Origin of the sequence: Arcobacter sp. CECT 8989 (assembly GCF_004116715.1) — a bacterium.
Taxonomy (GTDB): domain Bacteria; phylum Campylobacterota; class Campylobacteria; order Campylobacterales; family Arcobacteraceae; genus Halarcobacter.
On sequence record NZ_PDKE01000006.1, the window covers coordinates 115,344 to 169,460 of the forward strand.

48 protein-coding genes and 1 tRNA gene (1 of these 49 cut by a window edge) are annotated in these 54,117 nt (G+C 30.2%); 30 read left to right on the top strand and 19 right to left on the bottom strand.

What is annotated here, in order from left to right; genetic code table 11:
• The 3 genes in view from CRV02_RS07560 to CRV02_RS07570 are tightly spaced (at most 8 nt apart) and all read left to right on the top strand, a layout consistent with a single transcriptional unit that may run on beyond the window.
• Positions 1 to 408: the 3' portion of a TolC family protein gene (locus tag CRV02_RS07560; protein WP_164968976.1), read on the top strand. It extends 765 nt beyond the left edge of the window; 408 of the gene's 1,173 nt are visible here — the last part of the coding sequence; its start codon lies beyond the left edge, outside the window; it ends in the stop codon at positions 406 to 408.
• Complete coding sequence (locus tag CRV02_RS07565; RefSeq protein ID WP_129089809.1) at positions 405 to 1,406, top strand: efflux RND transporter periplasmic adaptor subunit; 1,002 nt, start codon at positions 405 to 407, stop codon at positions 1,404 to 1,406. Before CRV02_RS07560 ends, CRV02_RS07565 begins: the two co-directional genes overlap by 4 nt.
• 8 nt (positions 1,407 to 1,414) lie before the next feature.
• A complete protein-coding gene (locus tag CRV02_RS07570; RefSeq protein ID WP_129089810.1) occupies positions 1,415 to 4,531 on the top strand; it encodes an efflux RND transporter permease subunit in 3,117 nt (1,038 codons plus the stop codon).
• Positions 4,532 to 4,746: 215 nt separating this feature from the next.
• On the opposite strand, the gene CRV02_RS07575 is transcribed toward CRV02_RS07570, so the two are convergent.
• The 6 genes from CRV02_RS07575 to hisF all read right to left on the bottom strand — a co-directional run bounded on the left by CRV02_RS07575 (position 4,747) and on the right by hisF (position 9,882).
• Entirely contained in the window at positions 4,747 to 5,013 is a 267-nt protein-coding gene (locus CRV02_RS07575; protein WP_129084057.1) for an RNA-binding protein, read from the bottom strand.
• Between the two features lie 66 nt (positions 5,014 to 5,079).
• Positions 5,080 to 6,492, bottom strand: a complete 1,413-nt coding sequence (gene gltX / locus CRV02_RS07580) for a glutamate--tRNA ligase (protein WP_129089811.1) — start codon at positions 6,490 to 6,492, stop codon at positions 5,080 to 5,082.
• A 96-nt stretch (positions 6,493 to 6,588) separates the two neighbouring features.
• The gene (gene rlmN, locus CRV02_RS07585; protein ID WP_129089812.1) at positions 6,589 to 7,656 is read right to left on the bottom strand and encodes a 23S rRNA (adenine(2503)-C(2))-methyltransferase RlmN; all 1,068 of its coding nucleotides are present in this window, start codon (positions 7,654 to 7,656) and stop codon (positions 6,589 to 6,591) included.
• 264 nt (positions 7,657 to 7,920) lie between these two features.
• Complete coding sequence (locus tag CRV02_RS07590) at positions 7,921 to 8,457, bottom strand: purine-nucleoside phosphorylase (RefSeq protein WP_129089813.1); 537 nt, start codon at positions 8,455 to 8,457, stop codon at positions 7,921 to 7,923.
• Positions 8,457 to 9,119: an SIMPL domain-containing protein gene (locus tag CRV02_RS07595; protein ID WP_129089814.1), complete on the bottom strand. Its 663-nt coding sequence runs from the start codon at positions 9,117 to 9,119 to the stop codon at positions 8,457 to 8,459. Before CRV02_RS07595 ends, CRV02_RS07590 begins: the two co-directional genes overlap by 1 nt.
• A gap of 1 nt (position 9,120) precedes the next feature.
• Entirely contained in the window at positions 9,121 to 9,882 is a 762-nt protein-coding gene (gene hisF / locus CRV02_RS07600) for an imidazole glycerol phosphate synthase subunit HisF (RefSeq protein ID WP_129089815.1), read from the bottom strand.
• Positions 9,883 to 9,971: 89 nt separating this feature from the next.
• On the opposite strand from hisF, the gene rsmA reads away from it, so the two are divergent.
• From rsmA to CRV02_RS07655, 11 genes are read left to right on the top strand one after another with little or no spacing between them, the layout of a single operon-like run.
• Positions 9,972 to 10,766 (top strand): 16S rRNA (adenine(1518)-N(6)/adenine(1519)-N(6))-dimethyltransferase RsmA, encoded by a 795-nt coding sequence (gene rsmA / locus CRV02_RS07605; RefSeq protein WP_129089816.1) that lies wholly within the window; start codon positions 9,972 to 9,974, stop codon positions 10,764 to 10,766.
• Positions 10,747 to 12,693 (top strand): ribonuclease J, encoded by a 1,947-nt coding sequence (locus CRV02_RS07610; protein ID WP_129089817.1) that lies wholly within the window; start codon positions 10,747 to 10,749, stop codon positions 12,691 to 12,693. The genes rsmA and CRV02_RS07610 overlap by 20 nt, the downstream gene beginning before the upstream one ends.
• Positions 12,694 to 12,703: 10 nt before the next feature.
• Positions 12,704 to 13,669, top strand: coding sequence for an SIS domain-containing protein (locus CRV02_RS07615; protein ID WP_129089818.1), 966 nt, complete (start codon positions 12,704 to 12,706; stop codon positions 13,667 to 13,669).
• Entirely contained in the window at positions 13,669 to 14,466 is a 798-nt protein-coding gene (locus tag CRV02_RS07620) for a pseudouridine synthase (protein WP_129089819.1), read from the top strand. The genes CRV02_RS07615 and CRV02_RS07620 overlap by 1 nt, the downstream gene beginning before the upstream one ends.
• Complete coding sequence (locus CRV02_RS07625; protein WP_129089820.1) at positions 14,459 to 15,646, top strand: replication-associated recombination protein A; 1,188 nt, start codon at positions 14,459 to 14,461, stop codon at positions 15,644 to 15,646. The genes CRV02_RS07620 and CRV02_RS07625 overlap by 8 nt, the downstream gene beginning before the upstream one ends.
• Positions 15,647 to 15,659: 13 nt before the next feature.
• Complete coding sequence (hemJ, locus tag CRV02_RS07630) at positions 15,660 to 16,193, top strand: protoporphyrinogen oxidase HemJ (RefSeq protein ID WP_129089821.1); 534 nt, start codon at positions 15,660 to 15,662, stop codon at positions 16,191 to 16,193.
• Positions 16,193 to 17,608 carry a PhoH family protein gene (locus tag CRV02_RS07635; protein ID WP_129089822.1) on the top strand — a complete coding sequence of 472 codons (1,416 nt, stop codon included), beginning with the start codon at positions 16,193 to 16,195 and terminating at the stop codon, positions 17,606 to 17,608. The genes hemJ and CRV02_RS07635 overlap by 1 nt, the downstream gene beginning before the upstream one ends.
• Before the next feature lie 51 nt (positions 17,609 to 17,659).
• A complete protein-coding gene (locus CRV02_RS07640) occupies positions 17,660 to 18,589 on the top strand; it encodes a D-2-hydroxyacid dehydrogenase (protein ID WP_129089823.1) in 930 nt (309 codons plus the stop codon).
• A gap of 29 nt (positions 18,590 to 18,618) precedes the next feature.
• Positions 18,619 to 19,080, top strand: coding sequence for a hypothetical protein (locus CRV02_RS07645; RefSeq protein WP_129089824.1), 462 nt, complete (start codon positions 18,619 to 18,621; stop codon positions 19,078 to 19,080).
• A 1-nt stretch (position 19,081) separates the two neighbouring features.
• The gene (locus tag CRV02_RS07650; protein ID WP_129089825.1) at positions 19,082 to 20,683 is read left to right on the top strand and encodes an FAD-binding protein; all 1,602 of its coding nucleotides are present in this window, start codon (positions 19,082 to 19,084) and stop codon (positions 20,681 to 20,683) included.
• Positions 20,680 to 21,408 (top strand): succinate dehydrogenase/fumarate reductase iron-sulfur subunit, encoded by a 729-nt coding sequence (locus CRV02_RS07655; RefSeq protein WP_129089826.1) that lies wholly within the window; start codon positions 20,680 to 20,682, stop codon positions 21,406 to 21,408. The genes CRV02_RS07650 and CRV02_RS07655 overlap by 4 nt, the downstream gene beginning before the upstream one ends.
• A gap of 1 nt (position 21,409) precedes the next feature.
• Here the strand turns inward: CRV02_RS07655 and dctP are convergent, their stop codons facing one another.
• The 8 genes from dctP to CRV02_RS07695 form a co-directional block, all read right to left on the bottom strand.
• Positions 21,410 to 22,501 carry a TRAP transporter substrate-binding protein DctP gene (gene dctP / locus CRV02_RS07660; RefSeq protein ID WP_129089827.1) on the bottom strand — a complete coding sequence of 364 codons (1,092 nt, stop codon included), beginning with the start codon at positions 22,499 to 22,501 and terminating at the stop codon, positions 21,410 to 21,412.
• A 130-nt stretch (positions 22,502 to 22,631) separates the two neighbouring features.
• Positions 22,632 to 23,681 carry a hypothetical protein gene (locus CRV02_RS07665; RefSeq protein ID WP_129089828.1) on the bottom strand — a complete coding sequence of 350 codons (1,050 nt, stop codon included), beginning with the start codon at positions 23,679 to 23,681 and terminating at the stop codon, positions 22,632 to 22,634.
• The gene (locus CRV02_RS07670; protein ID WP_129089829.1) at positions 23,678 to 25,153 is read right to left on the bottom strand and encodes an adenylate/guanylate cyclase domain-containing protein; all 1,476 of its coding nucleotides are present in this window, start codon (positions 25,151 to 25,153) and stop codon (positions 23,678 to 23,680) included. The genes CRV02_RS07665 and CRV02_RS07670 overlap by 4 nt, the downstream gene beginning before the upstream one ends.
• A 93-nt stretch (positions 25,154 to 25,246) precedes the next feature.
• Positions 25,247 to 25,322: transfer RNA gene (locus CRV02_RS07675), tRNA-Val, on the bottom strand.
• Positions 25,323 to 25,385: 63 nt separating this feature from the next.
• Positions 25,386 to 25,688 carry a hypothetical protein gene (locus tag CRV02_RS07680; RefSeq protein ID WP_129089830.1) on the bottom strand — a complete coding sequence of 101 codons (303 nt, stop codon included), beginning with the start codon at positions 25,686 to 25,688 and terminating at the stop codon, positions 25,386 to 25,388.
• A 98-nt stretch (positions 25,689 to 25,786) separates the two neighbouring features.
• Positions 25,787 to 27,565 (bottom strand): asparagine synthase (glutamine-hydrolyzing), encoded by a 1,779-nt coding sequence (gene asnB, locus CRV02_RS07685; RefSeq protein WP_129089831.1) that lies wholly within the window; start codon positions 27,563 to 27,565, stop codon positions 25,787 to 25,789.
• A gap of 2 nt (positions 27,566 to 27,567) precedes the next feature.
• Positions 27,568 to 28,485, bottom strand: coding sequence for an AEC family transporter (locus tag CRV02_RS07690; RefSeq protein WP_309109251.1), 918 nt, complete (start codon positions 28,483 to 28,485; stop codon positions 27,568 to 27,570).
• Between the two features lie 55 nt (positions 28,486 to 28,540).
• Positions 28,541 to 30,121, bottom strand: coding sequence for an inorganic phosphate transporter (locus CRV02_RS07695; RefSeq protein WP_258239253.1), 1,581 nt, complete (start codon positions 30,119 to 30,121; stop codon positions 28,541 to 28,543).
• A gap of 278 nt (positions 30,122 to 30,399) precedes the next feature.
• Here CRV02_RS07695 and CRV02_RS07700 point away from each other — a divergent pair, with 278 nt between their 5' ends.
• Entirely contained in the window at positions 30,400 to 30,609 is a 210-nt protein-coding gene (locus tag CRV02_RS07700; RefSeq protein WP_129084034.1) for a hypothetical protein, read from the top strand.
• 25 nt (positions 30,610 to 30,634) lie between these two features.
• On the opposite strand, the gene CRV02_RS07705 is transcribed toward CRV02_RS07700, so the two are convergent.
• The 3 genes from CRV02_RS07705 to accB form a co-directional block, all read right to left on the bottom strand.
• Entirely contained in the window at positions 30,635 to 32,098 is a 1,464-nt protein-coding gene (locus CRV02_RS07705; protein WP_129089833.1) for a DEAD/DEAH box helicase, read from the bottom strand.
• 243 nt (positions 32,099 to 32,341) lie between these two features.
• Positions 32,342 to 33,694, bottom strand: a complete 1,353-nt coding sequence (locus tag CRV02_RS07710; RefSeq protein WP_129089834.1) for an acetyl-CoA carboxylase biotin carboxylase subunit — start codon at positions 33,692 to 33,694, stop codon at positions 32,342 to 32,344.
• A 12-nt stretch (positions 33,695 to 33,706) separates the two neighbouring features.
• On the bottom strand, positions 33,707 to 34,168 hold the full coding sequence (gene accB, locus CRV02_RS07715) for an acetyl-CoA carboxylase biotin carboxyl carrier protein (RefSeq protein WP_129089835.1): 462 nt from the start codon (positions 34,166 to 34,168) through the stop codon (positions 33,707 to 33,709).
• A 223-nt stretch (positions 34,169 to 34,391) separates the two neighbouring features.
• Here accB and CRV02_RS07720 point away from each other — a divergent pair, with 223 nt between their 5' ends.
• The 15 genes from CRV02_RS07720 (at position 34,392) to CRV02_RS07790 (ending at position 51,418) form a co-directional block, all read left to right on the top strand.
• On the top strand, positions 34,392 to 34,826 hold the full coding sequence (locus CRV02_RS07720; protein WP_129084030.1) for a dCMP deaminase family protein: 435 nt from the start codon (positions 34,392 to 34,394) through the stop codon (positions 34,824 to 34,826).
• Positions 34,823 to 35,401, top strand: a complete 579-nt coding sequence (locus CRV02_RS07725; protein ID WP_129089836.1) for a class I SAM-dependent methyltransferase — start codon at positions 34,823 to 34,825, stop codon at positions 35,399 to 35,401. The genes CRV02_RS07720 and CRV02_RS07725 overlap by 4 nt, the downstream gene beginning before the upstream one ends.
• Before the next feature lie 86 nt (positions 35,402 to 35,487).
• Positions 35,488 to 36,231 (top strand): (Fe-S)-binding protein, encoded by a 744-nt coding sequence (locus tag CRV02_RS07730; RefSeq protein ID WP_129084028.1) that lies wholly within the window; start codon positions 35,488 to 35,490, stop codon positions 36,229 to 36,231.
• Positions 36,232 to 36,233: 2 nt separating this feature from the next.
• Entirely contained in the window at positions 36,234 to 37,616 is a 1,383-nt protein-coding gene (locus CRV02_RS07735; RefSeq protein WP_129089837.1) for a lactate utilization protein B, read from the top strand.
• On the top strand, positions 37,606 to 38,190 hold the full coding sequence (locus tag CRV02_RS07740) for an LUD domain-containing protein (RefSeq protein ID WP_129089838.1): 585 nt from the start codon (positions 37,606 to 37,608) through the stop codon (positions 38,188 to 38,190). The genes CRV02_RS07735 and CRV02_RS07740 overlap by 11 nt, the downstream gene beginning before the upstream one ends.
• A gap of 43 nt (positions 38,191 to 38,233) precedes the next feature.
• On the top strand, positions 38,234 to 40,435 hold the full coding sequence (locus CRV02_RS07745) for an ABC transporter substrate binding protein (protein ID WP_258239254.1): 2,202 nt from the start codon (positions 38,234 to 38,236) through the stop codon (positions 40,433 to 40,435).
• Positions 40,416 to 41,060 carry a response regulator transcription factor gene (locus CRV02_RS07750; RefSeq protein ID WP_129089839.1) on the top strand — a complete coding sequence of 215 codons (645 nt, stop codon included), beginning with the start codon at positions 40,416 to 40,418 and terminating at the stop codon, positions 41,058 to 41,060. Before CRV02_RS07745 ends, CRV02_RS07750 begins: the two co-directional genes overlap by 20 nt.
• Positions 41,061 to 41,232: 172 nt before the next feature.
• A complete protein-coding gene (locus CRV02_RS07755) occupies positions 41,233 to 42,303 on the top strand; it encodes a TRAP transporter substrate-binding protein (protein WP_129089840.1) in 1,071 nt (356 codons plus the stop codon).
• Positions 42,304 to 42,422: 119 nt separating this feature from the next.
• On the top strand, positions 42,423 to 43,058 hold the full coding sequence (locus tag CRV02_RS07760) for a TRAP transporter small permease subunit (protein WP_258239255.1): 636 nt from the start codon (positions 42,423 to 42,425) through the stop codon (positions 43,056 to 43,058).
• Positions 43,055 to 44,428, top strand: coding sequence for a TRAP transporter large permease subunit (locus CRV02_RS07765; RefSeq protein WP_129089841.1), 1,374 nt, complete (start codon positions 43,055 to 43,057; stop codon positions 44,426 to 44,428). Before CRV02_RS07760 ends, CRV02_RS07765 begins: the two co-directional genes overlap by 4 nt.
• Positions 44,429 to 44,617: 189 nt before the next feature.
• Complete coding sequence (locus CRV02_RS07770; protein ID WP_129089842.1) at positions 44,618 to 47,458, top strand: FAD-binding and (Fe-S)-binding domain-containing protein; 2,841 nt, start codon at positions 44,618 to 44,620, stop codon at positions 47,456 to 47,458.
• Between the two features lie 98 nt (positions 47,459 to 47,556).
• Positions 47,557 to 48,381, top strand: a complete 825-nt coding sequence (locus CRV02_RS07775) for a peptidylprolyl isomerase (RefSeq protein WP_129089843.1) — start codon at positions 47,557 to 47,559, stop codon at positions 48,379 to 48,381.
• Between the two features lie 10 nt (positions 48,382 to 48,391).
• Entirely contained in the window at positions 48,392 to 49,819 is a 1,428-nt protein-coding gene (gatB, locus tag CRV02_RS07780; RefSeq protein ID WP_129089844.1) for an Asp-tRNA(Asn)/Glu-tRNA(Gln) amidotransferase subunit GatB, read from the top strand.
• Positions 49,820 to 49,822: 3 nt separating this feature from the next.
• Entirely contained in the window at positions 49,823 to 50,719 is an 897-nt protein-coding gene (locus CRV02_RS07785) for an NAD(P)H-dependent glycerol-3-phosphate dehydrogenase (protein ID WP_129089845.1), read from the top strand.
• Between the two features lie 3 nt (positions 50,720 to 50,722).
• Entirely contained in the window at positions 50,723 to 51,418 is a 696-nt protein-coding gene (locus CRV02_RS07790) for an ABC transporter permease (protein ID WP_129089846.1), read from the top strand.
• Here the strand turns inward: CRV02_RS07790 and CRV02_RS07795 are convergent.
• Together CRV02_RS07795 and CRV02_RS07800 are read right to left on the bottom strand one after the other, a co-directional pair.
• Positions 51,404 to 53,263: a 7TM diverse intracellular signaling domain-containing protein gene (locus CRV02_RS07795; protein WP_129089847.1), complete on the bottom strand. Its 1,860-nt coding sequence runs from the start codon at positions 53,261 to 53,263 to the stop codon at positions 51,404 to 51,406. The genes CRV02_RS07790 and CRV02_RS07795 overlap by 15 nt on opposite strands.
• The gene (locus CRV02_RS07800; RefSeq protein WP_129089848.1) at positions 53,260 to 53,940 is read right to left on the bottom strand and encodes a response regulator transcription factor; all 681 of its coding nucleotides are present in this window, start codon (positions 53,938 to 53,940) and stop codon (positions 53,260 to 53,262) included. Before CRV02_RS07800 ends, CRV02_RS07795 begins: the two co-directional genes overlap by 4 nt.
• Positions 53,941 to 54,117 lie beyond the last annotated feature (177 nt).

Below are 54,117 nucleotides of genomic sequence, written 5' to 3' on the forward strand. Positions count from 1 at the left end.
AGTAAGTATGAAGACTATATAAATATAAGTGTTGCAATTCCACTTTCTATTTATGGAAGTGAAGATATAAAAGCGCGAAAAGCAAAATTCAAAGCAAATGAATATAAAAATCTTTTACAAGATTCAAAACTAAAATTTACAAATCAAATTAAAATTTTACAAGACAATATAGATAATGCTTTTTATTCATATAAAAAATTAAATGAAAGCATAATTCCAAAATACAATCAAATTCAAAAAACACTAGAAAGTTATAACAGATTTTCATCATTGAAGCAAATTGATTCAAAACAGTTAATTAGAAACTTGAATGAATTAATCAAGTATAAACTAAAAGCGATTGATGAAAAACAGAAATATTTCACAAGTTTATCAAATTCTATCTATTTTACAAAGGTTAATAAATGAAAAAGTACATACTAGCCCTATTTTTAGGGGCTTACATATTAAATGCTGAAATTCTTGAAGTAAAGCAGTTGTTCAATAAAAAGCTCACAGAAGTTAAAAAAGAGCAAATAGGCCCTTTAAAAAGCTTTTATGGACGTCTAGCATTTGATGAGTCAAGAGTTTTTGATGTTGTAAGTAGATTTGATGGATATATAACAAAATTAGATGCTAATAAACTTTATTCTATGGCAAAAAAAGATGAAGCACTTTTTTCAATCTATTCAGATGAAGTTAGTTCAATTATTCAAGAGATTAATATTGCTAAAAAATTTAATAAAAGTTTAGTTGAAAGTAATGTAAATAAATTAAAAGCTTTAGCCGTTCATAAAAAAGAGATAAAAAGAATTATTGAGGCAAAAGAGTATATCCATGATATTGCCTTTTATGCTCCTTATGATTCTGTAGTTATTAAAAAAGAGATAAACAATGGAAGCTTTGTAAAAAAAGGAAGTCTTTTAGTTCAACTTGCATCATTAAAAAAACTTTGGGTTATCGCAAGTGTATATCAAAAAGATTTATCTTTTGTAAAGAAAGGTCTTAAAGCAAAAGTTTATATTGATGGTTTTGCTGAACCAGTTATCTCAACAGTTGATTATATTTATCCTACAATAGATGAAACAAATAAAAGTGTTGATGTAAGACTTGTGATAGATAACAAGGACTTAAAGTACTCGCCAAATATGTTTGCTAAAGTTGATATAAAGCAAATCAACAGAGAAATTCTAACTTTACCTAAGACAGCAGTTTTACAAAAAGGAAGTAAACATTATGTTTTCCAATACCTTTCTGAGTCAGAGTATGAACCAATAGAAGTTACTGCAAAAAGAATTTCATCAAATAAATATGAGATTATAGATGGAATCCAAGAAGGTCAAAGGGTTATTAATAATGCTCTTTTCTTACTTGATTCAGATGCAATTACAAATGGACTTTATAGTTCAGATGATGATGACTGGTAGGATTTATTATGGTTGAATCAATTATTTTACAAAGTATAAAAAACAAATTTTTAATTATCTTTGCAATGCTTGTATTAGCTATTGGCTCTATTTGGGCTATCAAAAATACAAGCTTAGATGCACTTCCTGACCTTTCACCTCCTCAAGTAATTGTGCAAGTGAAGTGGGCAGGGCAAAGTCCTAAGACTATAGAAGAGCAAGTTTCATATCCTCTTATTTCAAATCTTATGAGTCTTCCAAATATTGAGACTGTAAGAGCAATGAGTTCATTTCAAAATGCGCTTATTTATGTGATATTTAAAGATGGAACAGATCTTTATGATTCTAGAAATAGAATTCTAGAGCAGCTTTCACAACTTCAAGGTGCTTTCCCTGAAGGTGTTGATGTAGCTATCGGTCCAGATGCTACAGGTGTTGGTTGGGCTTATCAATATGCTTTAAAATCAGATACAAAATCCCTTGATGAGTTAAGAACGCTACAAGACTACTATTATAAGTTTGCACTTTTAGGTGTGGATGGAGTTAGTGAGATTGCATCTATTGGTGGATTTATTAAAAACTATGAAATCACTATTGACCAAGATAAGATGGTGCAATATGATGTTTCAATTGCTGATTTAAAAAAAGCCTTAGAGTCAAACAATGATGAAAAAGGTGGAAGAATCATTTTAGAAAATGGTTTTGAACACATGGTTCAAGCAAAAGGTTTTCTAAAAACTGTTGAAGATATTGAAAATATTACTGTAAAGACTTTTGATGCTAATCCTTTATTTGTAAAAGATATTGCAAGTGTTAATATCACTTCATCAAATAGAAGAGGTATGGCCGATTTAAATGGTGAAGGTGAAACTGTTGGTGGAATTGTGGTTGTTAGGTATGGTGAAAATCCTTATTCAGTAATAAAAAGAGTTAAAGCTAAACTTGATACTTTAAAAATAGATGATGTAGAAGTTGTTGAAGTATATGATAGAAGTTCACTTATTGATAAAGCAATTGATACACTAAAAAATACTCTTATTGAAGAGTCAATTATAGTTATGATTATTGTGGCTCTGTTTTTATTTCACTTTAGGTCAGCACTAATTATTATCATTACTTTACCACTTACAGTTATGATTACTTTTTTACTGATGAAGTTCTTTAACTTAGGTTCAAACATTATGAGTTTAGGAGGTATAGCTATTGCAATTGGAGCTATGGTTGATGCAACTATTGTTATGGTTGAAAATGCCCATAAACATCTTCAAGATAAAGAAGATATCTCAAATAAAGAAAGAATTGATATTATAATCAAGTCTTCAAAGCAAGTAGGACGACCAATCTTCTTTGCTCTAGTTCTTGTTGTGGTTTCTTTCTTACCTATATTTGCTCTTACAGGGCAAGAAGGAAGATTGTTTACACCTTTAGCTTTTACTAAAACATTTGCAATGGTAGCTGGAGCTATTTTATCTATTACTATTGTTCCTATACTTATGATTTATTTTATAAAGGGAAAAATTCTAAGTGAAGACAAAAATATTTTAAATAGATTTTTTGTGAAGCTTTATTCTCCTATTTTAAAACTATCACTTAAATTTAGATTTTTAATAGTTGCATTTTTTGTTCTTACTTTAGCTCTTGTATATCCAGTATATAAAAAGTTAAATTGGGAGTTTATGCCTATGATGAATGAGCAAACTTTTATGTATATGCCAGTAACTCCATATGGTATTGGTGTTGATTTATCAAAGGAATTAACTCAAAAAACAAATCAAATATTAAAGTTTTTTCCTGAAGTAGATACAGTATTTGGTAAAGCAGGGCGAGCAGATACTGCAACTGACCCAGCACCATTAGCAATGATTGAAACAATAGTTACATTTAAGCCAGAAGAGCAGTGGCGAGAGGGAATGACATATAAAAAGCTTATGCATGAGATGGACCAAAAACTTCAAGTAGCTGGTCTTATTAACTCATGGACATATCCAATTAGAGGTAGAATTGATATGCTTTTAACAGGTATTAGAACTCCTTTAGGAATAAAGCTTTATGGAAATGACCATCAAAAGTTAGAAGATACTGCTTTAGAGTTTGAGAAAAGACTTAAAAAACTTGATTCAACTCTGTCTGTATCAACTGATAAGATTAACTCTGGATACTATTTAAATATTGATATTGATGAGCAGATGTTATCAAGATACGGAATTACAAAAAATGATATTTTATCTACTGTGTCTTTAGGTGTTGCAGCTTCAAAAGTTACAACGCTATTTGATGGCTTAGAGAGATACCCAGTTTCATTAAGGTTTGAAACAACTCAAAGGGAAGATATAAATGCTTTAAATAATCTTCAAGTAAAAACTAAACTTGGATTCCAACCTTTAGAGATGTTTGCTAAGTTAAATTATGATGAGGGACCATCTGTTATTAAATCAGAGAAAGCACTTAATGTTAACTTCATTTATATCACTCCTAAAGCTGATATCTCATCAAAACAATACAAAGATGAGGCTAAAGAGATTCTAGCTGATATGAAGCTTCCTGAAGGCTTTTATTATGAGTGGGCAGGGCAGAGTGAATATTTAGAGTCTGCTATGGAAAAGTTAGCTTATATTATTCCTCTAACTTTTGTGTTGATATTTATTCTTATATATTTTGCACTTAAAAATATTACATATACGATGATTATATTTTTTACTTTACCGTTTGCCCTAACAGGTGGAGTATTTTATTTAGAAATTCTAAACTTTAATATGTCAATAGCGGTTGTTGTTGGATTCTTAGCTTTACTTGGAGTTGCAGCTGAGACTTCTATAGTGATGCTTGTATATTTACATGAAGCAATGAAAGAGCTACAAGAGAAGTGTGAAGAACCAGATAATACTGATATCTTCCATGCGATTTATAAAGGGGCAGTATTAAGACTTAGACCAAAGCTTATGACACTGTTTGCAATCTTAGGTGGGCTTATTCCTATTATGTATATTGATGGAGTAGGAAGTGAAGTAATGCAAAGAATAGCTGCACCTATGATTGGAGGAATGACTTCTTCCGCGATATTAACATTAGTGATAATACCTGCAATTTTTTATATACTTGCAATTAGAAAAAAGGGTAAAATGGCGGAAATAGATATTTCCCATTAAAAGAAAAAAAATGTGTAGTTATCACACGATAACTACACATAAAAGAAGTAAAATACTTCTACAGTTTTAGCAAATATAATGGAACTCTAACTTACACATAGACATAATATAACCAAACAACCAACCAGCAAAGAGACTTCTCCTTAAGAAGGGGTTCCATTATATAACTGTAAGTTTTGATTTTATATTTTATTGTAGTTTTCGATAAGAGAAGACTAGAATTGTCTTCTAGGTCTCTCTTCTCTTGGTTTAGCTTCGTTAACTCTTAAAGTTCTACCTTCAACTTCGTTACCATTCAGTTTTTCAATTGCTTCAGAACCAGATGCAGCATCTGCCATTTCAACAAAACCAAAACCTTTTGATCTTCCAGTTTCTCTATCTGTGATAACCTTAGCGCTTTTTACTTCACCGAACTCAGCGAAAACTTTTTCTAAATCACTATCACCCATTCTAAATGATAGATTTCCAACATAAATGTTCATTACTTTTATTCCTTTGTTTAAGTAAAGAACATTATGCCTTATTATTTGTAAATATGCAAGTTTTTTTTAAGCTTCTTTACCAAAGTTTGCACTAATTGCGTTATTTATTCTTGTTTTTGTTTCTTCAAAGCCTAAAATCGCCATGATATCATATACAGAAGGAGCTTGTGTTCCACCTGTAAGAGCAATTCTAATTGGTTGGAATAGTTGAGGGAATTTAAGCTCAAACTCTTCAATAAATGGCTTAGTATGTAGTTCATAATCACAAGCTAAATGTAGAGAATCTTTATTTTCTTCAAGTAGTTGAATATAACTCTCTAAAATTTTAATTGTGTTCTCTTTTACAAACTTTTTACTTCCTTTAGCTTCATACTCTGTAGGAACATTTGTAATCTTTTCAATTGCTTCTTTTAACTCAACTAATGTTTGTGCTCTCTCTTTTGAAAGGTCAAGTAACATCTCTTTTTTATCATGTCCATCAATGTGACAATCAAAAAACTCTAACTCTTTTGCTAATCTTTCATTAGAAACATTTTTGATGTAGTGAGCATTTAACCATAATAGTTTTTCTTCATTATATGCAGATGCAGATTTATTGATATTTGAAGGATCAAAAAGTTCTAACATCTCATCCATTGAGAAAATTTCTTGGTCTTTGTTTGACCATCCAAGTCTAACTAAGAAGTTTAAAAGTGCTTCTGGAAGATAACCTTTTCTTTTGTAATCCATAACATCCATCGCACCATCTCTTTTAGATAGTTTTTTACCTTGAGGATTATTAATCATTGGAACGTGATAAAATTTAGGAACTTCAAAACCAAGTGCTTCATAGATAACAATTTGTTTTGGAGTATTTGTTAAGTGGTCATCACCTCTAATAACATCAGTCATTCCCATAAGTGCATCATCAATAGCAACAACAAAGTTATAAGTTGGAATACCATTAGATCTTGCAATTACAAAGTCATCAACTTCTGAAGAGTCAAAGTTCATAATTGATTTTACACCATCAATAAAAGTAATTATTCCATCACTTGGAGCTTTGATTCTAACAACTGGTTCAACACCTTCAGGAATCTCTGGAAGAGTTTTACCATCTTCTGGTCTCCATGTTCCATCATATCTAGGAGTTTGTTTATTTGCCATTTGCTCTTCTCTTAAAGCATCTAGCTCTTCTCTTGACATGTAGCACTTATATGCTTTACCTTCATCAAGAAGTTGTTGAATATATTTTTGGTAGATATCAAGTCTTTTTGATTGATATTCTACTTCTCCATCATAAGATAAACCAACCCAATCAAAAGCTTCAATAATAGCTTTCATTGCATCATCATTATTTCTTTGAGTATCAGTGTCTTCAATTCTTAGTTTGAATTCCCCATTTGTTTTTCTAGCCCATAGGTAACTATAAAGTGCAGTTCTTAAACCACCAATATGTAAATATCCTGTTGGACTTGGAGCAAATCTAGTAATTGCCATCTTTGTAATCCTTATTTGTCTTTATTTTTGTAAGATTTAAAAAATCCAATTGCAGAAATTATTGCAACACCTGCGATAAAAATCAGCATTGCTAAATCAAGAGGTTCCATTTGTTTCCTTTTCTTTAAGTTGTCCACATGCTGCTGAGATATCTAATCCTTTAGATTCTCTAATAGTACATAGTAAACCTCTACTAGTTAGATATTCTTGGAATTTTACCATATCGTCCCTTTGTGGTCTTTGATATGTAGTTCCTGGATATGGGTTAAAATAGATTAGATTTACTTTTGCTTTTATTCCATCAAGAAGTTTTAGAAGTTTTTGTGCAGAAGCAATATCATCATTTTTATCTTTTATTACTAGATATTCAAACATAACTTTTTTTCTAGCATCAACTGGAAACTTTCTAACAGCATCAATAATTGATTTAATATTGTATGCTTTATTCATTGGAATAAGTTCACTTCTTAACTCATCATCAACAGCATGAAGTGAGATAGCAAGTTGAATACCTAAATCTTCATTTCCTAGTTTTTCTATTTTAGAAGATAATCCAGAAGTTGATACAGTTTGTCTTCTTCTTGATATTGCAAGTCCATCAAGCTCAGAGAATACCTTTACAGAGTGAACAAAGTTCTTATAGTTATCAAGTGGTTCACCCATTCCCATAAACACAATATTAAGTGTTTTGTTCTCTGCTATTTCATTATCTCTTTTTATTTGAACAATTTGATTTACTATTTCACCAACAGAAAGGTTTCTAACAAATCCACCTTTTGCTGTTAGACAGAAAGTACATCCAACTTTACATCCAACTTGAGTAGAAATACAAACAGTATATTTTTCTCCTCTTTCAATTGAACCATCTTCATTTATCTTTTTATCTTTCATAAGTAATAAAACAGACTCAACTGTGTGTCCATCTTTTAATTGGAAAAGATATTTAATACTTCCATCAAGACTTTTTTCTTTTTTAACTATTTTTAGAATATCTATCTCATAGTTTTCTTTTAATTGCTCTTTTAAATCGTTTGGGATATTTTTCATGTCATCATAAGATGTTACATATTTTTTATATATCCAGTTATAAACTTGCTTTGCTCTGAAGCTTGGTTTTAACTTTTCTTTTAATTCATCTAATGTGAAATCATAGATTGTACTCATAGCTTTCCTTTTAAGCTTTAAACTAATTTTGAAGTGTACAAAATCTTTTATTTGTAACAGTTAAAGTAAATAGGTTAGTTTATATTATTGTTGTAGTTTTATCGTGTAGAGATTAAAGGTTTATATTAATATATGATATTTTTCTTAGAGTGTTTCTCTCGTTACATGGATGCAAGCTTGCTTACCATTTCATTTTCAACACCTAAAAACGTAAAACTATTTACGTTTTCTTTACGGTGTTTCACGTGAAACATTTGAAAAGTATTACTTAATGATTTGTTTTTCTAGTAAATATGAAGTTAGTTTTTCCATTGCTTCTTTGTGATTTTTTAAGAAGTCTTCGTGAGCATTTTCATTTGTATAGTTTGTAATAACAAATATTCCAGCAACTGGAATTTCAAACTCCTTTGCTACTTGCAAAATAGAGTAGAACTCCATATTCTCTGCACCAATTCCATACTCATTAAAGTTTTTTGATAGTTCAAAGTTTTTTGAAATATAGTTAGAAGAGTTTATGATAGTATCATTTCTTACCATTTTATTTTCAGACTCTAATACATTATCTAATGGAGTATAAGAGTTGTCTTCTAAAAATGACAGTTCAATATTAGCAGCTCTTTTTGATTCTACAATATCAAATATCTTATGATTTCCATAGCTTCCTGCACTTCCAATAAAAAGTAAAAACTCTGGTTTGTCAAAAAGACATTGTCGTGTAAGATTAATCGCACTTTCGATTAATCCTACACCCATCTCTTTTGCAAAATTGAATGTTTCATTTCTTCCTGCACAAATAATCATTATTTACACTCCAAAACAAATGATGGGTTAATTGAAATATCTTCTTTGTTAGATTCTGGTACTGCAATATTTTCATCTGACATTTCAGCATTTGAGTAAACCATTTTTGCCATAGGTCTATAGTTTGAACTATTTATTGAGATATTTTTTACTTTACACTCTAAGTTTAAATCTTTTGATAAGTTTCTAGCATATCTAGTTCCCCAATTAATTGCTTCAAGTCTTAAGATATCATTTGCAACATCATAAGTTGAATCTTTAACTGTCCATCTAAGATTACTAATAATTATATTTGTACTTCTTTTTTCTTTTAGTTCAATCATCTCACTAACAAATTCATTTATATAACTTGCATGATTTGAACTTACTTTATATCTTAATTCACCTCTGTATCCAGTAATCTTTGGAGCATTCTTTGAAGTCCTATATTGTGGTCTTACAGTTAGTGTACCACTATCTTTTTCAATTTTATTATACTTCTTTATCTTTTTATTGAATTTTTTAAGAGTTTTATTTATCTCTTTTTCACTATCTCCTTCAACTACAACTGAAAAGTATGTTGTTAAAGTATCCTCAGCTAAACTTTTTGAAAACTTTTTATTAAAATTTACTTCAAAAGAAAACAAGAAAACTGGTAAAATAAGTAGCGTTAAAAATTTCATTTTAAATCCTTACGGGAATGTTATTCTCTCTTAAATAGTGTTTTAGTTCCATGATATCAATCTCTTTAAAGTGGAAAATTGATGCTGCTAAAGCTGCACTTGCTCCACATTCAAAAGCTTCTTTCATGTGTTCCATTGTTCCAGCACCACCACTAGCAATAACTGGAATATCAACTATTTTAGAGATTTGTGATGTTATATCTAGTTCAAATCCTGTTTTAGCTCCATCAGTGTCCATAGATGTTAATAGGATTTCACCTGCACCTCTATTATAAACCTCTTTTGCCCATTGTACTGCATCAAGTCCTGTGTCTTCTCTTCCACCTTTTACAAAAACATGGTATGAGCCATCTTCAACTTTTTTTACATCAATTGCAACAACAATGCATTGGCTACCAAACCTTTTTGCACCTTCATCAATAAAATCTGGATTTACAACTGCTGAAGAGTTAACTGAAACTTTATCACAACCTACATTTAGTAGTTTATAAATATCATCAAGTTTTCTAATTCCTCCACCAACTGTTAGTGGAATAAATACTTCTTTAGCTACATCTTTTACAATGTCAACGATAGTATCTCTATTTTCATGACTTGCAGTAATATCTAAAAAAGTGATTTCATCTGCACCTTCATTGTTATATCTTTTTGCAACTTCTACTGGGTCTCCTGCATCTCTAAGACCTACGAAGTTTACCCCTTTAACTACTCTTCCATCTTTTACATCTAAGCAAGGTATGATTCTTTTTGCGAAATAACTCAAAACTTAATCCTTATTGAAATTAAGCAAAAATCTTATCTAATTGTAAGTTAAATACAGATATACTCTTTAGTTCTTAGTAGGAGAAGGTTATAGTTAAAGCAAAGAAAAAATTCGGACAAAACTTTTTAAAAGATAGTACTGTATTAGATAGGATCATCCAATCGATGCCCAAAAATGATAATAAGATCGTGGAAATTGGGCCTGGCTTAGGTGATTTGACAGAAAAATTAGTCAAGTACAAAGATACGTTAGCGTATGAAGTAGATACTGATTTAATTGGTATTTTAAAGACTAAGTTTGCAATTGACATCCACGAGAAACGTTTTGAACTGATCCACACTGACGTTCTAAAAGTTTGGAATGAAAAAAGTACACTTTACGAAGGAGGCTATGATTTAATAGCTAACTTACCGTACTATATTGCAACGAATATTATTTTAAGGGCAATTGAAGACGATAATTGCGAGAACATTATTGTAATGATACAAAAAGAAGTAGCTCTGAAGTTTGCAGCATCAGAAGGTGAAAAAGAGTTTTCAGGGCTAGGAGTTATTACAAAATTGGCTTCAAAAGAGGCAAGGATACTATTTGATGTACCTCCTGAATCTTTTGATCCAGCTCCAAAAGTTATGTCTTCAATTTTATTTATCAAGAAAGATTTAGGTGTAAAACTAGATAAAAGTTTTTTAAAGTTCTTAAAGGTGTGCTTCTCGCAACCTCGAAAGAAACTTATTAAAAATCTTTCTTCAGTTTATGATAAAAAACTTTTATCTGATGTTTACAGTGACCTTGAATTAATAGAAACTTTAAGACCTCATGAGCTTAGCGCATCTTTGTATAGCCAAATGTATATAAAGGTGAAGAATGGAAAAGAACGAAGTTAAAGTACAAGTACAAGAACAAAACGAAAACAAGCCTAAACAGCAAGAACAAGAAAAAAAACAAACTACAAATAAACCAAATAATCAAAATCAAAAAACTGACAAAAAAGTTTATAACAATAAAAAAAGAAGACCAAATAACAGTAGAGCTAAAACAAATGCTGGTAAGTCTACAAAAACTTGGAATGCTGATTTAAGAAAAGCTTATATTATAAATGAGAAGTCTCATAAAAATAGGTTAAACCCGCACAATAAACTAAATCTATCTACAAATGCGAAGATTAGAATTACTCCACTTGGTGGTTTAGGTGAAATTGGTGGAAATATGATGGTAATTGAAACTGAAAAAAGTGCAATTATTGTTGATGTTGGAATGAGTTTCCCTGATGAAGATATGCACGGAGTTGATATCTTAATCCCTGATTTCACTTATATTAGAGAAATCAAAGATAAGATTGAAGGGGTTTTAATTACTCATGGACATGAAGACCATATTGGTGCTATGCCATACCTTTTTAAAGAGATGCAATTCCCTATTTATGGTACATCATTACCATTAGAGATGATTGGTTCTAAGTTTGATGAACATAAAATGAAAGAGTATAGAAAACTATTTAACCCAGTTGAAAAAAGAATTCCAATTAAAATTGGTGACTTTGAAGTAGAGTGGATTCATATTACACACTCAATTATTGATTCATCTTCTTTAGCAATTACAACTGAAGCTGGAACAATTATTCATACAGGTGACTTTAAAATTGACCACACACCAATTGATGGTTTCCCAACAGATTTACATAGATTTGCACATTATGGTGAGAAGGGTGTTTTACTTTTAATGTCTGATTCAACAAACTCTCACTCTCCAGGGTTTACTAAAACAGAGAAGACTGTAGGACCAACTTTTGATAGACTGTTCTCTACTTCTAAAGGTAGAGTTATTATGTCTACTTTCTCTTCAAATATCCATAGAGTTGCACAAGCAATTGAGCATGGAATTAAGTATGGAAGAAAAATCTGTGTTATTGGAAGATCAATGGAGAAAAATCTTGATATTGCAATGAGCTTAGGATATATCAAGTTCCCTAGAGATCAATTTATTGATGCACATGAAGTAAATAAATATGCAGATAAAGAAGTTCTTATTGTAACTACTGGAAGCCAAGGTGAGTCAATGTCAGCTCTTTATAGAATGTCAATTCATGAGCACAGACATATTAAAATTAAGCCAGGTGATCAAATCATTTTATCAGCTAAAGCTATTCCAGGGAATGAAGCTTCTGTGTCTGCTATTATTAATCACTTATTAAAAGCTGGTGCTCAAGTTGCATATCAAGACTTTAGTGAAATTCACGTATCAGGACATGCTGCACAAGAAGAGCAAAAATTAATGATTAGACTTGCTAAGCCTAAATTCTTCATGCCTATTCATGGTGAATATAACCATGCATTAAAACATGCAAAAACAGGTATTGATTGTGGTGTATTAGAGAGAAATACACATATTATGAGTGATGGTGAGCAAGTTGAAGTTACACCTAAATATCTTAAGAAAGTAAGATCAGTTAAGACTGGAAAAGTTTATATTGATAATCAAATGAACCATAAAATTGCTGATGATATTGTACTTGATAGACAAACTATGGCAAACGAAGGTGTTGTTATGATTGTTGCACAAGTAAATGCAAATGATAGAAAAATGGAGAGTAGACCTAAGGTAACTTCATTTGGTCTTGTTCCAAATAAACAAGATAGAAACTTTGCAAGAGAGATTGAAGATATCTTAGAAACTTTCTTACAAAATGCAAGAGAAGGTGTATTTAAAAACAATAGATACTTAGAAGATGAACTAAGAAAAGTTGTTAGAAAACACTGTTTCAGAAAATATAAAAAATACCCAATGATTGTACCAACACTATTTGTACAATAAGGAAATAAAAATGGATTTCAATAAAATTGCAAGTGATGTATTAGAGATTGAAGCTAATGAACTATTATTAGCTGCTAAAAATATCAAAGATTTTGATATAGAAAAAGCAGTTGATTTAGTAGTTTCTTGCAAGGGAAAACTTATTGTTACAGGAGTAGGGAAGTCTGGTTTAGTTGGAGCTAAAATAGCTGCAACATTAGCTAGTACTGGAACATCATCTTTCTTTTTACATCCAACAGAAGCTATGCATGGTGACTTAGGAATGATTGGAAAAGATGATATAGTTTTAGCAATATCTTATAGCGGTGAAAGTGAAGAATTAATTCAACTTCTTCCTCACCTTAAAAGATTTGATATACCATTAATTGCAATGGCTAAAACAAAAGAGTCTACTCTTGGTAAATATTCTGATTTCTTTATGAATATATCTGTATCAAAAGAGGCTTGTCCTTTAGATACAGCTCCTACTTCTTCTACTACATTAACAATGGCTATGGGTGATGCTTTAGCTGTTTGTTTAATGAAAAAAAGAGATTTTAAGAAAGAAGATTTTGCATCATTTCATCCAGGTGGTAGCTTAGGGAAGAAGTTATTTATTAAAGTAGATGACTTACTTAGAAGAGATAATTTACCTGTTGTTTCACGTGAAACAAAGTTAAAAGATGCAATCGTAACTATGAGTGAAGGAAGACTAGGAAGTGTACTTATTGTTGATGAAAACAATAGATTAAGTTCAGTTCTTAGTGATGGGGATTTAAGAAGAGCATTAATGTCTGATGGTTTCTCATTAGATTGTGAGATTGAAGCAATATCTACTAAAAATCCTAAAACAGTAAAAGATAAAAACATCTTAGCAAGTGATGCACTAAGAATCATAGAAGAGTATAAGATTCAAGTGTTAATCGTTACAGATGAAGAGGGTAAAATAGAAGGTATTTTACATATTCATGACCTAATTGAAGCAGGAATCAAATAATGAAAAAGCAAGAAGAAGAAAAAGTAGAATTAACAAGACTTAATAAGTTTATCTCACATAATAGTAACTATTCAAGAAGAGAAGCAGATAAAGTAATAGAAGAAGGAAGAGTTACTATAAATGGAAACCCTGTAACAAACCTTGCTACTAAAGTATCTCCAAATGATGATGTAAGAATTGGAAAGAAATTAATTAAAGAAGACAAAAATAGAATGTATACAGTAATAATGTATAATAAACCAAAAGGGGAGTTAGTAACTAAAAATGATCCTCAAGGAAGAAAAACTGTTTTTGATTCTTTAGATAAAAAATATAAGCACTTTATGCCAATTGGTAGACTAGATTATGCTAGTGAAGGTTTAATTCTTTTAACTGATTCTGTAGATGTAGCAAATAAATTAATGCACTCTAAATTAGAAAGGATCTATAAAGTAAAAGTAGATGGTGAAATTCATCCAAAAGTAGAAGAGGCTATGCTACATGGTCTAGAGCTTGAAGATGCAAGTAATGGAGCCCATGAAAAGTCAAAGATTAAATCTATGAACTTTGAGCCTTTTGTTGCTTACAAAATTTTAACAAATAATAAAAACTTCTCTAAACTAAAAGTTGCAATTGCTGAAGGTAAGAATAGAGAACTTAGAAGATTCTTTGGACACTTTGGTTTAAATGTAATGGACTTAAAAAGATTTGAATTTGGTGGAATGACACTAAATAATCTTCCTACTGGAAAAAGTAGATATTTAACTAAGGATGAATATAAAGATCTAAGATCTTTTCTAAATACTCAAGATGACTGATTTATCAAACATATTACGTCCACAAACTCTAAATGAGTTTATAGGACAAAAACATATAATCGGTAAAGATAAAACACTATATAAACTAATAGAAAAAAAAGAGATTCCCCATCTCTTTTTTTATGGTAAGCCAGGAACTGGAAAAACTACTCTAGCAAAAATCATTGCAAGAAATATCAATACAGACTATTACTACTTTAATGCAACAACTATAAAAATAGAAGATTTAAGAAAGGTATTTGCAAAATACAAAAATGCTTTACTTAAGCCTATCGTTTTTATTGATGAAGTTCATAGATTATCAAAAAATCAGCAAGAAGTATTACTGCCAATAATGGAAAGCTATGAGGCAATTATTATTGGAGCCAGTACAGAAAACCCATTCTTTACTCTTACAAATGCAATTAGGTCTAGATCTTTTTTATATGAGTTTAGAGCTTTCACAAAAGAAGAGATGGAAGAGGTTTTAAAAAGAACATTTAACCATATATCATACACGATAGATAATGATGCTAGAGAGTACTTAATCCTATCAAGTAGTGGTGATGCTAGGGCAATGCTAAACTTGCTTAATTTCGCCGTTAAAATTGATTCTCACGTAACTATGAAAATACTAAAAGAGTTAAGAGAGTATCCAATTGGCGATGGAGTTAGTTCAAAAGATAGCCACTATGATTTAGCAAGTGCTATGATTAAGTCAATTAGAGGGTCTGATGTAGATGCAGCACTTTATTATATGGCAAGACTTATAGATGGTGGAGAGAGCGTAGAGTTCATTACTAGAAGATTGGTTATTCATGCAAGTGAAGATATTGGAAATGCTAATCCAAATGCTCTTACTATGGCTGTAAATACAATGGTTGCAACATCAAAGATAGGATATCCTGAAAGTAGAATAATCCTTTCTCAATGTATTATCTATTTAACTTCATGTCCAAAATCAAATGCTTCATATATGGGTATCAATAAAGCACTTGGTGATGTACAAAATGGTAGAATATTAGAAATACCAAAACACCTAAAAGATAAACACATAGGATATAAATATCCTCATGATTATGGTGGTTGGGTAGAGCAACAATATTTAGTAGAACCAACTACATATTATGATTCATTAAATGTCGGATATGAAAAAACATTAAATGAGTGGCTGAAAAAAATAAAGACTAAAGACTTTTAGCGAAGGAAAATAGATGGACTTTCTTTTAGATTACTATTTATGGATAGTAGTTTTTCATATTGTAGCAGTGATGTCATGGATGGCAATGCTATTTTATCAACCTAGACTTTATGTATATCATACAGAACACAAAGAAAAAAAAGAGTTTGTAGAAGTAGTTAAAATACAAGAATTAAAGATGTATAAATACATTGGAATGCCAGCTATGTGGGCAACTCTTGCAAGTGGATTTTTAATGGTAGCTATTAATCCTGATTTATTAAAAGGTGATGGATGGCTTCATGCAAAGATATTTTTTGTCTTACTTCTTGTTGCTTACTCTTTTTCTTTGGGACACTATAGAAAAGAGCTTGAAAAAGGAAACTATACAAAAGAAGGAAAGTTCTTTAGAGCTTATAATGAAGTACCTACTGTATTAGCAGTTCTTATTGTTGGATATGTTGTTACAAAAACATTTTCACTAAGCTTTACGCTTATAACACTATTAATAGGAAGTTTTATAATATATAAAGTATTAAATCACAAATCAAAAGAAAAGAAGAATTAATGAGTTTTGAAAAAGTTTATGTTCTAGATACAAATATTTTACTTGAAGATGCAACAAACATCTTTAAATTAAGTGATGAAAAGAAGAATCTAATTGTCTTACCAGAAACAGTTCTTGATGAAATAGATAGTAAAAAAGGTGGTTTTGATGAAATAAACTTCCAAGCTAGAGAGTTTGCTAGAATATTAGAGAACTCTAAAATCATTGATACAAAAAAAGAAGAGAACTTCAAAATAGTAAGATTAGAGATACAAACTCAAAAAGAAGCTATCATCGATGTTATATCATGTGAAGAGTATGCTATAAATACTAAAAATGTGGCTTTAAATATCATAAATGATAGAAAAATACTTGAAGTGGGGCTTTTTGCAAAAAGACATTATGATGAAAATACAACGTTCCTTTCGCTTGATATTATGGCAAGAACAAGAGCTGTATCTTTAGATATAAAGACTGATTCCCTTGTTGGTTCAAATCAAGAAGAGTTTAATTATGAGTTTATTAAAACTATTGAGATAAAGTTTGAAGATACAGAGCATTTAGATAATGCCTTAATTACAGACCTTGATAGTGAATATGCACCCCACAATTTTAACTACTGTTTTAAAGTAAAAGGTTCTGACCAAGTTATTCTTGCAACAGTTCAAAATAAAAGAGTAGTTTTATTAGATGAAGGTGAAATGAGAAATCAAATAATTACTCCTTTAAATAAAGAGCAGTTATTCTTTTCTTGTGGAATCCTTTCTCATTTTTATAATGTACTTATTGTTGAAGCAAAAGCTGGTTCTGGTAAAACTTTACTTGCATTAAGTGGAGCATTAAAGTTAATTAGACAAAAAAACTATCAAAGAGTGATTTATATTAGAAACTCTGTTGAATCCCTTGATAAAGGTGAGGATGTAGGGTACCTTCCTGGCTATGAAGAGAAGTTTAGAATCTATAACCACCCATTAATGGATAGTTTAGACTATATTATTAGAACTGAACACAAAAGAAAACAAGCAAATAAAAAGAATGCTGAGAATATTCAAGAGTTAGATGACCAAGAAGTAACTCAAAGAATAGAACAAATGATTCAAAACTACGGAATAGAGACAATGTGGGTAGGAGAAATGAGAGGAAGAACTCTTTCTAATGCCTTTGTTATAATTGATGAAGCACAAAATATGTCAAATAAAACTATGCAAATGGTTTTATCAAGGGTTGACAACACTTGTAAAGTTGTAATTCTAGGAAGTAATAAGCAAATTGATAACTTCTATGTAAATAAACATACAAATGCATTAACTACACTTCTAAAATCTACAAAAAATGAGAACTCACTTGTGAATATCTTTGCAATTAAGTTACAAAAAGTATTAAGAGGTCCAATCACTGAGTGGGCTGAACAAATATTTACTTCAAAAAATAGATAATTTATTTAAAATTAGATACCTTTATGTATTAAAATATGTAAAGGTATTCAAATGAAAATTGTATTTTTAGACACTAAAACCTTAGGAAATGATATTTCACTTGACAAGTTTGAAACTTTGGGTGAAGTAATAAAATATGAGACTACAAATCCACGTGAAACATTACAAAGAGTTCAAGATTGTGATGTAGTAGTTACAAATAAAGTAGTACTTTCAAAAGAAGTTATAGAAAAGTCAAACTTTAAACTTATTTGTATAACAGCAACTGGAACTAACAATGTAGACCTTGAAGCAGCATCTAAAGCAAATGTAGAAGTTAAGAATGTAACTGATTATTCAACTTCAAGTGTTGCTCAATTAACAATAACATTGGTCTTAGAACTTATTCAAAAGATTTCATATTATAAAGAGTATGTTGATTCATTACAGTGGTCAAGAAGCAATCTTTTCACACATATTGACAAACCATTCTTTGAATTAAAAAACAAAAAATGGGGAATAATTGGACTTGGTAATATTGGAAAAGAAGTTGCAAAAATAGCAAGTGCTTTTGGAAGTGAAGTTAATTATTATTCTACTTCAGGTAAGAATTTAAATACAGATTACAATAATGTAAGTTTAGAAGAGTTACTTAAAACTTCAGATGTAATAACAATACATTCTCCACTTAATAATGCAACATACAATTTGCTGAATAAAACAAATCTAGATATGCTAAAAGAAGATGCTATTTTAGTAAATGTAGGTCGTGGTGGAATTATAAATGAAAGTGATTTATCTGTAAAACTAGATTCAGACAAAAGCCTATATTGTGGGCTTGATGTTGTAGAGAAAGAGCCAATTGAAGAGACTAATCCTTTACTTAAAATCAAAAATAAAGACAGATTAATACTAACACCACATGTTGCATGGGCATCAGTAGAAGCAAGAACAACTTTAATGAATAAAGTATTTGACAATATAAAATCTTTTGTATTATAATACGTACTATAATATGTATAGGAGTACACATGAATCTTTTGCAGTATAGGTCAGATGAGATGGTTTCATCTACCGAGTTGATTAGAAAAAGTAAAAATATCTTTAATAAGCTTCAAAAAAAAGAGATAGAGAAAGCAGTAATACTTAGAGATGGGAAACCTCAGTTTATGCTTTTAGATTTTGATACTTATGAAGAGTTGATGAGTGAATATCTATCTTTAAAACAACTTTTAGAAAATGGTGAAACTAAAGTTAAGAAAAAGAAAGCAAAAAAAGTTGAAGTAGAGGAAGAGTTTATTGAAATAACTGAAACTTATAAAGATGAAGAAATAAAAAAAGATGAACTTGAAGAAGCTTTAGCTCAAATAGAAAAACTAGGTTTAGAAGAAAAAAGTTCTGAAGCAGAAGAAAAGAAAGACGACCTAGATATTGAAATTGATATCAAAGAGATTAATAAAGAGAAACAACCTTTAAAAGATTTCTGGGAATAGAATGACAACAGATATACTTGTAATTGGTTCAGGAGGAGCTGGATTAACAGCTGCATTAGAAGCAAAAGTAAATAATACCAGTGTAACTGTAGTTTCTAAGTGTTATCCTACTAATTCACAAACTTGTCAAGCACAAGGTGGAATAAATGCTGTATTAGAAACTACTAAAAATGATTCAATAGAAAAGTTTATAGAAGATACTTTCACAGCTTCTAAAGGTATTGCAAGTAAAAGTAATATAGAAAAGATGTGCCAAGCATCAAAAGAGATAATTACTTGGCTAGATGACATAGCAGTACCATTTTCAAAAGATGAACAAAATAATATAGCCCAAAGAAAATTTGGTGGAACAAAAGCTAAAAGAACCTGTTATAGCTCAGACTATACAGGTTTGAAAATCTTACATACCCTTTATGACCAATGTATTAAAAATAAAATAGAGTTTCTAAATGAGTATTTTCTTTTAGATTTTATAAAAGAAGATGAGAGTATTTATGGGGCTGTATTTTTAGATATTAAAACTTTGGAAGTGGTAAAGATTTATGCAAAGAGTATAATCTTAGCAAGTGGTGGTTATGCAGGAATTTATGAAAACAATACTACAAATTCAAGTTTTACTACCTCAGAAGCTTTAGTAAAAGCTTATAAAAATGAAGCAACATTATCAAATCTAGAGTTTGTACAGTTTCACCCAACAGCAATAGAAGGAACAAATACTTTAATAAGTGAAAGTGCTAGAGCAGAGGGTGCTTATTTAGTTGATGTAAACGGTAATCGATTTATTGATGAACTAAAACCAAGGGATGAAGTTTCAAGGGCAATAAGTGAAAAACTATTAAACAATGAAAAGGTCTTTTTAGATTTAAGACATCTTGATGAAAAACTAATAAATGAACTTCTTCCTCAGGAAAAAGAACTTGCAAAAACATTTAAAGATATAGATATCTCAAAAGAGTTATTGCCTATAGTTAGTGCTGCTCATTATAGTATGGGTGGTATCTTATGTGATGAAAATGCAAAAACATCACTTAAAAATCTTTTTGTATGTGGAGAGTGTGCCCAAGGAAACATACATGGAGCAAATAGGTTAGGTGGTAACTCTTTACTGGAAGTTATTTACTTAGCAAAAAAAGCTGGAAATAGTGCTTATCAAAACTTACAAAGTGTAACTATAAAAGAAGATATCAAAACAGTAGATTTTGAAAAAAGTATATATGATATACTTTCAAATAAAAACATAATAAATGTCTCTAAAGAGAAAAAAGAGTTTGGAGAGAGACTTTTTAAATCTCTGGGAGTATTTAAAGATGAAACTAGTATGAAAACTTTATTATCTTATTTAGAAGAGTTAGAGCAAAAATTAAAAGTTTCTACAATAGAAGATAAAAGCAGAGTCTATAATAAAAGCTTAATAGAGTTCTTAGAGTTTAAAGAGTCTGTTTATATGGCAAAACTAATAGCTAAGTGTGCTTTAGAGAGAAAAGAGAGCAGAGGGGCACATTTTAGAACAGACTTTAAAGAACAAAAAGAAGAGTTTGCAAAGATTAGTATTGTAAAGTATGAAAAAGAGCAAGATATTATTTCCTATGAAGATGCACTATGAAAATAAAAGTAAGTAGATTTAATCAAGAGAAAACTTTTTTAGAAGAGTTTGAAGTAAAAGAGAATAAAACACTTTTAGAAAATCTTGTTGAAATAAAACAAGATAAAGACTCTACTTTAACTTTTAAACATGGTTGTAGAAGTGGAGTTTGTGGCTGTTGTTCTGTAAGAGTAAATGGTCAGGAAAGATTAGCCTGTAAAACAAAACTAAAAGAGAATGATTTAGTAGAACCACTTAAAAACTACGAAGTTTTAAAGGATTTAGTAGTTGATACTTCAAAGGAAGAAGAGCTTTTAACTAAAACAAATAGCTTCTTGCATAAAAAGGAAGATGTAAGTATTTCAATAAAAGATGAAAAGCAAATAGATAGACAAAGTAACTGTATTTTATGTCAAAGTTGTTATAGCTCATGCCCTGTTTATGAAGTAAATGAAAATTTCTTAGGACCATACGCTTTAACAAGGGCTTTAAGATACGTAGATGATAAAAAAGAGGGTGATAAATTAGCTATTTTATCTTCTATTCAAGAAGATGGTGTTTGGGACTGTACTTTATGTGGAAACTGTACTTTTGTATGCCCTCAGGCAATTGATCCAAAGATGGATATAACAAACCTTAGAATGAAATCCGCTCAAAGTGGTTTTGAAGATAAGAGTATGCAAAACTATAATAGTTTTAATAGTGGATTTGACCCAATGGGAGGTTTTAATCCCAATGGGTTTTAGTTTATAGATTGTTTTTGATATATAAATAATCAGACATCTCAGTCCACTCTCTTACATCTTTCATGTAAGCATCTTGGTGGTCTAAAATCTCTTTTAACTCAGGAGATTTTGCTCCTAGTTCTGCTCTTAGTTCAGCATTTGCTTTTTTCATCTCATCCATAATCTCTTTAGGGAATGTTTTTACTTGAATATTTGGATGTTCTGCTTTCATCTTTTTCCAAGCTTTTGCATTCATATCATAGTTTTGGATATACATATCATATGCCGCTGTTCTAATTGTAAGTACTAAAATCTCTTGTAAATCTTTTGGTAACTTATCAAAAGTCTTTTTATTGATTAAAAACTGCATTTCTGAAGCTGGTTCATGCCAACCTGTATAGTAGTATGAAGCAATTCTATGGAATCCCATTCCTATATCCATAGATGGACCAACCCACTCTAAAGCATCAATAGTATTTCTATCTAAAGCAGTATATAGTTCCCCTGGAGCGATATTTGTAACTTGAACACCAAGTTTAGCCATAATCTCACCTGCAAATCCAGGAATTCTCATTTTAAGACCTTGTAAATCTTCTAAAGATTTAATCTCTTCTTTAAACCATCCACCCATTTGAACTCCAGTACTTCCACCTGGAAATGAAAGTAGTCCATGTTTTGAGTAAACTTTTTGCATAAGCTCTAAACCTCCACCTTCATAAAACCATGCATACTGCTCAGGTGCAGTCATACCAAAAGGCATAGAAGTAAAAGGAAGGGCTGCAATATCTTTACCTTTCCAGTAATATGAAGCAGAGTGACCCATATCGTACTGACCACCTTTTACCATATCTAAAATACCAAGTGGTGACTTATGTTTATTAGAGGCATCAACTCTAATTTTTAATCTTCCATTTGACATAGTTTCAGCATATTTTGCCATGTTTTGTGCTGAATCAATTAGTGGAGATAAAGTAGGTCCCCAAGTCGTAGCCATAGTAAGTGTGTAAGTTCTAGCCTTAGCTTTAGGCTCTTGTTTTGTTTCTTGTTTCTTTGTATCATTACAACCTGTAAAAAGAACAGCTAATGAGACAAAAAGAAGTGTAAGTTTTTTCATCTTTTCCCTTTTTTCTTAGTAGCCATTTATAAGTTATACTAATATTGACTACTAATTTTAGTAGGGCTATTTTAACCAATACTCTCTTATTTCATAGCTATAAATATTATAAATCATATTATTAAACTACTTATCGTAACTTTTTGATTGTATTTAGTTGTTGGTTTATTTTTTTAAGATAGGCATGGGCTCTTCTATTTTCTGGATGACAAGCAATTATCTTCTCAAAAGTTATCTTAGCCTCATCAAAATTTTGTTTTATATAAAGATTAATTCCTTTTGCTTCAAGGGTTCCTGTCATATCGCACTTTGCAACTTTAGAAGCACTTATTATCTCTTTTGCTTCTTGGTTGTTTTGATTAATCTTTAAAACTTCTTTTGCAACTTTTGATGCTTTATTATAGTTTTTATTTGCTAAATATGATTTCGCTTCTTCTATTAACTCTTTTTGTTTAATATAGTGCAGATAATTATTGATTGTTTTATCTTCTTGATAAATAAAGCTTAATAAATTGAACTCTTTTTTTGCTTGAGAATAGTTCTTTTTATTATAAAGAGAAATACTATTTTTAACTAGTCCTTTATAAGAGTTTTTTATTATACTTTTTGCTTTTATTGCTATAGGATTGAAGTCATCATATTTAACTAGTTTTTTTACACTATTATTTAAAGAACGAGTGTGATAAACCGTCATTTTGTTTTTATTTAGTAGGTTTTGAACTTTTTGTTCTTTTTTATTTATAAAGCTTTTTACCTTTGCATCTTCAAGAAGAGTCTCTTTTAATTTAATAGCCTCTTTTAAAGTAGGGTTATTCCGCATTGTTAGATTTATATAGTATAAGGATTTTATTTTATTTTTTTTAGCGTTTTCATGGGCTTTTTTCAAAAAGTACTTAGCATTATATGAGGCTCTATTTTTTAAATTGTTTATATATTCTTTAGAATAAACCTCTTTTGCTTCATAGAAATTAACTTTCTCATATGCAAGAATAGCCTTGTGGTAATATTTATTCTTTAAGTAGATATCACCTTCTTTTTTATAACTCTCTATCTCATTAACAACACTATGATATATTTCAAACTTTTTTTCAGCAGAAAGAGAATTCACTGAAACAAGTGAACAAGCTGTAAATAAAAATGGTATAAGAAGAGTGATTAAAAATGGCATTATTCTTTTCATGGCATATTTTCCTTGAAGAGAATTGAGCTTACTTTAATAGCTTGAGAAAACCCTTTTACTTTTAAAGGCTCTATTGGATTAGTTTTATATTTATTATCTAGTTTTTCAATAAGAGTATTTTCTACTAAGATTTCATTTGCTTTTGCATGGGAACAAAGTCTAGCTGCAAGATTAACTGCTGAACCCATTGACGTAAAGTCCATACGTTCGTGTGCTCCTACATTTCCAACGATAGCTTCACCTTTGTTTATTCCAATTCCTACATTACATACAGTATGCTTTTGTTCTTTTCTATGTATATTTTGCTTAGAGATACTGTTTTGAATCTCAATTGCAGTATTTATAGCATCTTCTAGGCTATTATCTCCTGTAAAAGAAGCCATAACTTCATCTCCAATGAATTTGTCTATATCTCCATTGTTTTTCTTTATAATCTCAGCTTGTAAATTTAGATAGAAGTTAACTATCTCTACAACTTCACTTGGAGTTTTTTCTTCACTCATTTGTGTAAAACCTCTAATATCAGAGAAAAGGAAAGTTTGCGTACGATACTCACCTCCTAATAGAAGCTCTTGTTTTGTATCCTCTTGAATCATACTTATTGTAGAACCAGAAACAAACTTCTGCATATGATTACGTTCTCTTAATCCATTTATCATAGTATTAAACTGCTCAGATAAAACACCAATCTCATCTGCTGTATTAATATTTAGTTCTAGATTTAAGTCTCCTTTTGAGACTTTGTTTGCAGCAGCTGTTATTTCTAATATAGGACGAGTAAATTTCAATCCAAAGAAATATACAATCATTGTTGCAAGAAAGATAAAAATAAGAGCAGTTAAAATAGAGATATTTATTACTTTATTTATAATTCCATAGATAGCTTCTTTATCATATTTTAGGATTACTGCCCCTAAAAGGATAGTTTGCTCCTTAAAAGTATAAAGAATAGGTCTTGTAAATTGATAGGCTTTTGTATTATTGTTTAATAAAATATCTTTTTTTATGATTGATTCAGAGTTTGCACTAGTTAACTGTTTCTGTAACTCTTCATCACTTAAGTAGATAGCTTCTTTGCTTTTTTTAAAACCAGTTAGATAGGTAAATTTATTAATGTTTTCAATTTTTTGCCGTTGATAGATAGAGATATCTAAAAAGCCATCTATTTTAGATTGTTCAATCTTTTTAACAAGCTCACTTAGATTAAGTTTGTTCTCATATGTTCTTTCTAATAAGGCTTGTCTAGAAAAGTTAGCAATATGAGTAATCGAACTATTTACTACATCAAAAGACTTTTTCTCAATAGAGTCTGTCATAAGCTTAATAATAATAGAACTTAGAATAACTACAGTAGTAATAATAATAGCAATAGTAAACCCAATAAGCTTAAGTTTTATTCCACCATTTTTTAATAATATGTATAATCTATTTTTTAATTCAGTTATTTTATTTTTAATACTTAAAATCCCCACTAGCTACCTTATATAGATAATCGGAATTATAGTGTATTTTGTTTATAGTTAGGTCAATATATAAAATTATTATTTATTTTGTTGCCAGTAAGGTGGTGACCATGATTGGACTTGAACCAACGACAACTACGATGTCAACGTAGTGCTCTACCAACTGAGCTACACGGTCAAAAAAAGGACTATCACAACAGAAAAAAAGTTGTGATAAGTCTGAGGTACTTAATAAAATATGTTATTTTTTAAGTTCGTGAAGTTCACTAAATAAATAAGCTTCAACTATTTCATCAATACTTCTTTGAGTAGGAGCTACTAAAACAGAAGCATTTTCTTGTTGAAATTGCCAAACATACTCTTGGTCATTTTGAACAACAACTGTCTCAATGAAAGCATTTATTTCATCTTTATCTTTATAAAACTTACAGTTTTCTATTTGTCCTTCATTTAGTTCAACAAAGGCCCAGTATTCAATTGCATCTAGTGTAGTTAATAGGGCTTCATGCCTTCTATTTGAATCTACAGGGATTAGTAAACTCATACTAAAATCCTTCAAGTTTTCTAAATAATATTATTAGGTGATAAATATTATTCGTTGTATTATATATTCTTACAACTTATTAAAACTTTACTTATTTACTATAGATATATTTTTTTAAACCATTTAGAAAAGATAAAGATAGTCCATAGGTGTTGTTTGAACTTTTTTTGTGAAGATAGGGTGTAAATATGTTTTAAATACTCTTCATTAAAAAGATTTGTTTCTTTATTTACTTCTAAAATAGTTTGTAAAATAGAGTCTTTATACTCTTGATGAATCCATTCATTAAAAGGAGAGTTAAAACCTTTTTTAGTACGGTTTACTATTTGTTCTGGAATATATTTTAAAGCAATCTTTTTTAGAAGATACTTGTTTGTATCCCCAACTTTTAGCTTTGAATCAATACTAAAAGCAAGATTTACTAATCTGTAGTCTAAAAATGGAGTTCTAACTTCTAAAGAGTTTCGCATAGAGATACGGTCAACTTTGCTTAGAAGTGCTTCTCCTAGCCATATTTTTAAATCAATATAACTCATCCAATCAACGGGGTCTTTTTTAGGATTTTCTGTTTTAAAAGTAGGAACTTTTTTAAATAGTTTTCTTTTTTGGATATCTGAATATATTTCACCAAAAGAGTTATAGATATTTTGTTTTTTAACTACTCTTCTTAAGTATTCACTCTCTTTTGTATTGTTTTGTAAGGCACCAATAATAGAGTTTAAAAACTCATTTTGCCCATTGTCTAATGTCTTTGCAAAATCATAATAACCTAAAAACTTTGCATAGTTATCATATCCTAAAAATAGTTCATCACTTCCTTCCCCGCTTAAAACGGTTTTTATTCCTGTTTGATGAATCTTATTAGTAAGTATATTAAGTGGAACTGCTGCACTATCTGCGTGAGGTTGTTCAAGTGCAGTTAAAGTATCTTCAAAGTAGTTTATAAAATCATCTTTTCCTATTTCTAGTCTTGTATGGTTTGAGTTTATATGTTTTGCTGTAATATCTGCATAGTCTAGCTCACAATAGTTTTTATATTCACTATATCCTACAGAGAAAGTATTGATTTGTTTGTTTGTAATCTTAGAGTATAAAGCAGATACTAAAGAGCTATCAACACCACCACTAAGTAAACTTCCAACTTCTACATCTGAAACAAGCCTTGCTTTAATACTTTTGATTAAAGTCTCTTCTATTTTTTCTAAGGCTTCATTCTCATCTTTTACAGCTTTGTAGGTATTAATTTTATAGTATCTCTTCTTTTTTAAATCATTGTTTTGTAAAGTAAAGTACGTTGCTGCTTCAAGAGAGTTTATATCTTGGTAGAAAGTATTAGGAGCGATTGGTACAAAATATTGAACATATTGGCTAAGGGCTACTTTATTTAGCTTTGGAGTACTTCCTAGTAGCTTTATAATAGAGTTTATCGAAGAAGAGAAAATAAATTTATTATCTTTGTGGTAGTAGAAAAATGGTTTCTTTCCATATCTATCCCTTGCACAAAAGTATTTCTCTTTTTTCATATCGTAAAGGCAAAAAGAGAACATACCATTTATCTTATTTAAAAACTCTTCTTCGTACTTTTGATAAAGTCTTATTAAAACTTCTGTATCCGATGAGGTTTTACACTCTAAAGCCTCTTCTTGTATTAATTCTTGATAGTTATAGATTTCTCCATTAAAAACAATTAGAATATCATCAAAAACCATTGGTTGATTTGCTTCATTGTCTAAATCAATAATTGCTAATCTTGTATGTCCAAACTCTTTGTCTTTTATTTTTAGTGAAGAGTTATAATCAGGACCTCTATTGTTTAAATTTTCTAAAGCCTCTTTAAAATTGTTTGATAAAAAGTTAGCTCCTAAAATACCACACATCTTTATACTCCAAAAAACTTATCAATAACGATAATATAAACAGCCATAAAACCAATAAAACTTAAGGTACTAATAATTACTGCAAAGGTTGTATCTATAGGTTTACAATTGTATAAAGCTGATAGATTCACATTATTAACTGCAAGGGGAACAATTAGTTCTAAAAAGATAATTGCACCAACAAAAGGGTCAATTTTAAAATAAACAATCACAAATAGACCAATGATAGGTAAGATGATATGTTTAAACAAAGTGATATTTATAGATAAGTTCCAGTTAGCACTTTTTACTTTTACTTGTGACATAAAGATACCAAATACAACAAGTTGCATAACTATTGCCGCATAAGCACCCATTGTAAATACTTTTTCAAAGTTTGCATTTAAAGAGAAGCCATAATAATTAAATAAAATAGCTAAAATAGCTGCATGAATAGCTGGTATTTTAAATATCTCTTTTAAAGCATCAGTGAATTTAAACTTCTCACCGGCAAAGAAGTAAACTGAAAAGATATAGATATAAAACATATTAGCAATATTCAAAATAGAAGTATATGGAACTGAAGCTTCACCAAAAAGAGCAATTCCTAGTGGAATACCTAAGTTCCCGGTATTTCCAACAAGAGATGAAGCTAAAAAGATAGAACGGTCTTGATAGTCTTTAAAGACTTTCCTTGAATAAAAAAATGCAAAAAATAGTGTTATAAATACAGCAACCGCATAAATTAAAGGTGAAATTATAAATTCATCATTAATAGGAGCTCTTGTTAATCCCCAAAAAATAAGTATAGGTTGTAAGAAATATAGGTTTAGAAGTACAAAACTCTTTTCGTTTACTTGATCTTTAAAACTACGTTTAAAAACAAAACCAATAACAATAAGAATATAGATTGTAGCAACGGAAATAAGAGCGTCTATGATAAATTCCTTTTAATTAAAAAAGGAATTTTATCAAAATAAAGTAGTTTGTTAGCTTTTAGTTCATGATACCTTTAATCATGAAGAAGATAGCAGCAGATAAACAAGCAGCAGCAGGAACAGTAATAACCCATGCAGCTACAATTTTCTTAACTGCATCTCTTTTTACATATTTTACTCTCTTAGCTTGTTTGAAATCTCTTTTTTCTTGTTTTACTTGGTCAACTTTTTCATCAATTAGTTTATAAAGTTCAGCAATTCTTACATAGTCAGCTTTACTCTTTTTATCTAGGTTCTCTAAAGTATCTAACTCTTCTTGGTACCCATCTAAAATCTTTTTGTCTTTTTTAAATCTTTTTCTAGTGTCTGCAATAAATTTGCTCTCTGATGAATCAAGGTACTCTCTTAGGAAACCAACACCAAATACCCCACCAACTGCAATATGAGTTGAAGAAACAGGAAGTCCTAATTGAGAAGCAATAATAACAGTAACAGCAGCTGCCATAGCAATAGAGAAGGCTCTCATTTGGTCAAGCTCAGTAATCTCTGAACCAACTGTCTTAATAAGTTTTGGTCCAAATAGTGCAAGACCTACAGCAATACCAAGTGCACCAACAGCCATAACCCAGAATGGAATACCAACTTTAGAGTTAATTCCATGACTTATAATAGCATCATTAATAGCTGCTAATGGTCCAATAGCATTAGCAACATCATTTGCTCCATGGGCAAAAGAAAGTAGGGCTGCTGCAAAAATTAATGGAATAGTAAATAAAGAGTTTACTGAATCTCTGTCATTGCTAAGTTTTTCAGCTGCTTTAGTAATTAGTGGTCTTACAAAATAGTAAACTGCAACTGCAATTACAAGCGCAATTCCAGCAGCTGTAAAGAAATCTAATTTAATTAGTTTTTTAATACCTTTTAAAATAAGGTATGTAGAGAATGCCCAAGTCATAAATGCTACTAAATAAGGAACAACAACTTTTGCTGCTGCTATCATATCCTTTTTAAAGACTATTCTTGTTTTTATTATATAAAGGAAACCAGCTGCAATTAGTCCACCTAAAACTGGAGATATTACCCAAGAAGCTGCAATTTTACCCATTGTGTCCCATGAAACAATAGCAAATCCAGCTGCGGCAATACCAGCTCCCATAACTCCACCAACAATAGAGTGAGTTGTTGAAACAGGTGCTCCAATTGAAGTAGCAAAGTTAAGCCATAATGCAGCAGATAATAAAGCAGCAGTCATAGCCCAAATAAAAATCTGAGGGTCAGAGATAAGTGCAGGGTCAATAATACCTTTTTTGATTGTTTTAACAACATCTCCACCAGCAATAAATGCACCCATTGCTTCAAATATTACTGCAATTATAATTGCAGCAGTCAAAGTTAGTGCTTTAGAACCAACAGCAGGACCAACATTGTTTGCAACATCATTTGCTCCAATGTTCATAGCCATATATGCACCAAAAACTGCACCAATAATTAAGAACGTATTATTAGGAACATTTCCATGAGATGTATATGACCATAAGAAAACTATAGCCATAAATAGTAGTGCTAAAGATATCTTAGCAAATCCTGGAAGTGTTTTTTCCCTAGCCTTGTCGAACTTATCAATTGTTTTAATATCCAACGTGTACCCTTTGTGTAACTTTTCTGTAACTAATATTTTGTAGGATTGTATTGGGTAAATCCTTACACAACCTTTAAGTAAGCTTAAACTTTATATTACTAAACTAACTAAGATATTTTATATCTCTATAATATATTCTACACTTTTTTTCAAATTTCTATACTTTTTTTAATATTTTTTTGAAAAAATATCTTCATTGTAATAAAAAACTTGACAAAAGGTACTTTTTTCTATAGAATGGTAATAAAATATAGAGAAAATACATAAAGGAGTTATAAATGAGTATTAGAATTTTAACTGCCAATGAAAATCCAAAGGTAGAAAAACTAAAAAAAGAGTTTGATATTTTTAGAGTAATCGACATCAAAAAAGGTGAATTACAAATGATTGAGTTCTTTAATAAAGATGGAGCATTTAGAGGATTTGGTAGAGATACAAAAACAGCTTTTAAAAAAGCTAAAAAAGTTTTAAAAAACTACTATAGTTAGTAGTTAAAACGAAGCAAGAAGAAGATTATCTTCTTCTTGGTCTTCTTCTTGATGAATCAGAGTGACCATTTCCTCCGCTTCTATTTCTAGAACCAGATCTTCTTTGACCATTTCTTCCTCTTCCACCGTTTCTACCTCTAGAGTCTCTTCCACCTCTATCATCTTTCATTCTTTCGAATAATCTTGTGATATCTTTTTCAGACTTACCAATGTTGTTACTTCCTTTTACGTAAGTAGTATTAGTAAGCATTGAAGCTAGTTTATGAGCAATAGTAGATAAGTCATACTCTTCTTTCATACTTTCAACTAAGTCAATTCCTGAATCATAAACTTTTTGTTCAATAATTTTACTTTTTAGAGTATCAGTTTTCTTTTCTTTTACAGACTCTACGTTTGGAATAACTTTAGCTTCTAGTTTTCCACCAGTAGCTTTTTGAATTTTTTGTAACATTCTAAATTCATGTGGCGTAACAATAGAAACAGCCATACCATCTTTACCAGCTCTTCCTGTTCTTCCAATTCTATGAACGTAAGATTCTGAATCAAATGGTAAATGGTAGTTAAATACGTGAGTTACATCATTTACATCTAATCCTCTTGCAGCAACATCTGTTGCAATAAGAACTTCAAGTCTTCCTTTTTTGAATGCATTAATAGCTTCTTCTCTTTGTCTTTGTTCCATGTCACCATGAAGACCTTTTGCTGAGAAACCTTGAGATACTAAGAATGTAGCTAATCTATCTACTTCTTTTTTAGTTCTACAGAAGATAATTGATTTATCAGGGTTTTTAAAGTCATATAATCTAATTAAAGCATCATCTCTTTCATGTTCATCAACAACATAGAAAGTTTGTGTGATTTTAGAGTTAGTGATTTCTGATTTAGTAATCGTGATAAACTCTGGCTCTTGTAAGATTGTTTTTGCAAGATTTTTAATTGCATTTGGCATAGTTGCAGAGAAAAGAAGTGTTTGTCTATCTTCTGGCATATAAGTGAAAATCTCTTTGATATCATCTAAGAATCCCATATCAAGCATTTCATCTGCTTCATCAAGAACTACAAATGATGGTTTAATACTGATTTTTCCACCTTTAAGTAAATCTAAAAATCTACCTGGAGTTGCAACAATAATACCAGCATTGTCGATATGCTTTAATTGTCTTGTATATGATTGCCCACCGTATACTGTAGCAGTGTTAATACCTAGATTTTTACCGAATCTAAATAGCTCATCAGAAACCTGCATTGCAAGTTCTCTTGTAGGAACAATTACTACTGCTTCAACATTTTTGTTGCACTTCATCATATTAATGATTGGAAGTCCAAATGCAGCAGTTTTACCTGTACCTGTATGAGCTTGACCTACTATATCTTTACCTTGTAAAACAACTGGAATCGCGTCTCTTTGGATAGGACTTGGTTCTTTAAATCCTGCGTCGTCAATTGCTTTTTGTAAGTTTTCTTTGAAATTTAATTCATTAAAAGTCATTTATTACCTTTTGGTTAGTTTATACTTCGTAGTATATTGTTAAAACATACACTTATATAAACTTCTTCTATTAATAGAACTAGATTTAAAAACTTTATGCTTAAATGAAAGAAAGCAGGGCCTTGAAATAAGAGATTCAAAGTAAAAATAGTATATATCTGTGTATAGTTTCGCGGATTATATCTAAAAAAGTATAAATATAAGCTGTAAGAATGAAACTAAGAGGTTACCCTCTATAGCTTCTTAGATATCGTCTAGGCTTTTGTAACCTTCTAGATATTTTGTGTCGTAGTTATTTGCAATAAAGTCTGCATTTTCCATCATTTTTTGGTGGAATGGAATTGTAGTTTTAATTCCTTCTACTTCAAACTCATTAAGAGCTCTTTTCATAATATTGATAGCTTTTTCTCTATCTCTTCCCCAAACAATTAGTTTACCAATCATTGAGTCATAGTAAGGTGGTACCACATATCCTGCATAAACATGTGAATCAACTCTTACGTTTCTTCCTCCTGGTACAAACCATTGTTTTACTTTACCTGGACTTGGTAAGAAAGAGTTTGGATCTTCAGCAGTGATTCTAACTTCAATAGAGTGACCTCTAAATTTAATAGACTCTTGAGGTGGTAACTCTTCACCTTCTGCTACTTTAATCATAAGTTCAATAATATCAATTCCAGAAACCATTTCTGAAACTGGGTGCTCAACTTGAAGTCTAGTATTCATTTCCATAAAGTAGATGTTTTGTTGGTCATCTGCTAGGAATTCAAAAGTACCAGCACCTTCATAGTTTAAGTATTTTGTAGCTTTAACTGCAACATCATGTAAATGCTTTCTTGTTTCATCATTTAATAAAATTGCAGGTGATTCTTCAATAACTTTTTGGTGTCTTCTTTGTAATGAACAATCTCTTTCACCAATGTGAATAGCATTTCCATGAGAGTCACCAACAACTTGAACTTCAATGTGTCTTGGTTTATTGATAAATCTTTCAAGGTACATAGTTCCATCACCAAAAGCAGCAAGTGCTTCAGAAGATGCAGCTGTGAAAAGTTGTTCGAACTTACTTTCGTCTTCAATAAGTCTCATACCTCTTCCACCACCACCAGCAGCAGCTTTTGCCATAATTGGATATCCAATTTCTAATGCAACTCTTTTACCTTCTTCAACAGAGTGAACAGCACCATCTGAACCAGGTACAACTGGAACACCTGCTTTAATCATCTCATCTTTTGCTTTTGATTTATCAGCCATTTTTTCCATTACTTCAACAGATGGACCAATAAATTTAATATTGTGAAGTCTACAAATTTCAACGAAGTCTTGGTTTTCTGATAAGAAACCATAACCAGGGAAGATTGCATCACAACCTGTCATTTCAGCAGCAGTAATAATTGCAGGGATATTTAAGTATGAATCAATAGACTTAACATCACCAATACAAATTGCTTCATCTGCATGTTTTAAGTATGAAGCATTTTTATCTCCAGCAGAATAAACAGCAACAGACTTTTTACCCATTTCTCTAATAGTTCTGATAGCTCTTTGAACTATTTCACCTCTATTAGCAATTAGAATTTTTTTAATTTCAGCCATGTTAGCTTCTTATTATAGTTTTTCTACAACGAACATTGGCATATCATATTCAACTGGGTTTCCGTTTTCAACTAAGATATCAACGATTTTACAATCAAATTCAGCTTCAACTTCATTCATGATTTTCATTGCTTCTAAGATACATAAAGTTTGACCTTTTTTAACTGTATCTCCTTTTTTAACAAAATCAGAAGCTTCTGGAGATGGCGCAGCATAGAATGTTCCAACCATTGGAGAGTTGATAGTGTCACCAGATATAGCAGCAGGTGCAGTTTCAGTTGCAGCAGCAACTGGTGCAGCAACAGGTGCTTGTGTAGCAGGAGCAACAGCAGCAGGTGCAGAAGTTGTTACAACAGTTCCACCTTCAAAACCTTTTTGCATAGCTACTTCAAATTCACCTTCTTTAACTTTTAATTTATTTAATTCACTTTTATCAAAAACTCTAATTAGTTCTTTAATTTCTTTAAAATCCATGTTTAACCTTTTATAATTAAATTTTTGGAAATAATACCATAAAAAATGTTATAAAACCTAGTACTAATTTTTCAAAATATGGTAAAATTAGCTTTTTTTTGACAAAAACTCATATTAAAATGTTAAAATATAGCAAAAATCAAAGAAAATTAGAAGTTTTATAAAATTACTACTAAAGAGTAATTTATATGAAATTAATATGAAACTATTTTAGGAAAATTAAATGATAAGTGATAGAAATTTTATAAATATTGCCCATGAAATAGCAAGTGCTTCAAAATGTGTATCAAAACAAGTAGGTGCAGTTATTGTAAAAGATGGAAGAATACTTTCAACAGGATACAATGGAACACCAACAGGATATACTAATTGTAGTGCCCATTGGAATGGAGAATATACAAAAGACCACCATGATTGGTCTAAAACATATGAAATACATGCTGAAATGAATGCTCTAATTTGGGCAGCAAGAAAAGGTATTTCAATAGAAGATGCAACAATTTATGTAACTTTAGAACCTTGTAGTGAGTGTTCAAAGAACTTAATAGCAGCAGGAATTAAAAGAATTGTTTATGATAAAGCATATGAACATACAAACTCTGAAGTTGTTTCAAAATTTATTAAAGATAATGGCGTAGTAATAGAACAAATAAAATGATAGGTATAGACAATCATAAATTTTATAAAAGAGCTATTGATAAATATGGAATAAGTGCCCAAGGGGTTCATTGGCAATCTCAGTTTACTCAATATCTTAGATTTGAAATTATAAACTCATTTATAAAAGATGATATAAAAAACTCTTCTCTAGTAGATGCAGGTTGTGGTTTTGCAGAATATTTAAATTATTTAAAGAAATCAAGCTTAAAACCTAAAAACTATATTGGCTTAGATTTAGAACAAAGAATGGTAACTTTAAGTAAAGAGAGATTTCCTAGTGAAAAGTTTATGGTTAGAGATATAGTAAAAGATAAACTACCAAAAGCTGACTACTATATTTGTAGTGGAGCCATGAATATACTTAGAAAAAAGCAGATGTTTAGATTTATAGAAAACTGCTTGGCTTCATCTAATAAAGGCTTTGTCTTTAACTTCTTAAAAGCAGATAGTCTAAATAATGTTTCTTGTGAAACGATAATAGACTTTTGTGAAGGTTTAGGCAAAGAAATTCATATAAAAGATTACTATTTAGACAACGATATTACTGTTTTTCTAAAACACTTGACTGATTAGTTAAGTAAACTTAAAAATATCATAAGTTTTTCATATCAAGAATATATACTTACAATATAAAGTAAACTAAAATTAAGGATTAGGTAATGAAAGTAGGTTTATTTATTCCCTGTTTTATGAATGAGTTGTATCCAAATAGTTCGATGGCAACTTTAAAACTGTTGAAGAAATTTGATATGGATGTTGAGTATCCAATGGACCAAACCTGTTGTGGGCAGCCAATGGCAAATTCAGGCTGCTCTAAAGATATGAAAACATTAGCACTTAGATTTGTAGATATTTTCAAAAAATATGATTATATTGTTGCTCCAACGGGTTCATGTGTAACTATGGTTAAAGACCATTATAAACCATTTTTTGATGAAGATGACAAAGACTACAATAAAGTAAAAACTTCTATTTATGAAGTTTGTGAGTTTTTACATGACATTATAAAAGTTGAAAAAATAGACTCTTATTTCCCTCATAAAGTAGGAGTTCATAACTCATGTCATGGTCATAGAGGTTTAAAATTAGGAAGCCCAAGTGAACTTAATATCCCTAAAAACAATAAACTAAAAAACCTACTTAACTTAGTAGAGGGAATAGAAATTGTTGAACTAAACAGAGATGATGAGTGTTGTGGTTTTGGTGGAACTTTCTCTGTAACAGAAGAAGATATTTCTGTTGCAATGGGTAAAGATAGAATTAAAGACCATATTGATTCACATGTTGAGATTATGACAGGTGCAGATATGTCATGTCTTATGCATATGCAAGGTTTAGTTAATAGAGAAAATAAACCTTTAAAAATCATGCATATTACTGAGATCCTTGCAGGGGAGGTTTAATTATGAGTGTTTTAGATGACCATCCAGCAAAAGCTAAAGAGTTTGTAGCAAATGATGAGAGAATGCATTGGCATGACCAAGCTCTTTGGTTTGTAAGAGAAAAAAGAGATAGAACAACAAAAACCATTCCAGAGTGGGAAACATTAAGAAGATATGCTGACCAAATCAAGTCTCATACAATGGCAAACTTAGATAAATATCTTTTAGAGTTTGAAAAAAATGCAAATGAAAAAGGTATTACTGTTCACTTTGCAAAAGATGCAAAAGAACACAATGAAATCGTACATAGAATTTTAAGTGAAAACAATGTAAAAAAAGTTGTTAAATCAAAATCTATGTTAACAGAAGAGTGTCACTTAAATCCTTATTTAGAATCAAAAGGGATGGAAGTTATTGATACAGACTTAGGTGAAAGAATTGTTCAATTAAGAAATGAACCACCTTCACATATTGTACTTCCAGCAATTCACTTGAAAAAGCAAGATGTTTCTGATACTTTCCATGAAAAAATGGGAACTGAAAAAGGAAATTATGACCCAACATATTTAACAAGAGCAGCAAGAGCCGATTTAAGACAAAAATTCTTAGATGCAGATGCTGGTATTACTGGGGTTAACTTTGCAATTGCAAATACTGGGGGAGTTGTAGTTTGCACAAACGAAGGTAATGCAGACATGGGTGCTTCTTTACCAAAACTTCATATTGCATGTATGGGAATTGAAAAAGTAGTTCCTAGACTTCAAGACTTATCAGTATTTACAAGACTACTTGCAAGAAGTGCTACTGGTCAAGCAATCACTTCATATACATCACACTTTCACGGTCCAGTTGAAGGTGGACAGATGCATATTGTAATTGTAGATAACAAAAGAACACCATTTTTACAATCAGAATCTTATAAAAAAGCATTAAACTGTATTAGATGTGGTGCTTGTATGAATACTTGTCCTATTTATAGAAGGTCAGGTGGTCACTCATATGACTATGTTATTCCTGGACCAATTGGTTCAACACTAGGAACATTTAGAGACCCAAAAAAGCATAAAACACTATCTTTTGCTTGTACACTTTGTGGTTCATGTTCAAATGTTTGTCCTGTAAAGATTGACCTAGATTCGCAGCTTTACACACATAGACAAGACCTAAGAGAGAAAAATATTATCTCTAATCAAAAAAGATTATCTATGCAGTTTGCTTCTTGGCTAATGAGCAAACCAGCACTATTTGATTTTGTAGGAAAGGTAGCCAGAAAAGTGGTACCACTTTTACCTAAATTTATGATTTATAATAGATTTAATGTTTGGGGAAAACAAAGAGATATTCCTACTATGCCTAAGAAGAGTTTTAAAGAGATTTATAAAGAGGAGTTTGGAAATGACAAGTAAAGAATTAATATTAAAGAATATTAGAACTAACAATGTAGTTCAAGATACTAGTTTACCAGATTACTCAAACTTTGGCTTAACTTTTGAAGATAAACATTCACACTTTTCAACTATGCTTGAGTCAGTTGGTGGAAAAGCTTTATTTATAAAAAAAGAAGAGTTAGAAGAAACAATTAAATCTTTATATCCAGATGAAAAACTTATAACTTCAAATATTGAAGGTTTTTCATTATCAAACTTTGATGCAAATGAGGAAGCAGACCCACATAATCTAAAAGATATTGATTTAGCTGTTGTTAAAGGTGAGTTTGCAGTTGCTGAAAATGGTGCTGTTTGGGTTAAAAATAGAGACAACAGACATAGAGCTTTATATTTTATTGCACAAAATATCATTCTTGTATTAGAAAAAAGCGCAATTGTAAACAATATGCATGAAGCTTATGAATTAATCTCATTTGGTGAACCTTCATATGGAGCGTTTATTAGTGGTCCTTCAAAAACTGCTGATATCGAACAGTCATTGGTAATTGGAGCGCACGGTCCAAAATCAGGATATGTAATTTTTGTAGAATAGTTTGCTAATTATGTTATAATTGAAAGATAACATAAGGATTATTTTGAGATTACTGTTAATTTTATTACTGTTTTTAAGCTCTTTATTCGCTTCTAAAGAGGTGTTGTTACTTCATTCTTATCATAAAGGATATAAGTGGAGTGACGATATCTCTTTAGAAATAGAGAAGAAGTTTAAAAATGAAAAAGACATAGACCTTACTACTATTTACATGGATACAAAACATGTAGCTACACCTAATTACTTAAATAAATTAGCACAACTTTACAAAGAACAATTTTCAACAAGAAACTTTGACCTTATAATTGTTAGTGATAATAATGCTTTTGAGTTTGCAATAAGATACCACGAATACCTTTTTAAAGATTTGCCAATACTATTTTGTGGAATCAATAATTTTGATAAAGCTTTACTTGGTGAAAACAATATGAAAGAGTATATGACAGGTGTTGTTGAACAAGTTGATTTAGAGAAAAATTTTGAACTTATTCTTCGTATGCAACCAGAACTAGAAAAACTACTTATAATAAATGATAAATCAAAAACAGGACTTGCAGTAAAAAGAGACTTAAGACCTGTAATTGAGAAGTATTCTAAAAAGATAGATATCGAGTATGTAGATAATTTAGATATTGATAATCTAAAAAAGAAAGTTGTAAATTTAGATAAAAAGAAGAGTGCACTTTTATTTGTACTTTTATTTAAAGACAAAACAGGAAAATTTTTTACCTATAAACAGAGTTTTAAAAAAATATATGAAGTAAGCCAAGTTCCCACATATGGACTTTGGGACTTCTATTTAGATTATGGAATGGTTGGAGGTTTATTAACTTCTGCAAAGGCTCAAGGTGAAGCAGTTGCAAATATGACCTTACAAGTTTTAAATGGCAAAAGTGTAAAAGAAATCCCTGTTATAGAAAAATCTCCAAATAGATATATTTTTGACTATAAAGAGTTAGATAGATTTGATTTAAGTGTTGAAAATATTTTAAAAGAGTATGAGCTTATAAATGAACCCCATGGTTTTTTTAGAAAATATACAAAATTAGTTGTAGTTATTATCATAATTATTGGAATCCTTTTAATTATGGTTTTTTCTATGAAAGCAAATATTCAAAGAAGAATGAGAGTTGAGAAAGACCTACAAAATAGAATTAAGTTTGATAAAGTTTTATTAGATACTTTACCAAATGCAATTTACTATAAAAATAAAGATGGAAAGTTTTTAGGTTGTAACAAAGCCTTTTCTGAACTTTTAAATATTCCAAAAAAAGATGTGATTGGTAAAACTGCTAAAGACTTTTTTGCCCCTGATATTGCAAGAAAAAATGAAGCAGTTGATAAAAAGCTATTAAGAACTTTTGGAACAGATACTTCAGAGATAACTTTACACTTATCTGACAATCAAATGAAACATATTATTATCAAAAAAGCTGTTTATCTTGATAATGATAGTTCTATTGGTGGAATTGTGTGTATTATGGATGATATAACAGAGCGAATTCAGCAAAAGCAGTTTTTAATACAACAAGGTAAGTTAGCTGAAATGGGTGATATGGTTGCAGCAATTGCCCATCAATGGAATGAGCCACTTGTAGAGCTTTCTGCTGAGGTTCAAGATATTCAGACATCATTTTTATTAGGGGAGTTAAAAAACTCTCAGGTTCAAGAGTTTGTTAATGATTCAATGGTTCAAATAAAATATATGTCAAAAACATTAAGTGATTTTAGAAACTTTTTAAAACCTTCTACAAAAAAGATTATCTTCTCAATTAAAAACTCTTTTGAAGAGATTTTTGAGATTATAGGAAAACAGATTTTCTACTCAAATATTAATATGAAAGTAAACTATAACTACGAAGGAGATGACTTACTTATTTATGGTTATGAGAATGAATTCAAACAAGTTTTGCTAAACTTAATTAATAATGCAAAAAATAAGATTATTGATAAAAATACAAAAGAGAAGTATAATTTAACAATAAATGTTGATGATTGTAAAGATTATAATACTATTGAGATAATTGATGATGGTGGGAATATTGAAGCAAATATTATAGATAAAATTTTTGAACCATATTTTACTACTAAAAAAAGAGGTACAGGCTTTGGTCTTTATATGGCAAAGGTAATTGTTGAAGATAAGATGAATGGGCAAATTACAGTACAAAATAGAGATAAAAATGTAGTCTTTACTATAAAACTTCCAAAAAAAGAGGCACAAAATGAAAATACTACTACTTGAAGATAATAAAAAATTAAATGCAACTATTAAAAAAAGATTAGAGCTAAAAGGCTATAAAGTCTTTAGCTATATAGATGGTCAAGAGGCTTTAAATAATGTAGATGAAGGTTTTTCTTGCTTTATCCTTGATATAAATGTGCCAAATATTGATGGAATAAATATCTTAAAAAAGATTAGAAGTTATTACAGTGAAGTTCCAATTATTATTATAAGTGCAACAGTAGAACTTGATATGATAAAAGAGGCTTACGACTTTGGTTGTAATGATTACTTAAAAAAGCCATTCTTTATAGATGAGTTAGAGATAAAAGTTGAAAAACTTTGTCAGGTAAAAGATGAAAAAGAGTATTTTGATGAGAAGTCTTATTTTGACTATAAGTCTTCAACTTTATGTATTGATAATGAAGAACAAAGGTTAACAAAAAAAGAGAGACTTCTTATGAATCTTTTTTTAACAAAGAAAAATCAAGTACTTACTTATTCTACAATTGAAAGTTATGTTTGGGAAGGTTCCTTTGCTTCAATTGAATCAATTAGATCTTTAGTTAGAAGACTTAGAAAGGTAGTAAAAAAAGATTATATTCATACAGTTGTAGACACAGGATATATCTTTAAAACTGACTAAATAGTCAAAAATAGCATTAAAATAGCAATTTCTTAAAAAATCTTTAATTTAGTGAACATATGCTCAAAACCCTATATTTTATGGGGTTTTTTTCTCAAAAAAATCTAAAATATCATATCTTTTTCATTTCTGGCAGTTACAATTTCCTTAAGACACAAAAAAAGGAGATTACATGAAGATGTTTGGTAAATCAACTAAACTACTTATGGCTGCAGCACTTATTGCGGGATTAGGTTCTGAAGCTTTAGCAAAAAAAGTATACAAATGGAAACTGGCAACTACTTGGGGACCAACTTTATCACCATTTATTGATGCACCTAAAAATATGGCAAAAATGGTTGAAGAGATGTCTGATGGTAGACTTGTTATTAGAGTAGACGCTTCAAATAAACATAAAGCTGCGCTTGGAATTCTAGATATGGTAAAAGGTGGACAATATGACATGGGTCACTCTGCATCATATTACTGGAAAGGTAAAGATATTAATACTTTACCATTTAGTACTATGCCATTTGGTATGACTACACCTGAACAATATTCTTGGTTCTATCACGGTGGTGGTATGGAACTTATGAAAAAAGTTTATAAAAAACATAAAGTATTATCATTCCCTGGTGGATCAACTGGAAACCAAATGGGTGGATGGTTTAGAAAAGAAATTAATACTGTTGATGACTTAAAAGGTCTTAAAATGAGAATCCCAGGATTTGCTGGTGAAGTTATGGCAAAATTAGGATTAACAGTAACAAATATTGCTCCAGGTGAATTATATACTTCACTTGAAAGAGGAACTATTGACGCATTAGAATGGGTTGGACCTGGAATGGACATCAACATGGGATTCAATAAAATTGCTCCTTACTACTATACAGGGTGGCATGAGCCAGGATTAGATTTACAATATCTTGTAAATGAAAGAAAATTCAAAAAATTACCAAAAGATTTACAACAAATCTTAATCACTGCTATGAGAGTATCTGCATATGATATGTATATCCAAAACTATCACATGAGTGCACAAGCGTGGTCAAAAATTGAAAAAGATTATCCAAATATCAAAATCAAAACTTTCCCAAAAGAAGTTATGGATGAGATGAAAAAAGCAAATGCTGAGTTAAGAGAAGAGATGGTTAAAGGTCAACCTTTATTAAAAGAGATTTTAGATTCTCAAGAAGCTTACCAAAAGAAAGTTAGAGAGTGGACTAAAATGTCTGATTATATCTACTTAAAAGACAACTTATAAAATTGTCTTTATTCTTACAAAAAACCCCTTTAAGGGGTTTTTTTATACAATAAGTAATATAAACATAGAACAATGAGATATCTTTATCTTACTTATTACAACACACCCAAAGGATTTTTATGTTGTTAAAACTTGAGAGAGGATTCAATAAGTTTGCGGACTTTATTGGACTGATAACAGCAATAGCTATGGTTCTGATGATTTTAAACGTATTTTATGATGTAGTTATGAGATACTTTTTTAAATCAGGAAGTATTGCTATGCAAGAGATGGAATGGCATTTCTTCTCTGTAATTATACTTCTTGGAGTTGCTTATACTTTAAAAGAAGATGGTCATGTAAGAGTTGACTTAGTATATGATAGATTTAGCCCACAAAGAAAGGCAATGATTAATATGGTAGGTTCTGTATTATTTATTTTACCAATTGCTATTTTAGTAGGTCTTAGTTCAATTAACAATGCCTATGAAGCATATTTATCAATGGAGCAAAGTGGCGATCCAGGTGGTCTTCCATATAGATGGATTGTAAAAGGGCTTATTCCTTTATCTTTCTTTTTATTGATTATTACAACAATTGGATTCTTTATTAGAAATCTAAATATTTATAAAGGGTTACACCCAATGGATGAATATAATTTAAAAGGTGAAATTGAAAATCTAAAATGTGATTTAAGTGAGAAAAAATATCATGTAGTAGATATTGATCCTTTTGAAAATGAAAATAAAGAAGATAAAAAAGGAGATTCTAAATGATTGGTATAGTAATGTTCTTTACTGCACTATTTATGCTAATTATTGGATTTCCAGTAGCATTTACATTTGCAGCAGTTTCAGTATTTTTTGGTATCTTCGCAGGGTTTTATGAAATTTTTGCTTATGCAGAAGAAGGTACAGCTATAGCACAACTTATTTCTGAGGGATGGGCTGAAGGTATAGCAATGTTTGATTATATGCCTTTTAGAATCTACTCTATTCAGCAAAGTACTATTTTAATGGCAATTCCAATGTTCATCTTTATGGGAATTGTTTTACAAAAAACAGGACTTGCAGAAAAATTATTAGAATCTATGGGATTCTTATTTGGAGAGATTAGAGGTGGTGTTGCTATCTCTACTGTATTAGTAGGTACTTTACTTGCAGCTTCAACAGGTGTTGTTGGTGCTTCAGTTGTTGCGATGGGTGTTATTTCCCTTCCTGTAATGCTTAAGTATAAATATAATACAGAATTAGCTACAGGTACAATCTGTGCCTCAGGTACACTTGGACAGATTATTCCTCCTTCAATTGTATTAATTATTTTAGGGGATGTATTCCAAGTTCCAGTTGGTGACCTGTTTAAAGCAGCAGTTGGTCCTGGACTTACTTTAGTTGCAGCATATATTCTATTTATTCTTGTAGTTTCATATGTAAAAAAAGATTTTGCTCCTGCAATTCCAGCAGACCCAAGTAGAGGTGATAAGAAAAAACAAGTTGTAAGAGCTTTAATTGATATTATTCCATCATTAACTCTTATTATCTTAGTTCTTGGTTCTATTTTTGCAGGTATCGCAACTCCTACTGAATCAGCAGCTGTTGGATGTATTGGTGCAATTTTACTTGCAGTTTTATATAAAACATTTGCAGTTAGTATGGTAAAAGAAGCAGCTTTAGAGTCTGTTAAAGTTACTTCAATGGTATTTGGTATCTTAATTGGTGCAACAGCATTCTCTATGGTATTCTCTTATACTGGTGGAGAAGAGATTGTTGAGCATGTAATGATGAGTTTACCAGGTGATGGAAAATGGGGATTCATTATCTTTACAATGTTAGCAATCTTAGTTTTAGGATTCTTCATTGATTTTATTGAGATTTCTTATATTATTGTTCCAATTCTACTTCCAGTAGCAATGGCACTTGATATTAACCCTGTATGGTTCGCAATTTTAATTGCAATGAACTTACAAACATCGTTCTTAACACCACCATTTGGGTTCTCTCTGTTCTACTTAAAAGGGTGTGCACCAGCATCAGTTAGAACAGCACAAATCTATAGAGGGGTGTTACCGTTTATTGTCATACAGGTAATTGTTCTATGTATCGTAGCATTCTATCCAGAATTCTTTGGAATGTCTGCAGATATGTAGTATAATACTATTTAAAAAAGGAGTACATCATGTCAAGCTTTTTAAAGCTATTAACTAATCTAGTTTTTAAAACAAAAGATAGGATGTACTCTTTTATTGATGACCCACAACAAAGAATATATACTGTCCCACGCCTTGAATAGCATTTAATTATAAATTTAACAAAGAAAAATTTATAAGGAAACAAAAATGTTAGAAGGAAAATACCAAGATTTTTATAATGAAGTATCAAAAGTAATTGATGCTAAAAACCTATTTACAGATAAGTTACATACATTAGCATATGGAACAGATGCCTCTTTTTATAGATTAATTCCAAAAATTGTAATCAAAACAGATAATGCAAAAGAAGTTGAAGAGATACTAAAACTATCAAATGCTATGGAATTAAGTGTTACTTTTAGAGCAGCTGGAACTTCTCTATCTGGTCAAGCAATTAGTGATTCTATTTTAATTGTTACATCAAGAAACTTTAGGGATTTTAGAATCTCTGATGATAAAACTGCTATTACTTTACAACCTGCACTTACTGGACAAGAAGTAAATAATCTACTAGCTCCTTATGGTAAAAAGATTGGACCAGATCCTGCAAGTATCAATGCCGCTATGATTGGTGGAATTGCTGCAAATAATGCTTCAGGTATGTGTTGTGGGATTTCACAAAACTCATATAAAACTTTAAAATCAATGAAGTTAATCTTTGCAGATGGTACAAAACTAGATACAGCTTGCGAAGAATCAAAACAAGCTTTTAGAGTTTCTCACAAAGATTTAGTAGAAGGTTTAGAAAAAATTGCAAATGAAACAAAAAGTGATGAAGAATTATCAGCATTAATTGCAAAAAAGTTTAAAATCAAAAACACATGTGGTTACTCAATAAATGCATTAATTGATTTTGATGATGTATTTGAAGTTTTAGAGCACTTAATCATTGGAAGTGAAGGAACTTTAGCCTTTATTGAAGAGATTACTTATGAAACAGTTGAAGATTTAAAAGATAAAGCATCTGCACTTATTTATTTTAAAGATGTAAAAGAAGCATGTAATGCGGTTACTAAAATCAAACTTGCACGTGAAGCAAAAACTATTACAGTAGATGCAGTTGAACTTATGGATAGAGCTGGACTTGCAAGTATTGAAAATGACCCAGCAATGCCAGAATATATTAAAGATTTTGATGAAAATGTAACGGCACTTTTAATTGAGACAAGAGCAATAAATGATGAGTCATTAGATGTTCAAATTAAGGAGCTTGAAGAACTTCTTGAAGAGTTCTCTGTTGTTAGAGATATTTACTTTACAAAAGATGTAGCGGAATACACTCTTTACTGGAAGATTAGAAAAGGTCTTTTCCCAGCAGTTGGAGCAGTAAGAGAAGTTGGAACAACTGTTATTATTGAAGATGTTGCTTATCCTATTGAAGTGTTAGCAGAAGCTACATTAGAGCTACAAGCACTATTTAAAAAACATGGTTATAGTGAAGCTTTAATCTTTGGTCATGCTTTAGAAGGAAACTTCCACTTTGTATTTACTCAAGACTTCTCAATTGAGTCTGAAGTTAAAAGATATGATGAGTTTATGAATGATGTTGTTTCTTCTGTTGCAGTTAAGTATCAAGGAAGTTTAAAAGCTGAGCATGGTACAGGTAGAAATATGGCTGCATTTATTGAAGTAGAGTGGGGTAAAACTGCTTATTCAATGATGAAAAGAATCAAAGAAGTATTTGATCCAAAAGGACTTTTAAATCCAGGTGTTATCATAAATGATGATGCTGAAGCACACTTAAAGAACCTAAAAGCAATGCCTGCAACAAATGAGTTGGTTGATACTTGTATTGAGTGTGGATTCTGTGAGCCTACTTGTCCTTCAAATGATATTACTTTAACTCCTAGACAAAGAATTGTAATCAATAGAGAAATTTCTAAACTTGAAAGAGAAGGAAATCTTGAAGAAGCAAAAGAGTATAAAGACCTTTATCAATATGATGGAATAGAGACTTGTGCAACTTGTTCTTTATGTTCTACTGCATGTCCAGTTAAGATTGATACGGGAAGTTTAACTAAGCATTTAAGAGCAGAACAAGTAAGTTCAAGAGCTGATAAAGTAGCCTCTTTTGTAGCAAATAATTTCTCTACAACTTTAAAGGGAATGAAGTTTGGTTTAGGTGGAGCAAATCTACTTCATAAGATGATTGGAACACCAAGTATGGAAGGTTTCACTTCTTCTATGAGAGACTTAACAAAAGGAAACCTACCAAAATGGAGTGCAAGTCTGCCAAGACCAACTTCAATAGATACAAACTTTGAACAAAAACTTGTAGATAAAAAAGTTGTATATTTCCCTTCTTGTATAAATAGAACAATGGGAAGAGATAGTAAAACAACAGTTGAAGAAGAACTATTTGATGTAACAGTTAGGCTACTTCAAAAAGCTGGATACCAAATACTATTCCCTGAAAATATGGATGGATTATGTTGTGGTATGCCATTCTCTTCAAAAGGTTTTAATAAACAAGCAAAACAAAAAAGTGATGAGCTTGAGCATGCTTTACAAGAAGTTAGTAACTTTGGAGAGTATCCAGTGCTTTGTGATACAAGTCCTTGTACTAAAAAGATGCTTGAGAGTTTTGATGGAAAGATGAAAATCTATGAGCCTATTGAGTTTACTTTAGATGTATTAAAAGAGAATCTTGATTTTACTCAAATGGATGAACCAATAACTATTCACACAACTTGTTCTTCAAGAAAAATGGGACTACATGAGAAGTTTATAGAATTAGCAAAAATGTGTTCTACAAATGTAATTGTTCCAGAAAATGTTAAGTGTTGTGGATTTGCAGGGGATAGAGGATTTAACTTCCCTGAACTTAACCAATCTGCACTTAGATTTTTAAAGGATGATGTAAAAGAGGCAAAATATGCTTTCTCTACTTCTAAAACTTGTGAAATAGGACTTAGTGAAACATCAGGTTTAGATTATAACTCTATTTTCTATTTAATTGATAAGTGTACTATTTCAAAAAATAAATAATCTTCTTTTATAACAAAACAGATATTTACTATTAATTTGGTAAAATATCTGTTTTTATATCAAATAAAAGTTTGATAGTTACAAAAAGGATTAAAATTATGACTAAACTACTTCTTGTTTTCTTAACGTTAACTACAATGTCTTTTGCTCAACTAGTAGACGCAATTGCATTAACTGTGAATGATGAACCAATTACTCTTTATGATATTGAAAAGAGAAAAGCTCAAGCTAACCTTCCAAAAGATAAAGCTGTAGCACAACTTATTGATGAGGTTTTATTTGATCAATTAGTTGAAGAACACAATATCACAGCAGATATTTTTGATGTAAACAACTACTTAGAAAAGATTGCAGCATCAAATGGTATGGATTTATATACTTTTAAATCTTTAATTAAACAAAAATACCAAGACTATAATGCATATGAAGAGCAAACTAGACAGCAAATTATTAGACAAAAACTTACAAGAAAACTTGTTAGAGGAAATATTAAAATTGCAAATGAAGATGATTTAAAAATTTTTTATGATAACAATAAAAATCTTTTTTCTACAGCTTCAACTGTAAGAGCAGTTCAATACTCTTCAGTAGATAATGCAGCTTTAAAAAAGGCTATTAGCAACCCAATGGTTAATGTAAAAGATGTTAAAAAAGCAGCTATTGAATTAAACCAAGCTAATTTAAACCCTCAGTTAAAGTATATTTTAAACGAGACAAAAGTTAATCAATTTACTCCTGTTTTTACATCAAATAAGCAATATATTTCTTTATTAATTAAAGATAAGGGGAATCAACAAACTTTAGCTTTTGAAGATGTAAAAGATAGAATTTTTAACATGATTATGCAAGATAGAGAAAAGAAATATTTAAAAGACTATTTTGAGAAATTAAAACTATCTGCAGATATTAAAATAGTAAGATAAAAGGAAATAGATGTTTGAAGTAATTATTGGATTAGAAGTACACGTTCAATTAAATACAAATAGTAAGCTGTTTTGTTCTTGTGCAACAAGCTTTGGAGAAGAACCAAATACAAACGTATGTCCAACTTGTTTAGGACTTCCAGGAGCTCTTCCTGTATTAAATAAAGAAGCAGTACATAAAGCAATTATGCTAGGAACTGCTTTAAAATCACAAATAAATAAAAAATCTATATTTAATAGAAAAAATTACTTCTACCCAGATTTACCAAATGGATACCAAATTTCTCAATTCGAAGTTCCTGTTGTAGGACTTGGTGAATTAGTAATTGACTTTGAAGATGGAACAAGTAAGACTATTGGTGTAACAAGAGCCCACTTAGAGAATGATGCAGGGAAAAGTATCCATGCAGGAAGTGTTTCTCATGTGGATTTAAATAGAGCTGGAACACCACTTCTTGAAATCGTTTCTGAACCAGATATGCGAACATCTGAAGAAGCAATTTTATATCTTAAAAAGCTTCATTCAATTGTAAGATATCTTGGAATTTCAGATGCAAATATGCAAGAAGGTTCATTTAGAGCAGATGTTAACGTATCAATTAGACCAAAGGGTGATGATAAGTTATATACAAGATGTGAAATCAAAAATATGAACTCATTTAAATTCATTGAAAAAGCAATTAAGTATGAAGTAAATAGACATATTGAAGCTTGGGAAGATGGAGTTCACGATACAGAAATTGTGCAAGAAACAAGACTATTTGACCCAGAAAAAGGTGAAACTAGATCTATGAGAGGTAAAGAAGATGCTGCTGATTATAGATATTTCCCAGACCCAGACCTTTTACCAGTAGTTATTACTGATGAAATGATGGAAAAATATTCACAAATTCCAGAACTTCCAGATGAGAAAAAACAAAGATTTGTAAATGACTTTGGTATCAAAGAGTATGATGCTTCTGTTATCACTGCAAATTTAGAGACTGCAAACTTCTTTGATGAGATGATGAAAGAAGGAATTACAGGTAAAAATGCAGCAACATGGTTAACTGTTGAATTACCAGCAAGATTCACTGAAGGTATGTCATTAGAAAATTCACCAGTAGATGCTAAAAAACTTGCAGGTGTTGTAAAAGCTATCGAAGATGGAACTATCTCTGGAAAAGCTGCTAAAGAAGTACTTGATTTCTTAATGGAAAAACCTGAAAGTGAAATTGATGCAGTTATTGATGAACTTGGATTAAAACAAGTATCTGATGATGGTGCTATTTTAGAAATCATTGATGGAATATTAGCAGCAAACGAAGATAAAGTAGAGCAGTATAGAGGTGGAAAAGAGAAGCTATTTGGATTCTTTGTTGGTCAAACAATGAAAGCATCTAAAGGTAGTGCAAATCCACAAAAAGTAAATGAACTTTTAAAACAAAGATTAGGGTAATAAATGGCTGAAAAATCTATTGCAGTAATTGGAGCAGGTAAGTGGGGACAAGCTCTTCACTTCGCTCTTAGTCAAAACCAAAAATGCTTAATAACTTCAAGAACAAAAAGAGATATTGACAATTTTGTAGATTTACAAACTGCACTAGAGTGTGAATACTTAGTTATTGCTATTCCTGCTCAAGAAGTAAGAGAGTGGTTACAAGAAAACTTTGTATTCTCTGGACAAAAAATACTTGTAGCAGCTAAAGGTATTGAAGCTAGTACGGGTGAGTTTTTAAATGAAATCTATGAAGAGTTTGTACCAAGTAAAAATATAGGTTTTATCTCTGGTCCATCTTTTGCTAGTGAAGTTATTCAAGCTTTACCAGCAGCTATTGTAATAAACTCAAAATCAAAAAAACTTTATGAAAAGTTTGCTCCTATGTTCCCAAGATTTTTAAAGACTTATTACTCAGAAGATGTAATAGGTGCTGAAATTTGTGGAGCATATAAAAATGTGCTTGCTATTGCTAGTGGTATTTGTCAAGGGCTGAAACTAGGAAATAATGCTAGAGCTTCACTTATCTCAAGAGGTCTTGTGGAGATGCAAAGATTTGGAAAAGAGTTTGGAGCTAAAAAAGATAGTTTCCTTGGTCTTAGTGGAGCAGGTGACCTATTTTTAACAGCAAGTAGTGAACTAAGTAGAAACTTCCGTGTAGGACTTGGTCTAGCACAGGGTAAAAGCTTAGAAACTATTTTAGAAGAGCTTGGAGAAGTAGCAGAGGGTGTTAAAACAGCAGAGGCTGTATTTAAACTTTCAAAGAAAAATAAAATATATACTCCAATTGCAAATGAGGTAAAACTTATTCTTGATGGTAAGAATCCTCACGAAAGTCTAAAGGACTTATTAAGAAGTTAGAAAATGAGTACAATTTCATTTTTTAACTTATCCCTTTCATTTATTCCCTTACTTTTTGTATGGTACTTTTACTATAAATGGACAAAAGATAAATCTGATATTTTAGTAGCTAGTATAAGGATGATTATTCAGCTTATAACTATTGGATATCTTCTTGTTTTTATCTTCAAATCAGATGACTTAAAAGTAGGTATATTTATAGTTTTATTTATGATTGTAGTTGCTTCTTGGATTACTCTTAGAAATACTAATGATAAAAGTTTTAAACACTATTTTCAGATACTTTTAGCAGTGAGTACTTCAGGTTTAGTCAATCTTTTCTTAATAATTGGATTTGTATTAGAGTTAGAAAAATTATACGAACCACGGTATGTAATACCACTTGCAGGAATGGTTTTTGCAAATACTATGAATGCTCTTTCTTTGGCTGTTGAACGCTTTGAAAAAGAGATAGAAAGAACAAACTTCATTGAGGCTAGACAAATAGCTTTTAAAGCCTGTATGATACCTCAAATAAACTCACTATTAGCAGTTGGATTAGTTGCTCTTCCTGGAATGATGACAGGACAAATCTTATCAGGGGTTGACCCTTTAATTGCTGTTAGATATCAAATAATGATTATGGCAATGACACTTTCAAGTGCAGGAATAAGTGCAGTAGTTTATTTTTTATTAAAAGCAAAACTATTTAATAGGTAGTTTTAGTATAAATTTTGCTCCCAAAGAAGTGTTTATAGCTAAGATTTTACCTTCAAGTTTTTTCTCTGTAATTATCTTTGCAAGTGATAAACCTACACCACTTCCTTGATGTAGTTTTGTTGAGTAACTAGAGCTAAAAATTGTTTCTACACAATCTAAACCATTTCCAGAGTCTTCAATCTCAATATAAATTAAACCACTTATAGTTTTAGTAGATATTTTGATAAACCTTTGTTTATCAAGATTTTTTAGTTCATAAATTGCATTTTCAAGTATTACCATAATAACATTAGATAAGGAACCTTTATAGGTTTTTATTTCAATATCTTCAAACTCTTTTTTAACTTCAATATTATGTTTTAATAAATAATCACTCAATAAAGAAATCAAAACATTTAATTGCTTAGATAGGGAAAAACTTTCTTTTCCATTAGGATTTAAAAATAGGGTATCTACACTATGGTTTACTTCATTTATATATTCAAGAGTTGTTTTTATCTTTGGTAGAGTTTCTTCTATAGTTGAAGGAAGGTTTTTTTTATCAAGCATTGATGTTGCTTCAATCAAATTTATTTGGCTACCTAATTGAGAGATAGGTCTTTTAATTTGATGAATAATATATGAGATAGTTCTTCCTGCATTTGTAAATCTTGATTGCTCTAAAAGTTGTTGTTCTATTTCTACTTTTTCATTTTCAACCATATTCATTTTTGCATTAAGAGCTAAAGAGATAAAAATCACTTCTAATAGAAGTCCTATTGGTAATATAATCCAAGAGTATTGATATGATTCTATTATTCCTATTACTTCTAAAGTATAGTAGTTAAAACATACAATATATATGGCTTGACCTATAAGAAAATATAAGGAATAGTTTTTCTCTTTTTTAAACTCAAATATAGAGATTAAAAAGATAAAAAGAAAAGATAATAGAGCAAATGTATCTATTTTTGATGTAGTATAGTGGTATGTATTGTCATAAAAGCCAATACTTAAAAGAGACAATGAAAATATCTGAAATAAAATCAAAGACCTAACTAGTCTATAAAGTCTTGAGTCTTTTCTTTCATTAAAAAACTTGATAATAAATAGTAGAATAAAAATTATATAAAGATAAGCAAAATACCAAGTTGAAATAGTGACTAAATATAGATTTATACCTAAGTCTAACTGATATATAACTCCATTTAATGTTAGAAGATAAAGTCCAGAAAATAGGGTGGATAATACATAAAATAAAAAAGCACTATTTTTTGTCATAAAGTATAAAATACTGTTGTAAATCATTAGAGAAATAAAGATTCCATAAATAATACCCCAAATCATAGACTCTATTGTTTCTACTCTGAAAAAGTTATGGGGAGTAAATATTTCCCATTGGTTTGTAACTGCCCCTATACTTTGATACTTTATATATATTTCATAAGAAGAGTTTTTTTCAAAATTAAAATTAAAGATACTTTTTCTAGATAGAACTCTTTTTTCATTATATGATCTCAGGTCACCTAATAAAAAGATATCAAGTATTTTTTTATCTTTTATTATATAGACATCAATATAATCTATTCCAGGTCTTAAATTTCTAAAAAATAGCTCTTTATTTCTATTAGTATTATTTACTAAATTAAATTTTGTCCATATATAGTTTGGAGTTTTTGCAAAATTTGATTTTTTTGTATTGGAAAATTCCTTTTTTTGTACACTCTTTATAGACAGGTTTTCAGGAGTGGAAAATACTTTTTTTGTACTTTTATATAAGGTCTTTTCAAAGTCATTATTTATGACAATTGTATCTGAAAAGGAAAATTGAATAAAGAAAGACAGAACTATTATAAATTTAATCATATATTTATGGAATAACCTAAATTCCGATGTGCAGTAATCAAGTCAATAGGAAGTTTCTTTCTTAATCTATAGACAATATTTTTGACACTATTTTTAGAGATTTCTTCATTTTTATTACTTAGAAAGCCTATGATAGTATCAAACTCTATGATTTGGTTTTTATAATCACATAGAAGTTCAAGTAGTTTTGATTCATATAGACTTAATTCAAGTTCGTTGTTATCAATTAGTAAGCACTTTTTCTTTTTACAATATGTGATTGTTTCTGTAATTTTAAATTTTAGCCTATTTGTTTTTTCAAGCTTTTCTATTGAGATATTTATTTGTTCTAAAAGTTTATCAAAGGCAATAGGTTTTTCTAAAAAGTTTGTAAGCTCTAAAGGAATACATTTTTGTAGTTTTTCGATATCCATAAAACTTGAAAGTATAATTATTGGAATATCGTCTTTTTCTTCTCTTATTTTTTTACTTAACTCATAACCATCCATATTAGGCATTACATAGTCACTGATGATTATATCAACTTCGAGTTCTTTGTAGCTTTTTAATGCTTCTACTCCATCATTTGCTATAAATACTTGATTAAAGAGTAGAGATAGAGTTTTTTTTAGATTATTTTGTATCTCAATATCATCTTCAACAATTAAAATATTTAAATATTTCGTAATCTCTTTCAACTCTATCCTTTTTTAGCTGTGAAAATTTATCTTAAATTTAGTAAATACTCTATTAAAACACCCACCCAGCTTGAAGTAGGAATCTATTAGAGTAGTCTCTTTGAGAAGTAACATCATGCTTGATATTCTGAGCTAAATGAGCATTAACAAACATATCTTTAAATGAACCATAATAAC

Excerpts from the sequence above, each read along its gene's own strand:
- CRV02_RS07565 (WP_129089809.1), top strand. The coding sequence starts at position 405 with ATGAAAAAGTACATACTAGCCCTATTTTTAGGGGCTTACATATTAAAT.
- CRV02_RS07570 (WP_129089810.1), top strand. The coding sequence starts at position 1,415 with ATGGTTGAATCAATTATTTTACAAAGTATAAAAAACAAATTTTTAATT.
- CRV02_RS07575 (WP_129084057.1), bottom strand. The coding sequence starts at position 5,013 with ATGAACATTTATGTTGGAAATCTATCATTTAGAATGGGTGATAGTGAT.
- gltX (WP_129089811.1), bottom strand. The coding sequence starts at position 6,492 with ATGGCAATTACTAGATTTGCTCCAAGTCCAACAGGATATTTACATATT.
- rlmN (WP_129089812.1), bottom strand. The coding sequence starts at position 7,656 with ATGAGTACAATCTATGATTTCACATTAGATGAATTAAAAGAAAAGTTA.
- CRV02_RS07590 (WP_129089813.1), bottom strand. The coding sequence starts at position 8,457 with ATGATTATTTGTGCAGGAAGAAATGAAACATTCAATTTTGCAAAAGAG.
- CRV02_RS07595 (WP_129089814.1), bottom strand. The coding sequence starts at position 9,119 with ATGAAATTTTTAACGCTACTTATTTTACCAGTTTTCTTGTTTTCTTTT.
- CRV02_RS07610 (WP_129089817.1), top strand. The coding sequence starts at position 10,747 with ATGGAAAAGAACGAAGTTAAAGTACAAGTACAAGAACAAAACGAAAAC.
- CRV02_RS07615 (WP_129089818.1), top strand. The coding sequence starts at position 12,704 with ATGGATTTCAATAAAATTGCAAGTGATGTATTAGAGATTGAAGCTAAT.
- CRV02_RS07620 (WP_129089819.1), top strand. The coding sequence starts at position 13,669 with ATGAAAAAGCAAGAAGAAGAAAAAGTAGAATTAACAAGACTTAATAAG.
- CRV02_RS07625 (WP_129089820.1), top strand. The coding sequence starts at position 14,459 with ATGACTGATTTATCAAACATATTACGTCCACAAACTCTAAATGAGTTT.
- hemJ (WP_129089821.1), top strand. The coding sequence starts at position 15,660 with ATGGACTTTCTTTTAGATTACTATTTATGGATAGTAGTTTTTCATATT.
- CRV02_RS07635 (WP_129089822.1), top strand. The coding sequence starts at position 16,193 with ATGAGTTTTGAAAAAGTTTATGTTCTAGATACAAATATTTTACTTGAA.
- CRV02_RS07640 (WP_129089823.1), top strand. The coding sequence starts at position 17,660 with ATGAAAATTGTATTTTTAGACACTAAAACCTTAGGAAATGATATTTCA.
- CRV02_RS07645 (WP_129089824.1), top strand. The coding sequence starts at position 18,619 with ATGAATCTTTTGCAGTATAGGTCAGATGAGATGGTTTCATCTACCGAG.
- CRV02_RS07650 (WP_129089825.1), top strand. The coding sequence starts at position 19,082 with ATGACAACAGATATACTTGTAATTGGTTCAGGAGGAGCTGGATTAACA.
- CRV02_RS07655 (WP_129089826.1), top strand. The coding sequence starts at position 20,680 with ATGAAAATAAAAGTAAGTAGATTTAATCAAGAGAAAACTTTTTTAGAA.
- dctP (WP_129089827.1), bottom strand. The coding sequence starts at position 22,501 with ATGAAAAAACTTACACTTCTTTTTGTCTCATTAGCTGTTCTTTTTACA.
- CRV02_RS07665 (WP_129089828.1), bottom strand. The coding sequence starts at position 23,681 with ATGAAAAGAATAATGCCATTTTTAATCACTCTTCTTATACCATTTTTA.
- CRV02_RS07680 (WP_129089830.1), bottom strand. The coding sequence starts at position 25,688 with ATGAGTTTACTAATCCCTGTAGATTCAAATAGAAGGCATGAAGCCCTA.
- asnB (WP_129089831.1), bottom strand. The coding sequence starts at position 27,565 with ATGTGTGGTATTTTAGGAGCTAACTTTTTATCAAACAATTTTAAAGAG.
- CRV02_RS07700 (WP_129084034.1), top strand. The coding sequence starts at position 30,400 with ATGAGTATTAGAATTTTAACTGCCAATGAAAATCCAAAGGTAGAAAAA.
- CRV02_RS07705 (WP_129089833.1), bottom strand. The coding sequence starts at position 32,098 with ATGACTTTTAATGAATTAAATTTCAAAGAAAACTTACAAAAAGCAATT.
- CRV02_RS07710 (WP_129089834.1), bottom strand. The coding sequence starts at position 33,694 with ATGGCTGAAATTAAAAAAATTCTAATTGCTAATAGAGGTGAAATAGTT.
- accB (WP_129089835.1), bottom strand. The coding sequence starts at position 34,168 with ATGGATTTTAAAGAAATTAAAGAACTAATTAGAGTTTTTGATAAAAGT.
- CRV02_RS07720 (WP_129084030.1), top strand. The coding sequence starts at position 34,392 with ATGATAAGTGATAGAAATTTTATAAATATTGCCCATGAAATAGCAAGT.
- CRV02_RS07725 (WP_129089836.1), top strand. The coding sequence starts at position 34,823 with ATGATAGGTATAGACAATCATAAATTTTATAAAAGAGCTATTGATAAA.
- CRV02_RS07730 (WP_129084028.1), top strand. The coding sequence starts at position 35,488 with ATGAAAGTAGGTTTATTTATTCCCTGTTTTATGAATGAGTTGTATCCA.
- CRV02_RS07735 (WP_129089837.1), top strand. The coding sequence starts at position 36,234 with ATGAGTGTTTTAGATGACCATCCAGCAAAAGCTAAAGAGTTTGTAGCA.
- CRV02_RS07740 (WP_129089838.1), top strand. The coding sequence starts at position 37,606 with ATGACAAGTAAAGAATTAATATTAAAGAATATTAGAACTAACAATGTA.
- CRV02_RS07750 (WP_129089839.1), top strand. The coding sequence starts at position 40,416 with ATGAAAATACTACTACTTGAAGATAATAAAAAATTAAATGCAACTATT.
- CRV02_RS07755 (WP_129089840.1), top strand. The coding sequence starts at position 41,233 with ATGAAGATGTTTGGTAAATCAACTAAACTACTTATGGCTGCAGCACTT.
- CRV02_RS07760 (WP_258239255.1), top strand. The coding sequence starts at position 42,423 with ATGTTGTTAAAACTTGAGAGAGGATTCAATAAGTTTGCGGACTTTATT.
- CRV02_RS07765 (WP_129089841.1), top strand. The coding sequence starts at position 43,055 with ATGATTGGTATAGTAATGTTCTTTACTGCACTATTTATGCTAATTATT.
- CRV02_RS07770 (WP_129089842.1), top strand. The coding sequence starts at position 44,618 with ATGTTAGAAGGAAAATACCAAGATTTTTATAATGAAGTATCAAAAGTA.
- CRV02_RS07775 (WP_129089843.1), top strand. The coding sequence starts at position 47,557 with ATGACTAAACTACTTCTTGTTTTCTTAACGTTAACTACAATGTCTTTT.
- gatB (WP_129089844.1), top strand. The coding sequence starts at position 48,392 with ATGTTTGAAGTAATTATTGGATTAGAAGTACACGTTCAATTAAATACA.
- CRV02_RS07785 (WP_129089845.1), top strand. The coding sequence starts at position 49,823 with ATGGCTGAAAAATCTATTGCAGTAATTGGAGCAGGTAAGTGGGGACAA.
- CRV02_RS07790 (WP_129089846.1), top strand. The coding sequence starts at position 50,723 with ATGAGTACAATTTCATTTTTTAACTTATCCCTTTCATTTATTCCCTTA.
- CRV02_RS07795 (WP_129089847.1), bottom strand. The coding sequence starts at position 53,263 with ATGATTAAATTTATAATAGTTCTGTCTTTCTTTATTCAATTTTCCTTT.